Below are 57,671 nucleotides of genomic sequence, written 5' to 3'. Positions count from 1 at the left end.
CTTGGATAATTCCAGCGGGAGCCTATCAAACGAACTCGGCTGGTCAACTAACAACTGGGACTTATCATATAGTTAAGAGTCATCCCCAAGGAATTTGGGATATATTCATGGCACCGATTACTGGGATGATTGGTAATCAGCATACAGCTGGTGCCATTGACATTTCTTTATTTATTCTCGTAATCGGTGGATTCTTAGGTGTCGTCAAACAGACGGGTGCTTTAGATGATGGAATCAAAGTTATCGTTGAGAAATCGAGGGGCCATGAAAAACGTCTTATTGTGATACTGATTCTTCTATTCGCTTTGGGTGGTTCTACATATGGAATGGGAGAAGAAACACTGGCATTTGTGCCTTTGATCACGCCGGTTATGATTAGTGTTGGTTATGATCCAGTTGTTTCGGCTGCTGTAATTATGCTGAGCACACGAGTCGGGGATTTGGCTTCGACGGTTAATCCGTTTACGACTGGATTGGCATCAGGAATTATTGGTATCTCTCCAGGGAGAGGCTTATTTTCTCGATTAATTCTATGGGCAATTGTCACGGGGATTGAAATTTGGTATGTGCTACATTATGCAAATAAAATTAAACAGGATCCAACTAAATCGTTGGTCTATGATTTAAGAGAAGAAAATCAACAACGGTTTATGGCGTCCGCAAGTGCTGAAACTAGTGGTGCGATTTCTAAAGTGCAATGGCGAGTACTGTTTATTTTTGCATTAACCTTTGGGATTATGATCTTGGGATTAGTCCCCTGGACCAGTATTAATTCACATTGGACCTTATTTGAATGGTTAAATCGAACGATTATAGCTACGCCAGTTCTGGGAACAATCGTCGGACATAAAATGGTTGCCCTAGGAAGCTGGTACTTCAATGAAATTACGTTACTTTTCTTCTTTATGTCGGTTGTTGTCATGTTCGTTGGACATATCCACGAAAATGATTTCATTGATGCTTTCATGAAGGGGATGCAAGAACTACTGAGTGTAGCCATTATTGTAGGTGTGGCTCGAGGCATTCAAGTTGTTATGAATGATGGCAAAATTACCGCGACACTTCTACACTATGGTGAAAACAGTTTGACTGGGATGCCTAAAGGGCCATTTATTATTTGTGCGTTTATCTTCTTTGTATTACTAGCATTCTTAATTCCATCGACATCAGGCTTAGCTGCAGCAACAATGGGAGTTATGGGTTCTCTAGCTCACTTTGCCCACATTGATGGCAGTATTATGGTTTCTGCTTACCAGTCGGCCGCGGGGTTAGTGACCGCAATCACGCCGACAGCGGGAATGCTAGTAGGTGCGCTAACATTAGCTAACGTTAGCTTTTCTGTTTGGTGGCGTTGGACAGCAAAGCTCATTGCCATTCTGTTTATTGTTTCTTGTAGCTTTTTAGTCATTTTAACGTTGATTTAATATGAATTTTACACAAATGGCAATCAGCCAGTCTTTTTAGGACAGGTTGATTGCCATTTTTGGGCTATTCAATTTGTTGATAGAGACGAAAGCTAATTTGAAGGTTTAACCAAAAGTCTTCATGGGAAGGACCAATTAGTTCCTCAATTTTTGCCAAACGGTTACGAAGCGTGTTTTTATGAATGAAGAGCTCTTCGCTAGCTTTTGTATGGGAGAATTGATGGCGAAAGTAGCAACCAAGTGTTTTGACAAGTTCGGTATGGTGTTCTTCGTCATAGGTAACTAGTGGGGTTATGAACGTCGCTACCATGGTTGTCGTGTAGTTATGATTGAGTTTGAAATTATCGTCAATAAACAGTTGATTAATCCCTAATTTATCAAAAAATTGCAGCTGTTGATCGGGGTGATTGGCTCGAAGATAATTTAGAGATCCATGAGCTTCTGTCAGTCCTTGTGTTAAATTCGAAAAATCATGTAGTTGAGAAATACCGGCTCGAAAATGGATAGCCTGATAGGCCTGGTCGAGTTTTTTCATGATGTTTGGTAGATATTGAGTTAGAGTAGCCACGGGTGCGCTAGTTAAGACTAGCCAGGAACGATTATGATAGATTGTTATTCCAGGAAAGAGGTGGCGAATTTCTTTTGCAAGGCTCGCTTGAACAGTAAGTGCGTTACTTTCAAAGAGAGCATTTGTTGGAGCAAGACTAGAAATCTGGATAATTTGAATTTCCTTTTGGAGTTGAATTCCCGCAATAGATTGAAGCGTTATGTAGTCATTTTTTTGCGGGGATTGCGTACTAGCTATTGCTTGAAATGCTTCGTTGACTTTAAAAAACCGTTCAAAAATCAAGTCTTGGCTAAGCTCTTCTTTGATGAGCATAACTTTTTTGACGCTTTCCAATTTTACTAATAGGTCCGCCGGTAAGTATTTAGCTGTCGATGTCATACCGATCAAAATGAAAAAACGTAATTGACGTCGATAGTAAACTGGAATACTCCAAATAGTTGTGAGGGTAGACGAGGGTAAAGGTGATAAGTGATGACCAAACAATTCTTTATCATCCTTCGCAATTAGTTGGGTAGGTTGTAGGTCGTCGAGAGTGAAGTTATTTAGGATAGATACCCAATCGACATCGAAAGAGGCGTCAATTAGGTTTTTATCTTGATCAATGATGGCAAGGGATGCGCCCGTATTTATATTGAACGTCGATCCTAGGCTTCCACGGGAGGAATGGTTAACGGATGATCGAATTAAAGATTGGTAAAAAGTCTCTTTTTCATCAATGATTTTTTGATAATGGTCAAATTGAAGCTGCTGAACTGCACGGATAACAGCACTCCAAGCATAGTTGTTGCTTACGAGAATAATCGGAATGTGATAATTAGAAAACAGATGGATAATTTCCTGACTAAAGTTTGACCGAAACTTTTTCTTAGTAACCAAACACGCAATTTGCTTTTGTTTGAGGCTCTCAACAAAATCTGGGGTTAAACAATTGTTGGTGTAGTCCCCAATAATGACGACATCGTTGGGATTTAACCAGCCTAAAATGTTTGGAATATCCATAATTGTACAAGTGCCAATCTTATGAGTTAAACCAATGCTGTCCGAGAAGGTATCGGAATTTTGAAAAACAGGATGGCTAAAAAGTTTGGTAACAGTAATAGAATCGTCCATAAAGGTTCACCTCGTAAAAATGTTTAAGTAAATTGTACCACAGACTATAGTAAGCGGTTTCATTATGGACAAAAGCACAGTTCCTGAATAAATATTTTCTCGGTATGATAGTCCCTGTGAAGATGATTAATAAGTCGATAAAGGACGTGAAGAAGAATGAGAAATCAGTTTAAGGGAAAAGACTTTCTGGCTTTCAAAGATCTTAATCGCGAGGAGATTGAATTTCTAACCGATTTATCGTTGGATTTCAAGAAAAAGTTTATTGCACGCGAACCCCATGAATACTTCAAGGGTCAGGTGTGGGCCGCTTTATTTGAAAAGAACAGTACGAGAACTCGGAACGCGTTCCAACGGGCAGCTGCTGATTTAGGAATTACGGTAACGTACTTACGGCCTGATGAGCTTCAAATGAGCCGGGGAGAACCTTTAAAAGATACCTGCCGTGTTCTGGATCGGATGTATGACGGTTTATTCATCCGGACCTTTGGGCATGAGATTGTTGAGGAATGCTCAAAGTGGATGAAAGCACCTGTTATTAACGGACTAACTGATATTGCTCATCCGACGCAAGGAATTGCTGACATGATGACCATCAAGGAAAAATTCGGTAAGTATGAAGGGTTGAAGTTAACCTACGTTGGAAATTTATACAACGTTTGCTACACGACAATGATTTTTGCTGCCACTTTGGGAATGGACATGTCAATTGTTTGCCCAGCTGGTATTGAGCCTAATAAAATGCTTGTGGATGAGGCTCAGAAACGGGCAAAAGTTACCGGAGCACATATTGAGATCACACAGGACTTCGAAAAGGCTATGAAGGGTGCTGACATCGTTTATGGCAATGCCGAATATAGTATGGGGCAATCTGATGAAGAAATTGAGAAGCTGAAATCTGCTTTTGAACCTTACCAGGTAAATACAGAGGCCATGAAGATGGCGAAATCAAGAGCAATTTACATGCATTGCTTGCCAGCCCATCGTGGTGAAGAAGTCACTGATGAGGTTTTGGAAAGCCCACAATCTGTTATCTTTGACGAAGCAGAGAATCGGATGCACTCCATTAAAGGGATTATCGCGGCCTATGCCAACTAATCACCTTGACCACCAGAGATAGGAGCATAGCTATGGAGATGAAAAAGAAGAAAAGAAAATTCAAAACACCCAATACCTATGTGATTATCTTTATGGTCTTGGTTCTAGTGGCCATCTTGACCTGGATAATTCCTGGTGGCGCTTATAAGACGAATCAGGCAGGTAATGCAATTGCGAATACTTATCACACGGTGAAAGCCAATCACCAAGGAATTTGGGACATCATTGAAGCACCAATTATTGGGATGGTTGGGAATGCAAAAGTAACAGGCGCTATCACAATTTCCTTAAACGTTTTGATGTTTGGGAGTTTTCTAGAGATGATGGATAAGACTGGAGCCGTTAATATTGCCTTGCGTGGTGTTGCAGAAAAGTATCGCAAGAATCAGTATGTATTGATTTCAGTTTTAACTTGTATCATGGGAATTTTTGGTACAGTTCAAGGATCATATGAAGAAGGTTTTGTGTATCTCTTGATGTTTCTACCAATCATTCTCTCTCTTGGACTTGATACAATCGTTGCTTTAATGATTGTTATTTTAGGAACTCAGGCAGGGTGTGCAGCGTCCATTGTTAATCCGTTTTCAACTGGGATTGCTTCTGGAATTGCAGGAATTAGCCCCGGAGCTGGTTTAATCTTTCGGGTGGGTATGTTCGTAGTCTTACTGGCGTTAGTCTCAACAATTATCTGTTTATATGCCAAGAAGATTCAAGCTCATCCTGAAAAATCACCGCAGTACGGGCGACGTGAAGCAGATCTTAAGGAGTTTGCTGGCGAGGGGCAAGAATCTTCGTTAACGAAACAACAGCGTAAGGTCTTTCATGTATTCATCTTAACCTTTGCTATCATGATTATCTCGTTAGTTCCGTGGACTTCGTTGAATCCAGGTTGGACACTCTTTGATGACTTGGCACATTTTATCAATCATACACCGATACTTTCTTCAATTATCGGAAGTGACGTCGTTCCCTTTGGAAATTGGTACTTTAATGAAATTAATGGTTTGTTATTAGTAATGACATTTATTGCTGGTAAGATTATGCACTATTCAACAGATGACATCATTAATACAATCATCAAGGGTGCTGCCGGATTGGTTTCGACTGCCTTCATTATACCGTTAGCACGGGGAATTCAGGTGCTGATGACGAATGGGAATATCACAGCAACTGTGCTACACGCTTGTGAAGCAACCTTGGGAAGTCTTTCACCGATTGTCTTCGTGATTGTCTGTCTAGCAGTTTACATTTTGTTGGCTAGTTTTATCCCAAGCTCGACGGGACTGGCAGCGGCAACTATGTCAATTATGGCGCCACTAGCAACTTTTGCCGGGGTCTCAAAGGCAGTCATGGTTATTATTTATAATTTATCCTTAGGAATTGTGAAAACGATTATGCCAACTTCAATTATTGTGATGACTTGTATTCAGGCAGCTCACGTTAATTACGGGACCTGGATCAAAGTTACTTGGAAGCCGGTTTGTGCGTACGTTCTGGTTTCATGTTTAATTCTTATTGCAGCTGTTTTGGTTAAAGTTCAATAGAAATTGGAGGAAATTAACTATGAGTAATGAACAAGTATTTGTTTCTAACGCGACCAATGATTTAAGGAAAGTTCTGGTTTGTTCACCAAAATACTACAAGTTCAATGCAATTAATGAAATCACCAAAAATTGGATGGATAAAGGCGAATCCGAAGAAAATAAGAAAATGGTCGAAGAATGGGAAACCTTGATTCAAGCTTACAAAGACAATGATATTGAAGTTGTTGAAATGGATCCGCAATCAAGCTTAGAGATTGAAACATTTTCACGAGACTTTGGTGGTATGGTCAAAGAAGGGGCCATTATGGGCCGCTTCCGGCACCCTGTGCGTCAAGCTGAAAGTGAAGCTTACGAAAAGAAACTAGCAGAATTAGGGATTCCAATCATTGCCCGTTGCAATGCAGGAACTTTTGAAGGCGGAGACTTTTGGATGATTGATGAACATACGATTGCCTTTGGAGAGGTTGATCGGACTGATCAAGCAGGGGTTGATAACTTACGAGATCAGTTAGCTAAGTTTGGGTACACAGTTGTGGGCGTTCCAGCGGCGCCAGCTAACCTACATTTAGACATGATTTTCAATATCGTTGCTCCTCACGTTTGTCTAGCGGCAACGGACGAGTTACCTTACAATTTTTTACAGATGCTAAAGCGGCGTAATTTCAATATTATTCATGTACCAAGCGAATTAGTCTTTAAGCATGGCTGCAACGTGGAAGCTATTGGACACAATACAGTACTGGGAATCAAGAACAACCAATCTGTTAATCGTGATTTGCGTGCCGCCGGTGTTAATGTGATTGAACTGCCATTGGAACAAATTCTAAAGGCTGGCGGCGGTCCTCACTGCATGACCTTCCCACTGTCTCGTCCCTAGTTATAGAAAGAAGCTGACATTAAGGCGTTAACTGTAAGGGGGATGGACATGAAGATATTAATTACTGACTATAAGGAATCAATGATGCCACAGCATGATATTGAACGTCAGGTTTTAAGCGCTGGGCTAAATGACTGCGAAATCATGGTATATGAGTATCAAAATGACCACCGTGCAGAATTTTTAAAACTGGTAGAAGATGTTGATGCTATTCTGACAGCATTTGTCAAAATTGATCGTGAGGTATTTGAACATGCGCCACAACTCAAGGTTGTGTCAATCAATGCTACCGGATATGATAACGTTGATTTAGATGTCGCGGCTGAATATGGCGTTGGTGTTTGTCCAGTTGGAGAATATTGTACGCAAGATGTTGCTGAGTTTACAATTACCGTCATGCATGCACTGGTCCGAAACCTCAAAGCCTATGCGAATGACGTTGAGCGGAATCATGAATGGCGGTATGACCTATGCCTGCCTAACCAACGGATTGAGAATATGACATTGGGAATTGTCGGGTTAGGTAAAATTGGACGGGCTGTTGCAACCCGGGCGCATGCATTAGGCATGCGTGTATTGGCTACAGATCCATTCATTACGGATGAACACTATGCCTTGGTCAGTGATTTTGTCCCGTTAGTAGATCCAGAGGCGCTATTTATGGAATCGGATGTGGTAACCAATCACATGAACCTGAACGAGACCAATCATCGTTACTTTGATACAGCTAAATTTTCTCAGATGAAAAAGCATCCTTACTTCATCAACATGGGGAGAGGCGCTGAATTACGGGAAGCAGATCTTATTTCAGCTCTGGACGAAGGGCAACTTAAGGGGGCTGCGATGGACGTATTAGAAAGTGAAAATCCGGACCTAGCGCATCATCCATTGGTTGGACGCGAGAATGTTATTATCACGCCGCACGTGGCCTTCTATAGCCAAAATTCTATGGAAAGTCTTCAGCGAATATCAACACAGAATATTGTTAATTACTTAACTGGAAACAAAGATGACGTGTTTAAATTGGTGACGAAGTAGCGTGCAATGACTAGGGACACTAAATCGAAATTTTTATAAATTCACAAAAACCGGCCTGGGAGCTTATCCCAAGCCGGTTTGCGTTGTGTAATCTATTTCGTGATTTCAACCAACTTATTGTGAACGTCTTCTGCGTTCCAGTGGCCGTTAGCGCCTGAGTAGTGTTGGATTTGCGCGACCGGGCGCTTGGCAAACTTGGTCAGCGGTGCGGCGGTCTTGCCGCCCATGGCAATCAAGGTGGCGTCACTAGGCACGCCGAGTTCATCGAGGTGACTTTCCAGGTCGACCACGTCAGCGGCGGTGATTTGGACCTTGGTACTGTCGCTTTCGATTGTGCCTGACAGGTCAGTCATGAAGGCGCCCCAGGCCGGCGTGTCGTAAGCGGCTGCGGCCAGACGGTAATCGAGGCTCTTCTTTTGGCCGTGGAAATTTAGAAAGTCGACGTCGGCTGGGTGATCAACAGCGCCGTTACCGGGGTTCATGCCCACGAGCACAAATTTGCTGGCTTGGAGGGCGGCGCCTAAATCGTTAGGTAAGTCAGCCGCTGGGAACGTTTCGGGTTGGTAAGCGGCGCCAAAGGCTTGTTCGCGTTCTTTGGCAGTCTTGCCGGCTAAGGATTCAGTGGGGACGGACCAGATGGCCCAGCTATCAACGTTTGAAAATGCTAAGTTTGTCATGGATATCGACCTTTCTTTTGTCAGAGACGAACACTTAATTTTGTCACGTAAGTAGGACAGATAGGACAGTCGGGGCGAGTTCACGGAGGTCGTGTTTACTTTTAGTGGACTAGACGATTGGCTTTCTTCCTTCACAACCCCTCATTTGTGGGTCGCAACCTTGCCTATCTGATGGTTCTAGCATAGCATTCGGGGGTGTCACATAATGTCGTTTGGGTGAGATGGGAAGGAGTTGTCGGGGAAATTTGTAAAAGTTGTGTAACGGGCCGAAAAAGCCGTTGTTGCTCGCGAATTTTAGTGCCGAGACCGGTATACTTAGATTAGATATCAGTGTTTTTGAGGAGGCTACGGGCAAATGGATTATCAGCAATTGAAATTAGGGAAGCATGGGCTACCGACGTGGGATGCCCTGGCACCAATCGTTTTGAAATTAGCGGAGCAACAAGCTGAATGGCACGGTCGTGCATTAAATGCCGCGGTCGCCAATGCCTTATTTCTGCCGACAGCATTGCGACAATTGACCTATCCCAATCAGCAAAATATTATTGAGAACCGAGCGGGCTGGGCGGTTAGTGAGCTGACCACCGCCGGACTTTTGCGGCGCACCCGGCGTGGGTTTTATGAGGCGACGAGCTTGGGGAGCAAGTTAGTCCATGGGAATCAGTTGGTTGATGGAGTCTTAATCCATCAACAGCCTAAGTATATTCAACATCAACAGGACCTGCAGAAACGACAAACCCGTAACCAAATTAGTCCAGCGTCAGAATCAGCAGTGGATGAAGCAGAAACAACGATATCTCTAGACCGATTAACCCAACAGGTGAAGGGCTACAACGCTGAGGTGGCCACGGACCTCCTTCAACGAATTCGGGAGTCGGCGCCGGAATTTTTTGAAAATCTGTTGGTCGACTTACTTTCAGCGATGGGGTATAAGGGGCCGAACGGGTCGGCTTGGGTGACGCAACTGAGCAATGACGGTGGTATCGACGGCGTGATTAATCAAGACGCGCTGGGAACCAGCACGGTCTACGTGCAGGCCAAACGCTACGAAGCGGGAAATACCGTCCAGCGACCAGCTATCGATTCATTTTACGGGGCGTTATCGCGCAACCACGCGGACCGGGGTGTCTTCATTACAACGTCAGGCTTTTCTAAGAAGGCGGTTGAAACGGCCAAAGGCTTCTCAATCGTTCTGGTCGATGGCATCCAGCTGACGGAATTGATGCTTCAGTATCATGTGGGAGTCCAGGTAAAACGCCAGTTTGAAGTATTTGAAATTGATCAGGATTTCTTTGAAGACTGAATACAAAAAATCCGTACCGGCCCAATAGGCTAGTACGGATTTTTACTTACTTCGGCACCGACAATTGACGAATAAAGTTGACGATGGCCGCTGGCTTGACCTTTTGGGCGTCGTGGCCCCAGAGACTGACCAGCGTGCCGTTGGTTTTAATGCCGGGAACGAAGGTGCGGTCCTGGTTGAGACCGGTCGCGCTAATTTCGTTGAACAGGTTGGGCCGGTAAGAATCGCGCAGATAACTGATGAAGTATTGGTCGTGCGCGGCGTTGCCAATGTACTGGAACTGGTAGTAGGTCGCGTAGCTATTGGCGTTAACGACGCCGCGCTTGGCCTTGACGAGGTCGCTGACGGACACACGCTGGGTGCGGCGGGTCGTTAACTCTTTCGTGGTTGCCCGGTTGCCGGACTGGGACCAGTAATTCACGGTGATATTCTTGTTGAGCTTGCTCAGCTGACTCTTCAGCAGGGAGTCGTTCCAAACGACCGTGGTGAAGCCGCGCTTGTTTTGGGCCTTGTTCACCTGATTGATGTAGGTGATCAGGGATTTGTACATCTTGTTTGTCCCGGGAACTTCGTCGGCCCCCAGCAGGAAATCACGCTTAGGCTGCTTCTTAAAGCTAGCAGTCAATTCGCCGTACAGCTTATTAGTCAGCGTCACGGACTGTTTCTTGGTGTAATCCAGGGTGTGACTGTCTAGTTTGACCTGACGATAAATTTTGGGATGAGACTTCTTGAGCTGGCGTAAAATGGCGCCGCTGTGTGAAGGCATGTCCACGGCCGGCACCAGTTGCACGTTCTTACCGCGGGCATAGCTGACCAGTTGTTTCAAAGCTTTGGGTGAGTGTACGGTCTTGGTGGCCTTGTTTTTCAGGTATTTAGATTGGAAACTCAGGTGCTCGTTGTCACTCAGGTAGAGCACCACGTACGTGAATTTACGGTCGGCCGCGGCCTTGATCATCTGCTTGATGGCACTGGCCGTCATGGGCTTGCGTCCTAAATCAATGAGCAGGCCCTGCTGTGTGGGCAGCGTCGATGCTTTGACGGCCGCCTGAGCGGGTGCCGGCCGGTTAAAAAATAGAACCAAACTTAATGTTGCCAACAGGATGGTTAACCACCATCGATTTTTCTTGAACATCGCGCGCCTCCTAGCGTAAACGGTTTTTAGTATTCCTTTTAGCATAGCGGTTCGAGTGAACTACCGTCAATGAGTTAGCTCGGTGGTCGTCAAATTTCGATGGTTTGGCTTCGAAATTTGATTTGGTGGTGAATTTTAGATGTACATCAAAAGTCTCATTTAATTTTAATTTACCCATTGATTTTTAATAATCACCGGCTTATAATACACAACAATACTTATAAAACGTTGAAGAAAGTAGTAGCGAACCCGTTGGTGCCTAGGGAGTCACGTGAAGTGCAAAGTGACCACCACTGGTTCGTGAAGGTTAATTCTGAGTTCGGTGGTTGAGAAGGCTGCCGTGGTTGCCACCATTATTTGGCTAGCGGATATCAGTCCGTGATGAGTGTGGTGGCCGCGGCCGTCACAAAAAGGTGGTACCGTTCTACTTGTAGAGCCCTTTTCCCGTAGTGGGAGAAGGGCTCTTTTGACGTTTACGGGTAAAAATTAAGATTTGGAGGAATTGATGATGGAAAAGACAAATGCAGCACCAAAACAAAGTTGGGGTCAATTATTAGTCGTCAGTTCCTTAATCTTCGGCATGTTCTTTGGTTCTGGCAACCTGATTTTTCCCGTTCATTTAGGACAGATGGCCGGATCGAACTGGTTCATGGCCGCCCTGGGGTTCGCCATTTCCGGGTCGCTGTTCCCGTTGCTGGCCATCATGGCCGTGGTGGTCACCAAGAGTGACGGCCTGTTAGATTTGGCCCGTCCCGTGGGCAAGCACTACGCAGCCATTTTCTTAATTTTAGTTCACCTGACGATTGGGCCGTTCTTCGCCACACCCCGGACGGCCGCGACGGCTTACGAAATGGCCGCGGAACCCTTTATTCCCAAGGACTTTTCGACCATTGGCATGTGGCTCTTCACCGGTATCTTCTTTGCCCTGACCTACGTTGCCGCTACGCACCAGGGCGCGTTACTAAAAATCGTCGGTAAATACCTCAACGCCGGGTTCCTAGCGCTATTGGCCGTCGTCTTCCTGGTAGCCTTTCTCAACCCCATGGGTGGCTTGACTCAGGCACCGACCGCGACTTATCAGGCCAATGCCACGATTGGCGGGCTGCTCGAGGGCTACAATACCCTGGACGCCGTCGCATTGCTGGCATTAAGTGTCACCCTGATTCACGCGATTCGGGGGCTCGGTTACCACGGCCGTGAGCTGACAAAATTAACCGCAAAGGCTGGTCTCATCAGCATTTCTCTCGAAGTTTTGATCTACTTTGGCTTGGTCCTCTTAGGTGCCCTAAGCATGAGTCAATTAAAGCTGTCCGCCAATGGTGGGGTGGCGTTATCCCAAATCGTGGGCCACTACTTCAGTCGCGTGGGCACGCTGTTGCTGGGCGCCCTAGTCACGCTGGGCGTGTTAACCACGGCGATTGGGCTGGTGTCCTCGTTTGCCCAGGATTTCCACAAGTTATTTCCCAAAGTTAGCTACCGGGCCTGGTTACGGGTGACGACGATTCTGTCCTTCCTGGTGGCCAACGCCGGTCTGGATACGATTATCAGCTGGTCGCTGCCAGTTCTGATGCTGATGTACCCGCTGGCCTTGGCGTTGATTTTACTTTCATTAACGGTGTCTAAACGGCCATACGCGGGTGTGGTCTACAAGGTCACGATTGCCTTCACGGTGTTACCGGCTGTGTTAGACATGCTAAATAGTGCGCCGGCCATGATTACGAGTCTGACACCGATTCAAGCGGCGCTCGGCCTGTACCACCAGTTCATCCCGTTTGCCAGCATGGGCCTTGGTTGGTTGGTCCCGACGCTGATTGGGTTTGCGCTGAGCCTGATTTGGAGTCATTTGCGCTTGGCCGGTCAACGGGGAACGTTGCCGGAGCGGGAACGGTTTTAGGTGAGTGAATCAAATTCCGAAGAAAATCCTGTCAATTTTGATGGGATTTTTTGTTTTAGGTGACAGAGATTTGGAGAGCCGTTAATATGGGGACAGGTTATTTTAGAGAATGAAGTCGTTTTATTAACAATTTGCTTATAATACCTAATTTTTTAACTAAAATCAGCTGTAATGTTCATTAATTCCTCTGAAGTGTCGCTTCGAACAGGTTATTCTTATATAATTAGGAAAGAAATTTCGGTAAAAATTGTGATGATAGGAGGAAATAACTGATGGCACAATACAGTGCGTCAATGGTTTCACATTCATTCTGGTTTACTGAGTTTTCCCAGTATCTAGATCTGCGTGAGCAGGGGAATAGTGATGCCGACATTCGGTTTTTAGCAACTGAGGAGAACTATTTTCAGCAGCAGTCGACAGCACGAGCACTTAGAATGGTGCAGACATTAAAGCGACGCGTAAATGTACTGGATGTCGATTATTTCGACCTATTTCCGTCGTTGGATTTGGCCAATCAAAAGTTGATTAATCTATCGACTAGCCTACAGTTGGATCCACTATTTGATGATTTTTTATATGAAGTTTATCGTAGTGAATTGATTTTAGGGGATGCAAAACTGTACAGTTACGAAATTGAAGCATTTTTTAATCAAAAACAAATTGAAAATCCTAAAGTGGCGGCTTGGACAGAACAAACGGTTCGCCGACTGGCTAGCACGTACAAGTCGTTTTTACGTGAGGCCGGATTGCTTAAAGAACAAACCGATTATGACCAGGTAAAACGGCCATTGCTGGATATGAGATTAGAAGCGTTATTACATACTAAGGGATTGACTCGCCAATTGGCGGCATTTTTAGGGAGATAACATGACAAAGACAATGGAAAAACTCAAACACTTGCGAGAAAAAGTAGCCGATCCAGACTTTCAACAGAGCCGGGGATTGTCGAATGAAGTGTCATACTATATTTTAGCGTTTGATTCCCAAGACCAGCCGCTGGTGACGGAAGAGGTCAGCAATATGCGGCAGCAGTTGAATCGTGAAACTGTTGGGATGGATATTGTAGAATTTAATCTGTACCAAATCATGTGGCAGTTGTTGGACGACATGGGAATTAAAGAGGACGTTCTGGAGATGGAGGCTAATGACGGGATTGATTATCTGATAGAGCAGCTAAACAATGCACTAGAGATGACCAGTTCTGACAACCTATTCGTACAGTACATGCAGCAGCATTTGCCTGAGGAGCCCGTTATTGTGTTTGTTACGGGAATTGGGGAAATCTTTCCATTGATTCGGGCACATAAAGTTTTAAATACGATGCATCAAATCATCACGGATGTTCCGGTAGTCTTCTTCTATCCGGGAACCTATGACAGTCTAAGTCTCAGTATGTTTGGGGAGTCCAAGGAGGACAACTACTACCGAGCATTTCAAATCAACTAGGGGAGATCAAGCATGAAGATTAAAGATATTTTTGCCAAATCAATCGATCGTGATATTAAAGGTGTTATCACGATTGGTGATGAACAAGATGCCAACGTTAAGCAAGAACTTGAAGAGTACGTCGTTACCAAAGAACTTGATGGGCACTTTAAAGATTTCTTTGCGGCATACGCAGAGGGAATTCAGCACGATACGACTAACATGGGCGTCTGGATTTCCGGGTTCTTTGGTTCCGGGAAATCTCATTTCTTGAAAATCTTAGCTTACCTGTTAGAAAATCGGGAAGTTGCTGGTAAGTCAGCATTGGATTACTTTGTGGATGATGCTAAGGTACATGACCAAGGAACGTTAGCTAATATGAAATTGGCAGCGTCAGTTCCCAATGAGGTTATGCTATTTAACATTGATTCTAAAGCCAAGAATGGGAATAAGTCTCAAAAGGATGCCATTCTCAACGTTTTCCTGCAAGTCTTTAACGAACAACTTGGCTTGTTTGGCGCGGATTTCTGGATTGCCGATTTGGAACGTGATTTGATTGCCCAAGGAAAGTATGCTGAATTTCAGGCGAAGTTTAAAGAATTAGACCGACAACATCGTGATTGGCTCGATGCCCGAAACGCCTATGCTTTCTTGAAGGGAACGATTCAAGATGCACTGGTGGCAATCGATTTCATGTCGGAAGCGGATGCTAGTGGCTTTGTTGATCAACTAAAAAAGGATTATCCAATCAGTGTGGAGAGCTTTGCCAAGTTAGTTAATCAGCACATTGAGAGTCAAGGCGAAAACTACCATATGGTTTTCTTGGTTGATGAAGTGGGACAATACATTGGGTCTAGTCAGCAGCGGATGCTGAATCTGCAGAGTATTGTCGAAGATTTGGGGACCTATACACATGGTAAGGCTTGGGTCATTGTGACCAGTCAGCAAGCAATTGACCAGGTGACTAAGAATATTAACGGCCAGGACTTTTCTAAGATTCAGGGGCGTTTCAATACCCGAATTGCCATGTCTTCTGCTAACGTTGACGAGGTCATTCAAAAGCGGTTGTTGGCTAAGACCGAGGCTAGTGAGCAGCTATTGGAAACCACATTCGATGAGAATCAGCACGTGATCAATAACTTAATTAGTTTTGATGGCAAAGAAGAACGAAAACGATATGACAATGCGAAAATGTTTGCAGACATCTATCCGTTCGTCCCTTATCAAGTAGTCTTACTCCAAGACACGTTGACAGCGATTCGGGAGAACGGGTCCGACGGAAAACATTTAGCTAACGGTGAACGGTCAATGTTAGCGGTATTCCAGGAGTCTGCCCGTCGCCTAGAGGGGGAAGATACTCGGGCGTTAGTGCCATTTAGTATCTTCTTCCAAGGTCTAAGTCACTTTTTGGATCACACCCATATGATTGTGATTCAACGGGCTCAGAACAACGAATTGATTAACCCTAGTGGTGAAGATAATCCGTTTGCGGTTCAAGTGTTGGAAACGTTGTTTATGATTAAATACGTCCAGGACTTTGAAGGGACATTGAATAACTTAGTCACCTTGATGATTGATTCAATTGATACGGATCGAATTGAATTAGAGGCCAAAGTTAAACAGGCCTTACAGGTCTTACAAGAGCAGAATATTGTTGAGAAGACTAGTAAGGGCTACGAGTTCTTAACGGACGCTGAACAGGACATTAGTAAGCAGATTCAGCGGCAAGCGGTGGACTCTGGCGCAATCTCTCAAGCGATTGGAAATTACCTCTTTAGTACGGAGGCTATTTCACGACGGTATACGTACCCCAAGTTAAAGAAACAGTACACGTTCGTCTTTAATCAGTGGGTGGATGATCGGCCGGTTGGTCAAACCAATCAAGATATTAACCTGAAGATTGTGACAGCAATTAACGATGACAACCGGGACGATAGCGAGTTACGTCGGCAATCTGCTTCACCAGAGCAGCCGCAAATTATTATTGATTTGCCGGGAGATTCCCAATATGTGGATGATCAACAGCAGGTCCTGCGAATTCAAAGCTTTATTTTTAATCCACAAGAACAGGCGCAAGATGCCCGCTCTCAGCGGATTATTGATGTGAAGAGAACGGAATTAAATGCTTTAAATGATAGAGTCGCTAAAGAATTAAAAGAGGTATTACAACAGGCTAATATCTACGTTCAGGGTGACCGGATTGATGCTGGTAAGAAGGATTTCTTTACCAGTTTAGATCAGGCAGAGGAACAGTTGATTGACGAAATTTATCGTAATTTGAGTTATATCGACGTCGTTAAAGAAGAAAATGATGTTGTGGCCCTGTTTAAAGACACCAATGAATTGGTTAAGACAACCGAAAACGAACGGGCACTGCAAGCGGTCTTAGAACGCATTAACCGCGAGTATGCTGGACACAGCAAAATTTCGTTCAAATCGATGTTAGAACGTTTCAATAAAATTCCATACGGGTATCGTGAAATTGATACGAAATGGTTGGTCGCCAAACTTTTCGCTGATGCTAAGCTAAAAGTTTATGTGAATGGTGAGGCGTTGAGCTTGCAAGCGGGACTATCCGCTAACGAAATGGCTAAGTATTTCCTGAAGCGGCAATACCTGGATGCCGTTCAGTTGGAACCACGACAAGCCGTTAGTGAGGGTAAGAAGAAGGACCTGCGCGACGTCGCCCTTGAGCTCTTTAACAAGCAAACGTTCAGTGATAATGAGGATGACACGTTGATGCGTGAGCTACAGGATAGCATGGAGAATGCACGTAAGGCGCTGGATATTTACTTGCGCAAGCCTAACTACTATCCTGGACAAGATGTTCTGCGGACCGGGCGTGACCTGATGACACAGTTGTTGGCACAAAAGGATACGGACCGGTTCTATGACTTGGTGAGCCAAAAGCGTGATGATTTGCTGGACTGGCATGATGATATGGATGAAGGCGGCATCAACGAATTCTATCAGAGTGAAACGCAGCAAGAAATCTGGGAATCTGGTCACACCCAACAAGTTGTCTATGATCGTTCCCAGAAATTTGTCACCGGCTCTGCAGTTAAGGAACTGATTGGCCAGATTGATTCCCTGATGAAGAAGCGACCACAAGGGAAAATCAAACAGCTCAAAGATTTGGTTCAGAGCTTCCGTGATGCATTTAGTGCGGAATTTGATGCTGGATTGGGTCGGGCACAACAGGATATTCAAAACGAACAGGCAGCGGCGGAAGCTTACTGTGAAGATAAGCAGTTGACCACGGAGTTTGGTGATCGGATTCATCAGGAATTCTTGAGTCTGTTGGAAGACGCACGCGATGCTAAAACCCTGAATGATCTGTTTATCATTCCACAACAAGCAACCTCAGTTCGGGTGCGGTTGGTTGGTAAAATGGACCAGTTATTGAAAGAACGGGTGGTTGTGACGCCACCGGTTCCTGACAAAAATAATGGCGAATCTGGTGTTGATGAGCCAAGTGGAACGGATGGAAACAACCGTGATTCTTCTAAGGACGATCCTGAACCGAGTGTTAAGGAGCCAAAGACGGTCAGCGTGAGAGCCTTAGGCATCAATCAATCTTGGAACTTGAATAGTCCAGCAGACATTGATGTTCAGATTGAAAAGCTGAAAGAGGCACTTCAGCAGCAACTGAAGGAAAATACGACGATTAAATTTGAACTGTAAGTAAGTATCCAGACAGAGTGAAGGAAGAGACTATGGACAAAACAGCAATTAAAAAGTTTGCGGTTGACGCGCGCCGTTCGCTCATCGAAAGTATTAAGCTAAAGGCTGCTTCCTTGGGGATTTCCGAGAAGGGCATAGCAACTAAACTAGAAATATCGACGCCTGAAATTGAATATTACAAGGACGAGCTGAATGGGATTACGGGTAAAGATATTGAGAAGCGGCAAAAGCTGGTTGCAGAGCTAAAGCAACGGGCTCAGAAGAATGACCTGGCAACCGCCTTTCACGATTTAGTGGAAGAGGTGGCCTACACCTGGTTCAATCGAATTATTGCGATTCGTTTTATGGAAGTGAATGACTACTTGCCTAGTCGGACACGTGTTTTATCGAGTACAGAAAACCGGAATGAACCGGATATTATGGTGCATGCGCTTGATGTGGCGGACGATTTGGGCGGCTTCTCACCAGCGGAACAGGATTTAATTAATCGGGCGTTGGATACAGAACAACCAACTGATTTAGATGCAGAATATCAGATGTTGTTCATCAAACAGGCTAATGCTTTGAACAAGAATCTCCCGTATTTATTCGAAACAACCAATGATTATGCCGAGTTATTGTTCACTCCAAACTATCACGATGGCGTCATTCAGCATTTGATCACCGATGTTAGCGCCGATGATTTTAACGTGGCGGTTGGTGGGCAGGTGGAGATTATTGGGTGGCTGTATCAGTACTATAATACGGAGCCTCATGATCAGGTGGTGAATATCACTGGCGGTCCAGTCAAAAAGGCTGATATTCCAGCTGCCACACAATTATTTACCACTGATTGGGTCGTCAAATACATGGTTGACAACTCACTTGGTAAATACTGGTTGGAACGCCACCCAGATAGTAATTTAAAGGATCACTTGGCCTTTTTATTACCAAGTAGTCTTGAATTAATTGGCGATAGTGACTCAGTTGAGGACCTTAAAATCATCGATAATGCGATGGGGTCCGGCCATATCCTAGTTTATGCGTTTGACGTTTTAATGCAGATCTACTCTGAACAGGGGTATTCTTCTCGCGATGCTGCAACACTTATCCTTCAAAAGAACTTATTTGGGTTAGAAATCGACAAGCGGGCCTACCAATTGGCCTATTTTGCACTGATGATGAAAGCCAGACAATTTAATCGACGGGCTTTGCGTACTGGCAATGTTGAACCTAATGTTTTTGTCTTTGAAGACACAGATGACATTTCTGAAGAGTTCATGACGCAGGTCCCAGCAGCCTCTCGTGACGATCTAGACGATATTGTTGACCGTTTCAGTAATGCTCGTGAGTTGGGCTCGATTATCCATTTTGACGGTCAGAAAAAATATGACTTTGCTGAATTACAGCATGCTGTTGAGGCAGTCCAAGTGGATGACCTGGATATCTTTGGTTTTCAAGCCATGCAAGAGAAGTTACGGCGTGTGCTGAAGATAGCTGAAGTACTCTGTGATCACTACAACGTCGTAGTGACTAATCCGCCGTACATGAATAAGATGGATTCAGCGTTGAAAAAATACGTTAAGAAATATTACGCAGACTATTCTGGCGATTTATTTTCAATTTTCATCTTCAATAATAGCAATCTCACAAAGCGTGGCGGTTACTCTGCCTTCATGACCCCGTTTGTTTGGATGTTCATTAAAACTTATGAGAAGTTGCGGAAGTATTTAATTGAAAATAAGAAAATCGATAGCCTGATTCAAATGGAGTACTCAGCCTTTGAAGAGGCGACTGTGCCAATTAATACGTTTGTTTTAAAGAACGTTCAGACCGAAAAACTTGGTACTTACCTCAAATTATCAGCCTTCAAAGGTGGTATGGATGTCCAAAAGGACCGGGTTTTAGAAGCTATTGCTAATCCGGCCATAGACTACCTTTATCGAACTAACCAAGCGAACTTCGCTAAGATTCCGGGGATGCCGATTGCTTATTGGGCTAGCGAAAATTTGTTTAGATTATTTAACAATGATGTTGCACTATCATCAAAATTCAGGGGAAAAGAAGGATTAGGAACTGGAGATAATGCCCGATTTTTGAGACAGTGGTTTGAACTCTCTGAAATGCAGGAAGGCTGGTATCCCTATCAAAAAGGTGGTTCTTACCGAAAATGGTACGGTAATAATGAATATTATGTAAATTGGAAGAATAACGGTTTGGAAATGAAAAGCTTACCTAAATCCAACATTAGAAATATGGAATACCAGAACCGTACAGGAATTACATGGTCAGCAATTTCGTCAGGGAAACCTTCATTTAGATATTCTGTTCGAGATTTCTTTTTTGATTCAAAGGGTCCAATGATGTTCGGGTTAGATGCGTATCCCTTTCAGTTAGTTTTAGGTTTATTGAACTCTAAAGTAGCGGAATTCATCTTATCGTTTTTATCCCCAACCTTAGATTATCGGTTAGGTCAAATTCAGAAGATACCTCTGCTTCCGGTTAAAGAATCAGCAATGAGTGTTAGTAAGTTGGTTGATTCATCAATAGAATATTCGAAAAATGATTGGGATTCTTTTGAGACTTCCTGGGACTTCACCCACCATCCACTGCTATCTCACATCGCTGACGACAAGCGAAATGAAGTCAACGGGAAGCTGAAAAATGCTTTTAAATTGTGGCAGAATGAAGCACAAGAACGCTTTGATCAATTGAGATCCAATGAAGAAGAACTAAACAGAATTTTCATTGATCTGTATGGTCTAAACGATGAATTGACTCCAGAAGTTGCGGATAAAGATGTATCTGTACGCTTAGCGGATGAGGTACGTGACATTAAATCATTTCTTTCGTACTTTGTGGGAGTCGTCCTTGGACGTTATTCTTTGGATGTTGAAGGCTTGGCCTTTGCTGGTGGCGAATGGGATAAGTCGAAATACCAGTCCTTTGTGCCAAATGAGGATAACCTGTTATTGCTGAATGATGCAGATTACTTCGGTGATTCACGGGATATTATTAACCGATTACGAGACTTCTTAACAGTAACTTTTGGTGCGGAGTCTGTTGATGAAAATCTAAGTTATATTGCATCTGTGATTGGGAAGAAAGCAGATTCTGACGAGATGGCAATTAGACGATATTTTGTGAAGGACTTCTTTAAAGATCACGAAAAGATCTATCAGAAACGGCCAATTTATTGGGAGATCACCAGCGGCCAATACAATGGATTTAAGGCACTGATGTACTTGCATCGGTACAAATCCAATGAATTAGCGATGGTACGAACGAATTACCTACATCCGCTGCAAGGTCAATATGAAGCACGAATTGATCAGTTAACGCAATTAGCTAACAACGAAGTAGTGGCAAACCAGAAGAAACGGTACGAAAAGGATCTCAAGCATCTGGAACAACAGGTAAGTGAGATTCGAAAGTATGATCCAGTGATTCAACATATTGCGAACCAAAAGATTGAACTTGACCTCGATGATGGTGTTGTTGTGAATTATGACAAGCTACAAGATGGCAGTGCAATCCTATCCAAATTGAAGTAAGTAAAGAGGGCCTCTCAACGCTGAGAGGCCCTCTTTGTGCCAAGTTATGTGCCAACTATTTTATCCTGTTTTCCAAGATAGAAATAATCTTATCCTGGTCTTGAGATTCGAGCTCTTTGATGATGTGTAAATAGGTGGATTGGGTCGTCGTAATATTGCTGTGACCTAATCTTCGGGAGACTGAGAGAACGCTAACTCCCTTATACAAAAGGATTGAGGCGTGGGTGTGGCGTAATCCATGGAAAGTAATTCTAGGGATTTCGAGCGCCACAAGTTTATCAGTTAACAGCCGATTAATTTCAGCACTAACGTAGATATGCCCGTTAGTAGTCATAAAAATTGGTTGATGCGGACTTAGTAAATGACTTTTTTCATAGTCTGATAATTGCTGCACGGTCTGGTGATCAATCGTTATTTCACGAATCGAAGAGTGGGTTTTGGTCTTCATGAATCCAGTTTTGTACTTGTAATCCCAAGCCTTGTTCACTTTGATGAGATGATTATCTAAGTCGATGTCATTCATTGTTAGACCAACGATTTCGCCGTAGCGCATACCCGTCACAGCCGCTAAGTAGATAATCATTTCACCGATTTGAGAGGTGTCTAGGTTAGCCAATAGGATTGCCCAATCTGCATAGTTTAATGTCTTAGCAATTTTAGGCCGCTCATGACCAGTGATGACAGCCTTCCGAGTGGGGTCAGAGGTGATAATTTTTTCGTCCAATGCTTCGAGAATGCAGGCACGAAGCTGCTTGTGGAAGCAAGAAACGGTTCGCCGGGCATGAGTCTCAGCGAATTTATTCAGTCGTTCTTGGTACACTAATTTGGTCAGATCCTTTAGTTTAAGGTTGCCAAAGAGTTCAATAGCATGTTTAGCCGTATTTTCATACTTGTTATAGGTAATGGGGGTAACGGCATTTTGCTTATAAACCTTGATCCAGCGCTGATAGTAGGACACTAGGGATTCACTACCAGATTTCACGGTTATTAGATTGGGGTGCTCAGTCTGGACTTTACTGGCAGCCAGGATGGCCTCAGATTTAAGTAGAAATCCGGATTTACGAAGCTTCTTGTACTTACCATCATGGTCCTTATAGGAAATTTCATATTGCCAAGCATTGCCACGTTTTCGATAACTAACCATATATTTTTCCTCCATAAATCTTTTGTTGGCACAAGTTTGTCACAATTCCGCTTATTAGCCAACGGGAGAACGACAGTGTGATAGGTTGTCGTCAGCGATGTGAGAGAGGAGTGGATGGTGGGTGAAGTCCCAGGAAGTCTCAAAAGAATCCCAATCATTCTTTGAAATTAGGATATTCATATTAGTTATTTGCTTTACTGCAGTTTTTTTCCCAACCTTGAAGGGAATATTGGTGATATCACTTATATTTGTGTTAAGAGTCGGATTATAGATATTTCGTATCTGTGCCGCAGCTTTTGAATTTAAAAGACCTAACAAATACGCAGTAAGATCAGAATCTTTAGCAAAGAGTGAAGGTGCAGCCAGATTAAAGGTTGCTGTTTCAGGGAGCAGTCTAACTGCAAGCCTTGCATCCGATGAAATTAAAGTCCATGTCAAACCTTCTCTAAACCAAATATAATCGGGAGCAATACGTGCTACATGATCTTCTCTGTAGTGTCTTTTTGCTTCAGTTGACCAATCAATGATAGTATCTAGATTTCCATACCATCTGCGATAGCTACCTCCTTTGGCATGAATAGCCCACTTTACATTCTTTCCTATTTTCTTTGAAGAAACCTCCCAAATATGGCGCAAATACTTAGCATTATTGCCAGTCTTAGTCTGCCCATCTGAAATGACAAAGTCCTTAATTAATTTTCCCGAAAAAGCCTCAAGCGTTTTCGAACCAATCCAATAAGCAATCGGCATCCCCGGAATCTTAGCGAAGTTCGCTTGGTTAGTTCGATAAAGGTAATCAACTTGAGTGTCTTGAACAGCCCTTAGGTACGCTTCTTCCTTCTTCTGCTGCGAATCAAAATTAACTAACCTTTCGAAGGTTCCGATGTAGTTTGGCACGCTATGCACCTTGAATACGAAAGTAGTGGATTGTACAACCTCACCACCAATTTCTTCAAAAGCCCGGCTACCTAAGTGAGCCATGTTAATCAGGGTATCTTCCTTCAAAACTTCTCGTAATTTTTCAAAACTAGAAAGAAACATCCAAGCGTGCTGCGTAATCATGGCGTAATAGCCATCGGTGCCTGTCATTGCTCGTAATCTTTCCATAAAGACAGCGAACAAATCAGACTTGCTATTTGGAAAATGACGTTTGACATATTTCCCTAGGTTTGCATCCATTTTTCCTGAGCCCATGTAAGGTGGATTCATTGCGCCCACAGTAAATTTTTTACTCAGGACCTTTCCTACCACTGCGATTTCGCCTAACTTTGCTTGATTCTCAGCCAGTAAAATAGTGTTTAAGGATAGTTGACCAGCTGGGGTATTTGCGTGCACTAAACGATCAATTAACGACCAATCAACAGTCTTTTCAAACTGAATTAGTGACCCGTACTCGTTACCGTAACGGAATTTATCAAGCAGATAATCCAGACTTTTAGCTTCATCCTCTGTCTCTAACAGTTCCTGAAAATCAGAACTGGTAAGCATTCCTGTTTCGGGAATATCAAACACTTGTGGGCGGATATGAAGCGTTAAGAAACGTCGGTTTGTCTCCCGTGCCTTCATCATCAAAGAAAAATAGGCTAGCTGAAATGCGCGGGTATCAATGTCTAAACCGTATAAATTGTTTTGAATAATAGATTTTGCGGCATCTCTACGTGAGTAACCTTCACGCTCATAAATCTGCATGAAGATTTCAAAAGCATAGATTAGAATGTGACCGGATCCCATCGCCGCATCGATAAGCGTGACCTGTTCAATCTGCTCGTCTGCCAACGCCACAGCATTAGATCGAACAGTTACCTGATCAGTCTGCTGTGCAGCAGGCATAAAATAGTGCCATTCAAAGTCGTTAGCAATTTCTTTGTCAGAACGTTGGTCGCCCTTGGCCTGTAGAACATCAATCCAGTATCGCCCTAAAGAGTTTTCAACCATGTACTTAACAATCCAGTCAGGTGTGAACAGCTGAGTAACTGCAGGGATATCAGACTCGAGATACTTTTTCTTCTTGAAGGCTTGGTCCTTAGGCTCCGTATTATAGTACTGATACAGCCACCCAATAATCTCCACCTGTCCACCAACAGCCACATTAAAATCATCGGCGCTAACATCGGTGATCAAATGCTGAATGACGCCATCGTGATAGTTTGGAGTGAACAATAAATTTCACAAATTCTACTGCAGTCTTAACCGGTTTACGTTATGATTAGGCTATATCATAAAACGGAATGAAGAGGGAGTAACCACCGTGGCAGACGTGGACATTAATCAAATTATCACAACGCTTAAACAGCGATTCACTGCGCAAAACCAATTTGTTTTCTGGTACGACGACAATGGTGATTTTGTAGACAGTATTTCGGAAATTCAAGCGGCATTAGCCGGAATTGCTGAGGTTGTTGTGATGGAACCGGGACACCAACTAGAAACGAAGCAACATTTATTGGCAATGCCGTACCAGACCAAGGCATTGATTTATTCACCACAGGCAGAGCCGCCACTTGAAGAGGATCACCTGCGAAATATTGTTTTGTATTCGGGAACTTTTACAGCGGATTCCAAAGAGATTTTGCGTAAAGAGCTAGGATTGCCGGAAAGTTTACGACCGTTTATTAAGCAATACACTAGTTTTTTTGCTAACGGTCGCCGGCGCAAAGCCTTTTCGCGGTATGACGTTGCCAGTTATTCCGCCAAGCCAGAGTTAGCTATTATGGCCTCGCTAGTGCCTTTGAATCAACCAATTGTTGATTTCTTTGATCTCTTACAAGAGTTATTGGTTAAAGGTATTCAAGATAATCCCGTGCTGGCCGAGTTTTCTCGATTTGGGGTGATTCAAGCCTTTTGGCAGGAAATTGCGACTCGCTTTGGGTATGTTTCAGAGACACCTCAACTAGAGGACTTAATGGCAGACCTTTATCTGACCATGACTTATCAGCAGATGGAGAAGCCGGTTCCGGTCAGTCTCAAGCAATACGATCTCAGCGACCATGCTGCCAACGTTCAGACATTTGTACAGCAGTTTGGTAATCGTAGCATCTCAAATGGAGCCAGCGTGGGCCAAGGCGAGGATAGCTTTGATAGTATTGCAGATTTCGTTTGGCAAAAAATTAACGGCGATCGAATTTTTAAGAACGCAAAAGTTGATGATTTAGCGAAATCGGATATGTTTCCCAGGTTTGATCAGCTGATTTTACTGTGGATTCAGGAAAGACTACAGCTAGAAGATCTGGATAGCCGGCTGAATGATTTAGACATGGCCGCTGTGACGCGTCAGCGCTTGAACACGCACTATGGCAGTCAGCCGCGTTTCTCTCGGCTTTATCGGATGCTTCGGCGCGCTTGGAATATTGTGCGCAAGGGCCATCAAGAGCCAGCGAACGGGCTGCAACAGTTGTTGGCTGACTATGTGGCTAAGGACTATCGAATGGATACGGATTACCGTAAATTTACGTTCTACTATCAACAGGCGGGGCTACCTGAGGCGTTTGCTAAGACGAAGCAATTGATTGAATCCATCTATGTGAATAATTATTTGGACAAGTCTATCTATGCTTGGAACGAGCAATTCGACGTTAGGGAAATCAAGCCACAACATTTGCAAAGAAACTTCTATCGATTTTATATTGCGCCCGAAAAGAATCGGATTGCCGTCATTGTTTCAGATGCCTTTCGGTTTGAAGCGGCTAAGGAATTAGAGAAGCGCTTGGGTCGGGAAGATCAAGTGACCGCTTTGACAATGAACTACTTAGTCACAGGATTACCATCAGTGACGTATATGGGGATGCCCATGCTGCTACCGAATCGTCAACTAGAGCTACAGAACAAGGAGTTGCTAGTGGATGGTCAGCCAACGACCAATCGACAACAGCGCCAGACTATCCTTCAGAACCAAAATTCAAAGAGTGCAGCCTACAGTTTGGATGAGCTTAAGGGAGCAACCTCCAAAGACATCCGGGCGAAATTCGTTGGACAAGAGGTTGTCTATATTTATCACAATCAGGTTGATGCAATTGGTGATAATAAAAAGACTGAGGATGATGTTTTTAAAGCGACCGAAGAGGCCATTACTGAAATTCAACAGCTAATTACTCGACTGCGAACACAGGGAATTAGTCATATCTATGTGACCGCGGACCATGGGTACATTTATCGTAATGACCAGTTGAAGCCAACTGACAAGATTGAGGTGACCACGAACGACGATGAGATCAAGTCTCAACGTTACTTGGTGACACCGCGTGCGTTTGAGTTGCCAGGGGTTGGCCGTCAGAAGTTAGGCGATATTTTGGCGAATGATGATCAACGCTACGTGTACTATCCGAAGACGGCAAATGTTTTTAAATCAGTCGGGTCTTTTAATTATGTTCACGGTGGGTCTTCACTGCAGGAAATGGTTGTGCCACTACTTGAAGTGAAAACAACCTCTAACCGTTCCGCCGCACAGGATGTTGAACTGGAACTCTTCAGTATGAATCGACAAATCACATCGTTGACTGTACCGTTAGTTTTGCGACAGGCGCAGCCAATTAGTGCGACTGTTATTCCTGCCGAATTTACGTTGTACTTTGTCAATGACCAAGGGCAACAGATTTCTGGACAACAGACAGTTAATGCCAATAGTCGTTCAGAGTCAGTGAAGGATCGCATGCAGAGTATCCAATTGGTTTTGGCTGATCGAACCTATGATAAAACGAAGACATATTCGTTAGTTATCGAAAATATGGGGAGCCATGAGAAGACAGAAATTCCATTTTCTATGGATATTGCCGATTTGAATGATTTTAATTTTTAAATTGAATTAGCGGTATCATGGACCTAAAAGGGTGGTGTTTCACGTGGAACAAGAGTCGTTATTTGCCAGCCAACAGAAGTCGCCATTGGCCAGTCGGGTACGGCCGCGGACGTTGGACCAGTTTGTCGGTCAGACGCATCTGCTGGGCACCGGGAAGATTCTGCGGGAACTGATTGAAAATGACCAGGTCTCGTCGATGATTTTCTGGGGGCCGCCGGGTGTGGGCAAGACCACGCTGGCTGAAATTATTGCCCGTCAGACCAAGGCCAAATTTCTGAGCTTCAGTGCCGTCGACAGTAGCATTAGTAAGATTAAAAAAATCATGCACCAGGCCGAAAGTGACCGTGAAATTGGTGAGGAGACCATCGTCTTCGTTGACGAAATCCACCGGTTTAACAAGGCCCAACAGGATGCATTTCTGCCTTACGTAGAGCGGGGAAGCATCATCCTGATTGGGGCCACGACCGAAAATCCTTCATTTGAAGTGAACTCAGCCCTGTTGTCGCGGTGTAAGGTCTTCGTGCTCAAGGCGTTGGAAACCAATGATATTACGCAATTACTGACCAATGCCCTGCAGAATCCCGATGGGTTCAAATCACACGTCAAGATTGGGCCGGATGAGCTGCGGGCCATCGCGGAGTTTGCCAACGGGGATGCACGGAATGCCTTAAATACGCTAGAGATGGCGGTGTTGAACGGCGACAAGCAGGGCGACCAGATCACCGTGACCATGGACGATCTGAAACAGCTGATCAGCCAGAAGTTTGTGCTCTACGACAAGACCGGCGAGGAACACTACAATATTATTTCCGCGCTGCACAAGTCGATGCGTAACTCCGACGTGGACGCGGCCATCTACTGGTTGTCGCGAATGTTGGAGGGTGGCGAGGACCCGTTGTACATCGCTCGCCGACTGGTACGGTTTGCCAGCGAAGATATTGGTTTGGCCGATACCAACGCGCTCAACGTGACCATCAACGTTTTTCAAGCCTGCCAGTTTTTGGGGATGCCGGAGTGTGACGTCCACCTGACCGAGGCCGTGACCTACCTGTCGCTGGCGCCCAAGTCCAACGCCATTTACAAGGCCCGGCAAGCCGCGAAGAAGGACGTCAAGGAAACTCGCGACGAGCCAGTGCCCCTCCAGATTCGTAACGCGCCGACTAAGTTAATGAAGGATTTGGATTACGGCAAGGACTATCAGTATGCCCACGATACGGAAGCCAAGCTGACCAACATGCAGACGATGCCGGACGACCTGCAGGGCCACGTGTACTACGAGCCCACCGAGCAAGGCCGCGAGGGTCGCTTTAAACAACGGCTGGCCTACATTAAGCAGTGGCATCGAGAACATCAATAGAAAATTGAGGACCGACTAGGGATAGGAACACGCCTTAGTCGGTCTTTTTTAGTGGTGAAAGCGGTGGTACAACGGGATTTGTAAGAGATTCAGTGTTAGTGATGTTGATTAGCTGTGAGATGTGGTATCATTGGACAACACTTAAGGGGAGGCGTCATAATGACTACGAATTATTCGGTTCAACAGGTGGCAACTTGGTTTTTAGCACAGTCGTCAATGTCACCTAAGAAATTACAAAAATTAATGTACTATGCTTATGTGTGGGTCCTGACATTAACCAATGAAGACGCCAACCATTTAAACAATCGGCTATTTGATGTGCGATTTGAAGCTTGGGTTCATGGGCCTGTTTTGAAGCAAATCTATCGTCAATACAATCAGTATGGATTTAGTGATATTCCGCAGGCCACCTAGGCTCCGGAATTCGTATCAGATATAACGGATATTTTACATCAGGTTTGGGAGGTTTATGGCCACTATACGGCGAATGAACTTGAAAGTATGACACATCAGGAACTTCCCTGGCAAGAAGCACGGCAGGATTTGTCGCCACTGGAGGCCAGTAGCCGAGAACTCAGTGACCGGACGATCTTTGATTTCTATCTGACACCCCAATCAAGTCGATTTTGCGCATCTTAAATTGTTACCGCAGGATTTGTGGGGATGACGATTAATTAATAGTCGTAAACCGCCAAGCTTTCGATTATACTGGAGAAAATAATCTGCCAAGGAGGGGTCACCATGTCCCAACAACTCTATTTTCTCTGTACCGGAAACAGCTGCCGGAGCCAAATGGCGGAAGGGTTTGCCCAAACGTTAGCACCCGCTGATTGGACGATTGCCAGCGCCGGGGTCGAAACGCACGGGCTCAATCCGTTAGCCGTGAAGGTCATGGCTGAAATCGGCATCGACATTTCGCAGCATACGTCGAAGCTGATCGATACCGCCTACCTGAACAGCAGTGACGTGGTAGTCACGCTGTGTGGGGATGCCCGTGACAAATGTCCAATGACGCCGCCGACCGTGGAACGCCGCCACTGGCCGTTGCGTGATCCCGCGCAAGCGACCGGGGATGAGGCCGCCCAATTGGTCGTCTTCCGCCAGGTTCGCGATGAGATCAAGAATCGCGTGTCCGCATTGATTCAAGAACTGTCTTAATTTAAGAAAGTGAACCGAAGCCGCCGACAGCCTGCTGTTGGCGGCTTCTTTTGGCCAGTTAACAAAGAAACGGGTATTTTTCCCACGAGTAGTTAGAAAATTTTGAAAAACGGTTGAATTTTGAGGATGAGTAGGTGATACTGAAGTTAGTTGGTTCACTAAACCATGATGACGTGATTGTTACCGCTTGCAAAACTGGTCAATCCAGGATTTGTGGCAAACACGGTTAGTTGGTTTTCTCAGTGGCCCAACGTGATGATGTTTACTGACCCAAGAGGAGGGGACGAAATGGTGCAACGAAGCATGAATCGGAATCAACTGCACGACCAAAATTTAAGTTTTGTCCTGCAGCAAATTTTTAATAACCATCCCACCTCGCGGATCGAGATTTCTCACCAGTTAAGCCTAAACAAGTCCACGATTTCATCACTGTACAACACCCTGATGGCCGCCGGTTACTTGAGAGAGCTGGGCCTGGGTGAGGCCTCGACCGCGGGTGGCCGCAAGCCGACATTGGTGGAAATCAACCGGGATTACGGGTACACGGTCACGTTTGACCTGGGATACCGCCACTTACATGCGCTGGTCACGTTCCTGGACGGTCACGTCTGGAAGTACGACCGGATCGAAACGCAGGGTCAGTCCATCCACGAAATGCTGGAGCAAATCAAGCAGTACCTGGACGACCGGGACCAAGAAAGCACCACGAGCCACGGCCTACTGGGCATCTGCTTCTCCATCCACGGAATCGTGATGGACAACCAGATCCAGACTTCACCATTTATTGAGATGGCGGACGTTGATCTGGAACAGGTCTTCACGACTGCCTACCAGGTGCCCGTCGTCTTGGAAAACGAAGCTAACTTGGCTGCCGTTTACGAACGCGACTTCAACGGTGCCCGGGACCTCAACAGTACCGTCACCGTCAGCATTCACCGCGGGATTGGGGCCGGCATTATTTTGAAACGCGACCTCTTCCGGGGCGAGCACGGCGATGCCGGTGAAATCGGTCAAACCGTGGTCAGCATTGCCCAGGATGGCGCGGGTAACCCGCATCCCGTCCACGCCGAAGATATCAGTTCCGAAGACGCCATTATCCAGGAAATCGAGGATAAGAAGGGCTTGGCCAGTTTAGACCGGGCCGGGGTCGTCGCGCTGTACGAAAAGCACGACATGGATACGATTGCGGTGTTGACGCAGTTTACCACGGCGATTGGCGGGTTGATCTACAACCTGATGCGGTCGCTCGATCCCGATGCGTTCTTCCTGAACTCACCTTTGGTGGAAGAAATTCCTGATTTATTGACGCAGATTCGGGGCGTTTACCAACGGTTGGCGAAAAATGATGTGCCGATTAACTTGACGCAAAATGCCCGTTTAGCCACGGTTTTGGGCGGGTGTTCCCTGATCACCCACCGCGTCTTAGGCTTGGATCACTATGAATTAAACTTTGAACGGCCGAGTGCCGATGAAACAGCGTAAATAAAAAACTTGTCCCCAGTTAATGGTGGACAAGTTTTTTTGTGGTTGCGCTTAATGCTGTTTGCGTTTCAAGCCAAATCCCAGGAACGTTCCCAGTAGAAGGACAATGCCTAGCAGTGGGGTGACGCGGTGTTCGTTGGTTTGAGGAAGCGTCGTTTTGCTAGCTGAGCTTGCGGCAACTGACTTAACCGGAGTTGTCAGCTTCTGGTTAGTTAAAGTCGTTGCCGGAACTCGAACGGCCGCGCCACCTTTTTGGTTAGTGGCTTCGCTCCCAGGATGGTGAATGGTTGCGGCCTGGTCGCCGGTTGTCGGTTCTTCCTTAGCTGGCTGCGCGGGGTCGGCGGGGTCAATGTTGACTTCAACGCCGTTCCCAGAAGTTTGGTCGCGGTAAACGTAGGTCACGGTAGTATCGGTGTCGCCAAACGTGCCGCTGGCATTTTCAGGCGTCGTCGTGAGGTCGTAACCCGGAATCGTAAAGGCCGTCGTACTGTAGCTATCACCAGCGTGGCCGGTCAGAACTTGGTCGGCGTGAACGGTCTTGCCGTTCTGGTCAACGTAGTGGGCGGTTACGGTCGTCTGCGTGGTTGGCGTGACGACTGGCGGGGTGACGGGTGTGACGGGCTTCGTCGGATCCTTGGTGAAGTACAAGGTCACCGTCAGTGGGTCGGCGGTAAAGTTACCAGTCAACGCGCCATCCGCGTGGTCGAAGGTGTAGCCTTTAACGCTGGTTTGTTCGGCGGTCAAGTCGTAGGTGTCGCTGGTTAGTTTATCCGTGATGATCTTATCGGCTTGAATGGGCTTGTTGCTGGCCATGTCAACGTAGTGGACGGTGAGGTTGGCTGCTTTTTCGGGGTTGGCGTAGGGAATGAAGACGGTGAAGTAGACATTCTTTTTATTAGTACTCCCAGTTGGGGTATAGGAAACTTGAAGATTGGCCCGTAAATAATACTGGTAAGGGTGCTGAATGGGGGTGACACCTGGATATTCAAAAATGTCAGTCCAATCACTGTAATTGATGATATAATCTTCATTTTGCAGGTGGATATTTGTAAATTGCACGGTGCCAGTATCGTCAAGTACTTTGTAGTCTTCAAGTTTTGTTCCAGATCGGTAGAAGAGCATATTGCCAGTTAAGGTATTTTCGGAGGTGGCAGTTTCTGACACTAATCGTGTGTATCGGGCATATCTATCATCCTGATCGAAAGGTTGTTTATATTGGCCATTAAAGTTTTGAGGTAGCTTCATCAATTGAGATAGCGTGAGAGTTGGATTTTTTGGATCAATAAAATGAACAGTATCCGGAGTGACGAGCTGCTTATCAATGGACAAACTAGTAAATTGTGAGGCGTCTAGCATAGAGAAATCTGAAATTAAGTTGTCCGATAAATCTAGGACCTTCAAGTTTTTTAAGTTCCCAAGGGGTGAAATATCTGTGATTCGATTGTGGGCAAGAATCAGTGTTTGCAGATTGGTTAAGCCAGATAGCTTTTCGAGAGAAGTGACATCGCCCCAATGTGATCGGGGCTTATTTGGAAAGCTAGAAAAATCAACGGTTGGGTCAAATGAGAGGTCCAAGTAGGTTAAATTGGTTGCCAGTTCTAATCCTGTAAGATCGAAAGAATCGGTAGCATTAACAAAAACGTTTGGGCTATATTGTTTATGCGTGGCGGCTAAGGTGGTGAGGCTGGCCATGTCATCTTTAGTTAAACTATCAACAGATTTATGCAGTTGGTTGGCAACTAAAGCCTGCAAAGTCTTATTCGGCATCCAAACATCAATCGACTCATCGTCTTCAGCAATGGGTGCGGTTACGGCAACCGGAGCCGCTGCTGGAACGGGAGTTGGTGCACCTGGTGCCATAGCTAACCGTGGTTGCGGCCGTTCGGGAGCGGTTTGCTTAATCGGCGGAACATCTGAACCTCCTGGCGTTTTATTAAGTGAATCAGTGGTGCCGCCGGAAGTGCTGTAGTTGTTCTTATGTAAGTTTGAAGGATTCGTTTCTTCATTATCTTGTGGGGTGATGTTTTTATCAGGGTCATCACTAGGTGCAGGGGCGTTATCTGGCTGACTGTTCTCAGGTTCAGTCGGATTATTGTCTTCAGGGTCCTGAGCTGGGGCTGGGTCAGAATCCGTGCTGGATTTTGACAGAGTGGTTTGGTCGGGTTGTACGACTGGCTTTTCCGGACTAACTTGTTCCGTCTGTGTTGCGGTAGAATCTGAATCTGAAGGTGTATCGGCGAAGGCCGTTTCGCCACCAAAACTCAACAGTAGGCCAGCCGAAATAAGGCCGGCGAAGACCCACGACTTGCCACTCTTGTACATTTTATAATGAATTGAATGATTATTAGTATCTAGCATGACAATTCCTCCCCTAATGTCTGTGTAATTGTTGCTAAGGTCAATGATGGTGGGGAATGGCTGCCTATATTTATCAGTTGTTAACCCACACCATTCATCACCAGTATAGCGAGTAGTTGAAATAAAATCTACTATATACTAATAAAAGTTAAACATAGTTATTATATGAAAATACCGTCAACCTCTTTAGCGATTATAAGCTGGTGTAATCGTATTTATCACCCGTGGAAGGACATACCCTTTTAAGACCTTATGCCTATATCTTAGCCGAATTAACTAACCACACGCTTTGCTTTGGTTGGCTAAATCAACAAACGAAAGGAAACTAACCTGCGAGTGTCAGTCAGATTCGACGATTCACCAAGCAGCTTTCGAAAATCACCCCAATACGCCCGCCCAAAAAGTTTTTCAACTTTCTTCAAGAAAACGCTTGCAATAACCAGAAAAGATTGTATACTAGGATTTGTAAGTTGGTTGTCGCAACGAACTAACTAGGAGGGTATTATAAAATTATGACTGAAGAATACTGGAAAGGCGTCGACAAGATTCAATACGTCGGCCATCAAGATAAAAAATCAGGTTTAGGTTTCCAATACTACAATCCAGAAGAAGTTATTGCTGGTAAAAAGATGAAAGACTGGTTACGGTTTGCCGTAGCTTACTGGCACACCTTTGATCAACGTTTAGTCGACCCATTCGGTGACGGGACTGCACAACGTCCTTACGACAAGTACACCGACCCAATGGACTTAGCTTTGGCTAAAGTTGACGCTGCATTTGAATTCTACAACAAATTAGGCGTTGACTACCTTTGCTTCCATGACCGGGACTTAGCTCCTGAAGGCGACACGTTACGTCAAACTAACGCTAACCTGGACAAGGTTGTTGACAAGATCGTTGAATACCAAAAGACTTCTGGCATGAAGGTTCTCTGGAACACCTCAAACATGTTCTCCAACCCTCGTTTCGTCGAAGGTGCTGGGACTTCTCCATACGCTGATATCTTTGCTTACAGTGCTGCCCAATTGAAGCACAGTTTGGAAATTGGTAAGCGTGTCGGTTCTGAAAACTATGTCTTCTGGGGCGGCCGTGAAGGTTACGAATCACTCTGGAACACCAACATGAAGCAAGAACAAGAACATGCTGCTAAGTTATTCCACATGGCTAAGGACTACGCTAACGAAATTGGCTTCGATGCTCAAATGCTGCTCGAACCAAAGCCTAAGGAACCAACGACGCACCAATACGACTTTGATGCCGCTACCACGATTGCCTTCATGAAGGAATACGACTTGGAGAAAGACTTCAAGCTGAACCTTGAAGGTAACCATGCCAACTTGGCTGGTCACACTTACCAACACGAAATTCGCGTTGCTCGTGAAGCCGGCATGCTCGGTTCATTGGATGCCAACCAAGGCGACAAGCTGATTGGCTGGGATATCGATGAATACCCATCTAACTTGTACGAAACCACTGCCGCAATGTACGAAGTTGTTGAAAACGGCAGCATCGGACCTCGTGGTGGGTTGAACTTCGATGCTAAGCCTCGTCGTTCATCATTTGCCCCAGAAGACCTCTTCTTAGGCCACATCGTTGGGATGGACAGTTTCGCTGCCGGCCTGCGTGTTGCTGCTGCTATGAAGGAAGACGGCTTCTTGGACAACTTGAAGGCTGACCGTTACAGCTCATACGAATCTGGTGTCGGTGCTGACATCGAAAGCGGCAAGGCTGACTTCAAGTCCCTTGAAAAGTACGCTATCGACAAGCCACAATCAGAATTGATTGCTGCTACGCACTCAGATCACCTTGAAGAAGTTAAGGATACGATCAACCATTACATCGTTGAAACCCTTAGCAAGTAATCTTCAGTTGAATACGAAATAACTGACATTAAATTGGCGGACGAACGGTGTGTTCGTCCGCCAATTTTCGTGGCTGGATTGTGTGAAGTGGGCAAGTGTTATTGAGAAGCGCAATCCGGTAAAATGAGGCTAGCTAGCGTAAACGCCAGCTAACAACCAGTTATGTGACAAAAATAAGTGAAATGCGATTAGTTTGGTTGGGTTAAACACTCGTTAGCCGCAGGGGTGGTGAAAATGAGCCTAGCCGTGGGAATTCTCTTAGCAGCGGTCTTTGCTGGTTAGAGAATTGATAGTTTTGAGACTCGTTTTTAGAGGCTCAAAATAAGTCTGGAGACCGCTCTATGGCTCCAGACGTTCGCCCACAGCGTTCCGGTCTCATTTTCACTGCCCCGGAGGCGCTGCCAACGAGGTGTTTCACACAATTCAAGAACGAAACCAAATGAAAAAGCCATCTAGGAGGCATAACCCATGGGGAAGTACGTACTCGGCGTGGACCTCGGCACCAGTGCCGTCAAGGTTTCCGCCCTCGACCATAGCGGGCAGATCGTTGCCCAAGAAAGTTTTGATTACGATTTGATTCAGAAGCAACCCGGCTACAACGAACAAAATCCGGAAGACTGGGTTTCTGGGACAACCGTGGCCATCGTGCGCTTAATTTTAAACGACCACTTGGCCGCTGAAGACATCGAAGGCCTGAGCTACTCCGGTCAAATGCACGGGCTAGTTTTGCTGGACGAAAACAAAAAGGTTCTGCGTCCGGCCATTCTCTGGAACGATACCCGGAGCACGCCACAACGTGAAGAGATCGAAGCCAAATTGGGCGACGAGTTTGTGGATATCACCCGGAACCAACCGCTGGAAGGCTTTACGCTGACTAAGCTGTTGTGGGTCAAGGAAAATGAACCCGACATCTGGGCCAAGGCCAAGTACTTTGTGCTGCCAAAAGACTACGTGCGTTACCGGATGACCGGCAACCTTGCCATGGATTACTCCGACGCTACCGGGACCGTCTTACTCGACGTTGCCAAGGGCGAGTGGAGTAAAAAAATCTGTGACACCTTCGACATCCCGATGAGCATGTGCCCACCATTGATTAAGTCAGTGGACTTTGCGGGAACGGTCACGGCCGCTTACGCCGAATTCTCTGGATTGACGACTGCCACCAAGGTCTTTGGTGGGGCCGCCGACAACGCCGCCGGGGCTGTGGGTGCGGGGATTTTACACCCGAACATGGTGCTCTCCAGTATTGGGACCTCCGGCGTTGTGCTGAAATACGAAGACAATGCCGACGTGAACTATCATGGCGTCCTGCAGTTTGAGGACCATGCCATTCCTGACAAGTACTATTCGATGGGCGTGACCCTGGCCGCCGGCTATTCGCTGAGCTGGTTTAAGAAGACCTTTGCGCCAGCCGAAGACTTTACGGCATTCGTGTCGAGTGCTGCCAAGTCAACGGTTGGAGCCAATGGCCTGCTGTACACGCCGTACATCGTGGGCGAACGGGCGCCATACGCTGACGCTGATATCCGGGGGAGCTTCACCGGTGTCGACGGGACGCATCAACGCTACGACTTTGTTCGTGCCGTGCTGGAAGGCATCAGCTACTCCTTTAGAGATCTCTTTGATATCTATGAGGAAAATGGCGGTGACTTCGATACGGTCGTGTCCATTGGTGGTGGAGCCAAGAGCCCACTCTGGCTGCAGATTCAGGCCGACATCTTTAACCGTAAAGTGGTCAGCCTGACCAACGAACAGGGACCCGGGATGGGGGCGGCGATGATTGCGGCCACCGGTCTGGGCTGGTTTGACTCGCTCCAAGACTGTGCCGAAACCTTCGTGCACTTCGGCAAGACCTACGAACCAAACCCTGAGAACGTCAAGAAGTATGCCAAAATGCATGCTATTTACAAGCAAGTTTATCAACAGACCAAGAGCATCAGTGCGCAGTTACTGGCGTACCGGAAGGCTGAACTGTAGCCTGCTGGTCAGTGGCGACTGGCAACACTCTGCTTAATAGAGACAATACCCGAACTGACAATGATGCCGGTTCGGGCATTTGTCGTGGGATAGAAAAAGACCCGGAATAAGATTCCGAGCCCGCTGTGTCAATTAAATTAAGTGTAGTGAATAGCTAATGACGGTGGTGGCGAAGGCAAGCAAGGTTAAGCCCAGTGCGAGCCAACGTAACGCCCAAGCCACGGTATGCATGCGATTCACGCCCCGGTTGTCAGCGATAAAGCCGTGAAAGGCAAAGTAGGTGATTGCTAGAATGATTAGGTAGTTGACGATTGGCTTGTAAAAGCCGCCCATGTTGTAGATGAGTGGCAATTGCGCAATGGCTAAAAGGCACCATAGATCGAAAAGGACCAGTAAAGGTGTTGTCGTTTTCATGTGAATCTCCTCCTAAAATTTCCCCATACCTTTAGTGTAGCAGACTGCTCTCAGAAGGTGAAGGTAACTAGTGGGGAGCAGGCAGACAAGCTTAACTTGGTTAGACCAATTTTACGAAAATTTTTCGGCTGATATTTTTGAGAAATTCGTAAACCGCTAAAACAGGGGTTAAGCCTGGCATTAGCGAGTGGCCGATGGCTTTCAGAAACTCGTCAAATAAGTGAAGATTCATAATTTTAAAAGAAAACGCTTTCGAAATCAGTTAAAAGATGGTATTCTACTTTCTGAGGTTGGTTTATCCGACCAACCAACAGCAAAACCAACTTACATGTTCAGCTATACTTCCACATACGTTGTCACTTTTTTGAGAATTTATGGCGCAAAGCCACATAAGGAGCGAAATCTATGCGAAAAGTTTCGACCGGATTTGTTTATTTCTTTGGCGCGTTGGGCGGCTTACTCTTTGGTTACGATACCGGGGTAATCTCTGGCGCAATCCTATTCATTCAAAAGCAGATGCACCTAGGTTCCTGGCAACAGGGCTGGGTCGTGAGTGCCGTACTCTTGGGCGCAATCCTGGGGGCCGCCATCATTGGGCCATCCTCTGACCGCTACGGGCGGCGCAAACTGTTATTGTTATCAGCTATTATCTTTTTCGTCGGGGCGATTGGCTCCGGGTTAGCGCCAGAATTCTGGACGCTGATCATTTCCCGAATCATTCTCGGGATGGCCGTGGGGGCTGCTTCGGCGTTGATTCCCACGTATTTGGCCGAACTATCTCCCGCTGACAAACGGGGAACGGTCTCCAGTCTGTTCCAGTTGATGGTCATGACTGGGATTCTGTTGGCCTACATCACCAATTACGCCTGGGCAGGTGTGCCAACCGGCTGGCGGTGGATGTTGGGCTTCGCGGCAATTCCCGCTGCCTTGCTGTTCTTGGGAGGATTGATTCTGCCCGAGAGTCCTCGGTTCCTGGTGAAGACTGGCCACGCGGATCAAGCCCGGGCCGTCTTGGATACTATGAACAAACATGATACGGCCGCAGTTGACGCGGAACTGAACCAGATTCAAGAACAGGCCCAAATGAAAAATGGCGGCTGGTCCGAATTGTTTGGGAAGATGGTCCGGCCATCGCTGATCATCGGGCTGGGCCTGGCTATCTTCCAACAGGTCATGGGCTGTAACACGGTGTTGTACTACGCCCCAACTATTTTTACCGACGTTGGTTTCGGCGTGAACGCAGCCTTACTGGCCCACATCGGGATTGGGGTCTTCAACGTGATTGTCACGGCGATTGCGGTCGCTATCATGGATAAGATCGACCGGAAAAAGATGTTAAACATCGGGGCCGTTGGGATGGGAATCTCCCTGTTCGTCATGAGCATCGGGATGAAGTTCTCCGGTGGCTCACAAGCCGCAGCCATTATTTCTGTGATTGCCCTGACCATCTACATCGCCTTCTTCTCCGCAACCTGGGGTCCCGTGATGTGGGTCATGATTGGGGAAGTTTTCCCACTCAACATCCGGGGACTCGGAAACTCCTTTGCCAGTGTGATCAATTGGACGGCTAACATGGTCGTTTCCCTGACGTTCCCAGCCCTCCTGAACTTCTTTGGGACGGGGAGCCTGTTCATCGGTTACGGCGTATTGTGCTTCGCTTCCATCTGGTTTGTCCAGAAGAAAGTCTTTGAAACGCGGAACCGTTCGCTGGAAGACATTGAAGCAACACTGCGGGCCAAGGCTGGCGAGACGGCTAGTGACCTAAGTACGGTTAAATAATCTAAACAGCCACGTGACTGTAGGCGTTTGAAATCTAAAGATGGTTGCTCGCAATTTGCGGGCAACCATTTTAAATTGTTACAAATTTAAACGTCAAACAGAAAACGCTTTCAAAAATAGATAAAATGTGATAACATAATTGTCATGGTTGGTTGCGACAATCAACCAACTGGAATACCAACTTACACTTATTCACATAGATAGGCGTTTGCCACGCTACCAATCCAGAAACCTGACCGCGAGACGGCTGGTTGCCCGATTCCTAACTGACAGAACACCACAAGATTCTCGAAATTATTACGTCAACGGCTAAGGGCCGCATAAGGAGCGAGATTATGCGAAAAGTTTCAACCGGATTTGTCTATTTCTTCGGTGCGCTCGGTGGATTACTCTTTGGGTACGATACCGGTGTCATCTCCGGAGCCATCTTATTTATTCAAAAACAAATGCATTTAGGTTCTTGGCAACAGGGTTGGGTCGTTAGTGCCGTCCTGTTAGGGGCCATCTTAGGGGCCGCCATCATCGGGCCATCGTCTGACCGTTACGGCCGGCGGAAATTATTACTGTTATCTGCTATTATCTTCTTCATCGGGGCGTTAGGCTCAGCCTTCTCGCCCGAATTCTGGACCTTGATTGTCTCCCGAATCATCTTGGGGATGGCCGTCGGGGCTGCTTCAGCCTTGATTCCAACGTATCTGGCCGAACTCTCACCCGCTGACAAACGGGGGACCGTTTCCAGTCTGTTCCAGTTGATGGTTATGAGCGGGATTCTCTTGGCTTACATCACCAACTACAGCTTTTCTAGCATGTACAGTGGCTGGCGTTGGATGCTCGGTTTCGCTGCGATTCCAGCGGCCTTGCTCTTCTTGGGTGGGTTGATCTTACCCGAAAGTCCCCGGTTCTTGGTCAAATCAGGCCATATGGATCAAGCACGTGAAGTCCTTGAAACCATGAACAAGCACGACGAAGTTGCCGTTAAAAAGGAAGTTGAGGCCATTGAGGCCTCAGCTAAAATTGTGAGCGGTGGCTGGTCCGAATTGTTTGGGAAGATGGTGCGTCCTTCACTGATTATCGGGTTGGGCTTGGCTATTTTCCAACAGGTCATGGGGTGTAACACGGTGCTCTACTATGCGCCAACTATTTTCACTGACGTTGGTTTCGGTGTGGATGCCGCCTTACTGGCCCACATTGGGATCGGAGTCTTCAACGTGATTGTGACCGCGATTGCAGTGACCATCATGGATAAGATTGACCGGAAAAAGATGCTGAACATCGGTGCCGTGGGGATGGGGATTTCCCTGTTCGTGATGAGCTTTGGGATGAAGTTTTCCGGCGGTTCGCAAACGGCTGCCATCATTTCCGTGATTGCCTTGACCATCTACATTGCTTTCTTCTCAGCAACTTGGGGTCCCGTGATGTGGGTGATGATTGGGGAAGTCTTCCCATTGAATATCCGGGGCTTAGGGAACTCCTTTGCGTCCGTTATTAACTGGACGGCGAACATGATTGTTTCCTTAACCTTCCCATCATTGTTGGACTTCTTTGGGACTGGGAGCCTGTTCATCGGTTACGGTGTGCTGTGCTTCGTTTCCATCTGGTTCGTCCAAAAGAAGGTTTTCGAAACGCGGAACCGTTCTTTGGAAGACATCGAAGCCACGTTGCGGGAAAAGGCTGGCGAAGAAGCCACGACCTTGAGTGCAACGAAGTAAGTTAAATAGATAACTAACTGAGGGCCTGACACTGTTGTCGGGCTCTTTTTGACGGATCGGTTTCTTTACGTAGGGGTTCCAACCAGAAAATTCTAGGTGAAGTCTTTCAGAAAGCTATCGGCGCAGAGACGGCCTTTTTAAGTGAGCAAACCATGAATTTAACAAACTATTTAACACCGCATATAGCGATGGGGCCGGCGTTAAGACGGATTAAATTACCGGCCATGTGATAAATGAACATTTTTTCACAAAATGTGGTGCAATCGCTTTCCTTTTGATAACTTTTCCGTTATGATAAGAGCGTACCTGGAAATTTACTTATTCTGAAGGAGTGAATGGCACATGGCATCAAATGGAAAAGTAGCAATGGTTACTGGCGGCGGACAAGGAATTGGTGAAGCTATTTCTAAGCGCTTAGCTAGCGACGGTTTCGCAGTTGCAATTGCTGATTTGAACTTAGATAATGCCAACAAGGTTGCTTCTGCTATCGAAGCTGATGGTGGAAAAGCCGTTGCAGTCAAGACCGATGTCTCCGACCGCGACAGTGTCTTTGCGGCAGTTAAGGAAGCCTCAGAAAAGCTTGGCGGCTTTGACGTTATCGTCAACAACGCCGGCCTTGGCCCAACTACCCCAATCGACACGATCACCCAAGAACAATTCGACACAGTTTACCACGTTAACGTTGGTGGTGTTCTGTGGGGGATTCAAGCTGCTCACGCTAAATTTAAGGAACTCGGCCATGGTGGGAAGATTATCTCAGCTACTTCTCAAGCCGGTGTTGTCGGGAACCCTAACTTGGCCCTCTACAGTGGGACTAAGTTTGCCATCCGGGGGGTTACGCAAGTTGCTGCCCGTGACTTAGCTGCCGAAGGAATTACAGTTAACGCATACGCACCTGGGATCGTTAAGACGCCAATGATGTTTGACATTGCCCACAAGGTTGGTCAAAACGCTGGTAAAGACGACGAATGGGGTATGCAAACCTTTGCTAAGGACATTACCTTAGGCCGTCTGTCAGAACCAGAAGACGTTGCTAATGGTGTTGCCTTCCTAGCAGGTCCAGATTCAAATTACATCACCGGTCAAACTCTCGAAGTTGACGGCGGGATGCAATTCCACTAAACATTTAATGATTCACAAAGATTGATTGGTAAGGTCACCACGCAGAGATGTGTGGTGATTTTTTGTATAAGAGTGCGGAACGAGCCGTTTAGGTTCTGAGCATTAACGTCGGCTAAGTGATGACCCTGGGCTTGGGGCATTGCTTAGCCGGGGTTAAGCGCAGGGACCTGGCTCGTGGAGCACGTTTCGGAGGTAGCCAAGGCCTTTTTGTAAAGACGAGAGAAGATTAAGTAGATGGATTGTCTCAACATCTATTGCCCCCCAAAATCAGTCCCCACGAACCGTAAACAAAAACATCCAGCAACGGAGGGTAAGGACGTTGCCAGGTGTTTTTGGCACTACTTTGATTGGAGTTCTTGGACGGTGGCAGTTAGACTGGGACTGCCAAAGCCGACCAGGAGAAGGGACAGCAAAATTAATTCGATGAGATTGGGTGTGTTGGTTTGAGACATTGATGAGGCCTCCTTAGGTATCATCGAGGTTCATTGTAGCAAGCTTATATAATGATTGCGTGTGGTTTATGTATTGAAGATGTAAAGGCCAAAATTGACGATTAATGCGGCAATAATCCCCCGAAAAACCATGGTACAATAGGGACGATTAATTAACCATTTAGGGGTGAAAGCATGATTGCAGAATTTGAAGAATATCTCGCTAAGATTGATGATCCAGCGCACCAAGACCGCGTACGAACCGTGTTGAATTGGGTCCAGGACACCTTCCCACAATTAGAGCAGCGGTTCGCTTGGAATCAGCCGATGTTTACTGACCACGGGACCTTTATCATTGGGTTTAGCGTGGCCAAGGCGCACATGGCTTTCGCTCCGGAAGGACCCGTGATGGCCCAATTTGCCGACCAGATTGCCGCCGCGAAATATAATCCGGGTAAGAAGTTTGGTCGTATCAAATGGACGCAGGACGTAGACTACGACCTGCTGAAACAGATTATTGCCTTTAATATTGCCGATAAGGCCGACGTCACGACGTTCTGGCGTAAATAACTCAAAAAAATTCCCCGCTAGCTGAATAACAGCTGACGGGGAATTTTGATAGTTTAAGAAAATTTTGGTTGATTCTTGTTCTTTGTCGCAACTGTTGAAGCGTCAATGGCCAAACCATTTTCATCGGTCCGGACCACGAAGACGTCGACCGCCGTCATTCGGCTAACGTAAGCCGTGACGGAGCCCTCAACCATCCGGGCAACGGCGCTCATCCCAGTGGCCCCAATGACGATCAAATCGTTCTTGTGGTCGGTGACGAACTCGTGGGAGATAACCGTCTTGGGATTGCCGAAACGCACGTGAATGGCCATATCCTTGAAGCCGGTGGCCGCACGGGTCGTTTGGACCAGGGAGTCTAGGTAGGACGTGGCGTCCGCGACCAAGTCGTGAATCACACCACCGGGCATGGAGCCACTCGCATAGAAACCGTAATGGTTGATGCGCAAGACGTTTAAGAGGTCAATGTGGGCATTGTCCTGTTGGGCAACGATGACCGCTTTCTTTAAGGCCAGTTCCGCTTGGACTGAACCGTCTACGGGAACCAGGATGTTGGTATAGTGCTGTTCCATAATTAGCCTTCTTTTTAAGTTTAAACGCGTCCACGTAACGTAATCGTTGCGGTATCGAGGACGTGGCCGTTGATTTGATGGAGCAGGTCGTTCAACCAGAAGCCCTCGTCCAGGTCTAGCTTGGTGTTCAGGGCGTAGACGGTCAGGCTGTAATCGTGGTCGCCGTTAGGTGGGAAGGGACCCGTGTAGTTTTGGAAAATGGCTGGGTCCGTGTTATTAATGAGGGAACCAGCATTACTGTTGCGGCCGTGAACGTGTGGAATCGCGTTAGTCCGGGACACATCCGCGGTAATTTCACGCGTCGTGCCAGGGAAGTTCGCGGCTACCCAGTGAATCCACGGAAAACCACTGACGGGAACGGCATCGAAGTCGATGAGGTTGAGCGCAATGGTCTGTGTCTTCTTGGGAATCTTGGATAGGCTGATAGGGAACGACTTGACGGGCGTCCCATCGTAAACGTCGTCGCCAGTGGCGTGCTTACTGTATTCGTCGGCTAAGAAGCCGTTTTCGGTTGGCACAAAAATTCTCATAAAACCCCTCCTATGATCAATCCTTAACATTATTATACCGCAGGAGGTAGTCGTTCCGCGAATATTCATTAATAATGTATAAAAATGCGTATAAAATGGATATAGGTAATAAAATTACAGAAATTGGTTGATTTTTTGATTAACGGGCGTATGATGAATAACAATAAGTTTGGTTCCGAGAAAGGATGACGCCCATGACGCCCGCAAAGAAAATTGAAATTTTACAAAAGCTGATTCAAATTAAATCCGTTAACGACCACGAAACCGATGTGGCCGACTACATTGCTAGCCTATTCGCCCCGTATCCACAGGCCAAGGTCGAGAAGGTGCCATTCGCAGAGAATCGCGACAACCTGGTCGTGACGATCGGCAATCCGGACGGTCCCATGATTGGGCTGTCCGGGCACATGGACGTCGTGTCAGCGGGGGATGAAGCCGCTTGGCACCACGCGCCATTTGCTGGGGAAGTTGTGGGCGACCAGCTCTTTGGTCGAGGCGCTTCCGATATGAAGAGTGGTCTGGCGGCCATCGTCATTACCATGCTGGAATTCTTGGAAGTGGGCACACCCTTAGCTGGGAGTATTCGCTTACTGGCAACGGTCGGTGAGGAAACCGGTGAATACGGCGCCGCCACCTTGACCGATGCGGGCTACGCGGATAACTTAGCCGGCCTGGTTATCGCAGAGCCAAGCGGCCTCGACAACGTCGTTTATACCGCGCGGGGCGTGATTGATTACAAGGTCGTTTCTACTGGGAAGGGCAGTCATAGTGCGCAGCCAGAGAAGGGCATCAACGCCATTGATAATTTGATGAAATTTTATAACGCCGTGGGCCCACTGATGGCACAACACACCAAGACCGACCCTGTTCTGGGTGGCCTGTTACACAACGTTGACTTGATCTCTGGTGGGGAACAGATCAATTCGATTCCCGCGCATGCCGAGTTGATGGCCAACATGCGGACGATTCCAGCCTACCCTAACCAGGTCATTTACGACGAGCTAGAGGCCTTGATCGCCCAACTGAATCAGGAGGATGGCGTGCAGCTTGACCTGAGCTACAGCTACCCTGAGGAGGCCATTCCGGGCAATCCGGAGGCGCCACTGGTACAACTGGCCAAGCAGATTAGTGATGCAGTCTGTGACCACGATACGCAGGTGGTCGGGTCAGGTGGCGCCAATGACGGGGCGGAATTCTTGCGAGCTAAGGGCGATTTCACCAGCATTGAAATGGGTCCCGGCAGCAACACCTCACATCAAGTTGATGAGTACATCTCCGTCACGGAATATTTGCAGGCCATTGAGGTCTACAAGCAGTTAGTGCCAGCCTTCTTTGACCAGGTCGCTGCGAAAAATGCGCACGCAACCGCTAATGATTAATTAAATTGAACCGGGTACGACCAGTTGACTAGGAACTGGTTGGGCCCGGTTTTTGCTTGGGTGGAGAATGATTTGGGGGATGGGTACGATGACTGTAGAAATGTTTTCGCTGTTTGGGTATACTGGGAAGAACTTTGGATAGAAACACTTTTTCGGCGAAACATTAAGTTTGCAATTATTTTCTTACTAAATCACTAAAATTAACGATTACGGCTGGAAAAAATGCGGAATCTGACTATATTAGAAGGTAACTTATGTCGGACAACAAATAAGTCATGGGGGAAGGGAAACGCTATGGCCAAGCAATCACGCGGCCTGATTGCCTATCACGTGGGGGTCACTGCCTTGACGTTGGGCTCGGTGCTGAACGTTGGATTACTCTTTTTAAAACAGGGAAACTACGCAGTCGAAATGGCGATTGCCAACGGGTTGTTGGCGATTTTTGCCATGGACTATTTCGTGCGCCTGATCATCACCAAGAATCGTAAAATCTTCCTGATTCAGTCGGCGTTTGATCTGCTAGGTATCATCCCGTTACACCCGGTCTTCGCCTTCTTTCGGCTGGCCCGCTTAGTCCGGCTGATTCGGTTTCATCATCTATTCTGGCGGTTAGGCATCTCTGGTAAGTGGACCAAAGCCTATCACCGGTTTATCTATCAAACGGGTTTTATCTATTTGTTCTCGATTAGTGTGGCAATCATTGTATTGAGTGCCTTTCTCTTTTCACTGACGGAGAAGCAGAACCTGGCCGATTCACTGTGGTGGGCCATCACGACGGCGACCACCGTGGGGTATGGGGATGAGACGCCCCACACGGCCTTTGGTAAAATCATTGCCAGCTTCCTGATGGTTGGGGGCATTGGGTTTATTGGTTTGCTGACCAGTACGATTACGGATTTTATCACCGACCGGGCAGCGCAAACGGCTACGGCCCAGGAGGTTCAGCAACAGACGGATATCACAGCGCTCTTAACGAAAATTGATACGCTAACTGGCAAGGTCGACCAGTTACAGGACCAGCTCGACCGACTGGAAAAATCGACGCCAAAAAAATAGCCCGAACCCGGTTAGGCTCGCGCTAAAAAGTTAACGGACAAACTGTAAATTGTAATTACCTTGGCCATCGGACGTGATGGTATAGGTGGTGTAGCCCGCCTGTAACCACTGGTCCTTAGACGCCTGAGCCCAGTTCTGCGCATCGGCGACAGAGGAGAAGGTATGGGTGCTAGCAAACGTGGCGTCGGCATGGCTGCTAGCCGAAGAGGAACTCGTTGAATTGGCCGAACTCTTTTTGGTTTGGGCCTGATTCAATAATTTCTGCTCACGGTCTTGCACGGCGCTGTTAGACTCTTCGTTGATGGTGCTTTGTAATTTTTGTTTTTGCGTCACGGTTAACCCGTTGTCATTGTAGCTGCTGTACGTTGATTTAAAGCTCTCGAAGGCGGCCTGTTCCGACGCGGATGAAGACTTGGCCACGACGGAGGCACTGGTGCTTGATGAGGCACTGGTGTTGGAACCAGCGTTATTGTGATGATTAATGGCTAAGACCAGCAAGATGGCAATCGCCAACGTAATCAGTGTCATGATCCAAGGCCACCAACGCCGCGGCTTCCGTTGCCGCTGACGGGTAGGTTGGTCCGGCCCCTGATTAAAGTTATACCGTTGTACGCGTGATTTTGGTTCTTGGTTGTTCAACTGAAAAACCTCCATGTCCAGAACGGTGTGAAAAAACGAGCTTGCCGCCGAGACGACAAACTACCACACCCTCCATAATACCTCAAAACGCCAAGAGAAGAAAATTTTACTCCTGATTTCGGCCATTTTTCAATCATTCTAATCCCGATATTTCCGAACGTATTGTATGATAGGAGTGGAACTAACTTTGAAAGGTGGTTTTATTTGTGCATAATGATATTCCCGAATTACCATTAAATAATGGCAACCGGATTCCGCAGCTCGGCCTGGGTGTCTTCCAAGTTGATAACGCTGAGGATACGAAGAATTCAATCAAATGGGCCTTGGCCGCTGGCTACCGCCACATTGATACGGCCGCATACTACGGCAACGAACAGTGGGTGGGCGAGGCCATCCGCGAGAGTGATGTTAAACGTGAAGATGTTTTCGTGACCTCTAAGCTGTGGAACAGTGTCCGGGGCTACGATGAAACCAAGGCAGCCTTCCAAGAAACGCTGGATAAGTTGGGCTTTGACTACTTAGACATGTACCTGATTCACTGGCCAGCACCTGGCTATCTGGATAGCTGGCGAGCCATGGAAGACCTGTACAAGGCCGGCAAGATCAAGAATATTGGGGTCTCTAACTTCAATCAAAAGCAGATGGAAGACATCCTGGCAAACGGCACGGTTAAGCCCGTCGTTGACCAGATTGAAACCCACCCCTACTTACAACAGGACGAAATGCACGCCTACCTGGAAAGCAAGGGGATTCTGCATGAGGCCTGGAGTCCATTAGGTGGCGGTTCAAACAACGCTTTAACGGACCCGGTCATCAATGAATTGGCCGCTGCCCATGACGTGAGCGCCGCGCAAATCATCTTGCGTTGGCACGTGCAACGCGAAGAAATCGTGATTCCAAAGTCCATCCACGAAGAACGGGTTCAACAAAACCGCGACATCTTCGCCTTTGGCCTGGATGAAGACGAAATGAAGGCCATCGCAGACCTCGACGCTGGTAAGCGCGTGGGTCCTAATCCCGATGACGAAGAATGGTTGAAGAAGTCCCAGACCTATTCGGGACGGAAGTAAAGGAAAAGAGTGCGGAACAGGGCGGTTAGGTCCTGAGCATTAGAGGAATAAGGCGTTCTGTTCGGCAAAGCCGAGCAGGGCGCCTTATTTTTCTAAGCGCAGGGACCTGCCCTGTGTAGCACGTTTCAGAGGCCGCCAGTTTCCGGATAGACTGGCGAGAGCAAAGTTAGCGGTCTACGACAGCATTACCAGTAGATCAACGCCGGGCAGGAGTCTGGCTCTTTCCGCACGTTTCGGAGGCCGCAAGTTTCCGGATAGATTGGCGAGAGACAGGTTAGTGGTCTACGGTATCATCAGCTAGAGCGTTGCTAACTCAAAAATATCGGTGACAAATAAAAGCCCCATAAATACTTGCGCAGCATAGCGTGAGTATTTATGGGGCTAAAATGACATCTGAAAAGTTCGACAGAGATAATCCGATACAAAACAAAGGTCCAAACGTACAAAGTAGTGAGTTCACCAATGTAAGTGACCACAGCAAGGCAACTTGAGCCCGCCGCCGGGAACGTAAATGTGCCGCTACACTACTTATACAGCGGAATACCCTGTTCCTTAGCCAAAGGAATCAACTTATCGGATAAGACGTTCACCACGTTAATCGGTACCTTCGCAAAGGGACTGAAGAAGTCCGGATGGTCGGGGTCGGGCACGTCCTGCGTTTCCTTGCGATTGGGCACCAACGCCTCTAAATCAGCCTTGTGTAGGCCCAATTCCTTAGCATAGTAGACGATTTCACGGTAGGTGACGTTTTTAAAATAAAAGTAGTAACAGAGGGCGGCAACGACAAAGTACCAGAAGATGGTCCACTCTAGACCAATTTTACTGGGGTCTAAAAAGCCAATGACGATGGCCGCAACCACGAAGACGACGTAAATCAGGGCTGAAATAGCGGCCCAACGCTGTTTGTGCGTCAAATTTAAGTACCTCGATTTCCTTAATTGTGTTGGTACCAGTGTACGGGGTTTCGGGTGGTAAATTCAAGCGATTTCGCTAAAATCTAACCGGAAAGGTCGATTTTCCGCGTCAGTCGTGTATAATAACACGGTAATGTTGCCAATCGCTTAGGAAATGAGAGGTAGACGAAGTGAGTTTAAGTTTTGAAACAATCCAACCAACAGATTTCAAACAGGTAGACCAATTAGTTTCAGCAGCGTTCGCCCCCGTTGAAGAGAGTGACGGTCGCGAGGTCGACTTGATTCACCAGCTCCGGTCAACTTATGAGTACCAGGGAAGCCTGGAAGTCGTTGCGAAGCCCGCAGTTGATCAGGTCGTGGGCCATGGCTTACTGAGCCCAGTCACGATTCGGGGCAACCAACACAAGACGACGGTGGTTGCCTTGGCGCCACTGGCCGTTCATCCCGATTGGCAAGGCAAAGGTGTCGGGAGTCAACTGCTAAGCGAGTTAGAGACGCGCGCCCGGCAAGCTGGCTTTCCCGCTATCAGCGTGGTCGGCGACATGAACTACTATGGCAGTCGCGGCTACGTGATGGCCGAAGACTTTGCCATCCACAACACGTTACCCGTACCGATGGGCAGCCACTTGATCAAGCCGTTAACGGCGGGAGCCTTAGCCCACGTTGGTGGGATGCTGGAATATCCCGGCGTGTTTTACAATGATTAACGTTTGCTGAGAACACCTGAATTTGATGGTGGAAAAATTAATTAATTTTTTTGAAATCGCCGTTAAAGTCAACGGACGCACCGGATTCAACGACCAACCATTAAGATTAAAATTAAATTAGAGGTTGACGGGTATCTGTCGTCGTGATAGTATCAAAGTCAATCAAATACAGAACGCTAATTTCCATTACCAAGTAGCGTGTCATCTGAGTGTCAGAAAGTCGGTGGTTGCTGCGAACCGATCAGGGTGATTACGATGAAATACAGTGGAATGTCCTGGTACGCCAGGCGGAGAATGACTAGAACCGTTACCTTCTAGAGAGTGGAGTTACTGGGGCTAGAACCAGTGGCTCAAGTTGGGTGGTACCACGGTTTAGTCTTAATCGTCCCTGTTGCATAGTTGCAGCGGAGACGATTTTTTTATTACATAAAACTTGGCAAATAAGAGGGAGCGATTTTTATGAAAGAACAATCCAACAAGAGTCACAAGCCGGTTAGTTTCGGCGAAGCCATTATTATTTTATTAGCAATGTTAGCCATCATGGGTCTCGGTGTTATCAAATTTGGGCTTTCCCCAACGACGCCGGTTCTGTTAGTTATCGCGTTAGTGATTCTGTGGGCGAAGGTCCGCGGCGCCGATTGGGATACCATCCACGGCGGGATCACTGAAGGCATCAAGACCGGGATCATTCCCATCTTCATTTTCCTGTTGATTGGGGCCTTGATCAGTGTCTGGATCGCCGCTGGAATCATTCCATCTATGATGGTCTTCGGGTTCCATTTAATCTCGGCGCAATGGTTCGTACCATCCGTCTTCCTGGTCTGTGCCATCGTTGGGACGTCCATCGGGAGTGCCTTCACCATCATCTCCACGATTGGGATTGCTTTGTTTGGGATGGGGACCACGATGGGCTTCAACCCCGCATTAGTCGCTGGGGCCATCATCTCCGGAGCTATCTTCGGTGACAAGACTTCACCGCTGTCTGATTCCACGAACCTGGCATCAGCCATCGCTGAATCCGAATTATTTGCCCACATCAAAAACTTAATGTGGTCCACGATTCCCGCATTCTTTGTTTCCTTGATTCTCTACTTTATTCTGGGGACCGGGGCATCTGATAGCAACGCCATGGGTAAGATCAATGCGACTGTGGCCACGTTAAACGCCAACTTCTCCATTACTTGGTGGGCGGCTTTACCAATCATCGTGATGTTCGTCTGTGCTTGGCGGAAAATCCCAGCCATTGAAACGTTGTTGTTAAACGTTGGTTTAGGGATCGTGATGTTATTCATCGAAAAGCCTTCAACGTCAATTAGTAGTGTCGCTACCATGATTGAATCTGGATTCGTTTCTAAGACGGGTAACGCCAGTGTTGATGCGTTACTGAGCCGTGGTGGGATTAGCGCCATGATGGCGACGGTCTCCTTGATTATCTTGACGCTGACCTTAGGTGGCCTCCTGATGCAGTTTAACATCATCCAAACGGCCATGGTGCCATTGGCTAAGCGTTTAAAGAGTTCTGGTTCCTTAGTTACCGCCGCTATCCTTTCCGGGATTGGCGTGAACATCTTCGTTGGGGAACAATACCTCTCCGTGATCTTACCGGGGAAGGCGTTCAAGCAAACCTTTAACGACCGGGGATTAGACAACTTGGCCTTGAGCCGGGTCTTGGAAGATGGTGGGACCGTCATCAACTACTTGATTCCTTGGGGGGTTGCTGCCGTCTTCGCTGCCAACACGTTGGGCGTCTCCACGTTGGCTTACCTGCCATTCTGTTTCTTCAGTCTCTTCTCACCTGTCTTCTCCATCCTCAGTGGGTTCACTGGCGTTGGTCTGAAGCGGTTGCCATCATCTGATGATCAAAGCGCCACGGCTGCCTCAATGGCCGCTGACGGGCGTTAATCGCTAGTTAGAATAGAAGCATCGCATGTTATTGCACGACCAGCAGTCGTTCTTGTGGGTGGCCTCAGGTTAGGGGCCGAGGATGAGTGGGTGGTTGTGAAATGACCACGATGGATATGAATGTTATTTAAAATAGTCGTTTTCGCTGGAAGTTCTGGCGAAAGCGGCTGTTTTTGTGAAATTAGTGAGTTAAATGGTTTTTAGCTATAACTATTAGTTGTAAAAATAGGAAAGGTATTTACTATGCTTGACATTAGGCTTATCCTTGAAATCAAGCCGCTTAATAATAGCCATGATAGAAGATGTGTGAGTGAGCACTGATGCGTATGAAATACAAAAATATAAGGAAAGTTGGTGAGTGGTATGCACGATAACATTAAGCAGTGGATCAAAAAGCCTGTTAGCTGGTTGGAGATGATAGTGGTATTGTTGGTTTTGCTTCTGACGTTTACGCCATTTATCCCAAGCAATGCCGTTAGACTGTGTATTTTACAAAGCGGGCATCCGTTTGCGGCTGTGCTTTCAGGGCCCAGCAAGTTGCCTAAATCAGAAATTAAGTACTACAGTGGCAACAAGAGTCAGTTACATTATCAAATTAATGTGCCTTTTGCTACGGAAAGCGCCGACGTGGACGTTGTAGTGGTACATAGGGTTTCTAAAAACCATTTCTATAATAAATATGTTGCGACGCCTTCCTATGCGGTTGGACCGTAAAGAAAGATCAATAGATTTTGCGAATATGGAACACTTTTCAGTGTATTCGCTCAGTTTTCATACATATATGGCACTTAGATAGACTGTTCCCTGTGAATTGTGCTAGGAGATGTAATTATTTTAACCAGATTGCTTTCAAAAATCATTATACTTTTTTCTATAATGCTTCTTACTTGTGGTAGGAGCTTTTGTGATACCATTTTCATCGAAAAATGCCGTTCGATTACGAATGGTAGAGAATTTAAGCTTGAAGTCGACTATTGTAGCAAATCCGACTAGATTAGCTGTGAAAGACACGCCGACTATCGTACGAAAGGAAACAGCAGGTGTCATTTATAGCGTAAAGCCATTTGAATCTTACCTCGCAGGAGGAGATGTCAGCATGCTGAGTGTATCGAAGATGGGTGGCAATAGTCCATTTTAATAAAGCAACATACATTGCGAATGCGGTCTAGCTGACAAGTAGCGTGTTATCAGAAAAGGGAAGCAAGGTTGATGAGTGCCGTGATTAGTGATTTTAAGAAATGGACTAAAATGCATATGGAATGGTTGGGGAGAAGGGATGATATTGCGTAATAAGCAAATACCCATGAAATTATTTGGATTCGTTGGGCTCATAGTTACGGCATTTTGTATTCTAGGTTACATGATAAATGAGGAAGCCATTTCCGCTCAGGCAGCTTCCCCAATTAATAATTGGGTGTGGGGGATAACCACAGTCTTTGCGCTGGCATTTACGATCTGTTCATTTTTAAATCAAAGACGATTCGCGATTATTAGTTTCAGTCTCATGGTGCTGGGGATGGTTATCTATTTTGGATTTTTGAGTTAGATAACGGGTTAAAGATGGATTAAATGGCAGAAGTGAAAACGTTAAATTGTGGTATTCATTATTACAATGACGCTTCGTACAAAGACCGTAAGTACACATCTACTTGGACGGCTGTACAAATGTTTTGGAAGTACTTTACACAAGTTAAGCACAGAAAACATTATACTTCTAGACACCAAAGTACCATTAATAGACATGCATCGCGAGGTGACGTCATTCAATTTTGGAATCGAAAAAACGGATGGTTTCATATGGCGACTGTTTATAGTACATCTAGTAAGAGACTGCGCTATACTGCCCATTCTACAAGTCACATTAGAAAGCCCTTGAGGGATGCAAATAAAGGTCGCGCGTCAAGGAAATGGAAGAATCCGGAATTATCGTATTATTAAAATGGGAATTCATTAAGTTATTGTGAAAATTATCAGGGAGGTCTTTATGAAAAAAAGATTGTTGAAATTATTGATTTTTTTGGTAGTTATCACTTCCATAGTGATTATTGTTTTTATAAGAGCCCTGTTACCTGATACTCCACAAAAAGCAGTGCGTTTTGTGATTCTAAAGAATGGACATCCGATTATTGCATTGACTGAGGATCCTAAGAGACTGAGTGGAGATGATTCTCTGGGCTATTCTGGTGGCAAAGAGTGGAGATATTATGAAGTTAGGACGCCATTTGATGCATCAAATGGTTGGATAAATATTAACACAGTGGCCATGAGTGAGCCAGCTCATGGTTCACATATGTACAGAACACATGTGGTCCACAGTGTTGATTGAATTTCATTTCAACTTGAAGCTAGAATGCCGTCAGACTGTGTATTTTGCAAAGCGGGTATCCGTTTGCGGCTGTGCTTTCCGGGCCCAGCAAGCTGCCTAAATCAGAAATTAAGTACTACAGTGGCAACAAGAGTCAGCTACATTATCAAATCAATGTGCCTTTTTCTACAGAAAGCGCAGACGTGGACGTTGTAGTGGTACATAAGGTTTCTAAGAATCATTTCTATGATAAATATGTTGCGGCGCCTGCCTATGCGGTTGGACCGTAAAGAGGGATCCGCAAGACTTGGCTTGGCGATAAGTAAGGCATAGGTTAATTAAAATGGGTGTGTCTGGGGGAAGTTATTTGAAGAAAAGAAAAAGAACTATCCTAATGTTTTTGCTCTTTGCAGTTGTATGGAGCGCTACAACTGTTGTAACAGTTATTCCGTATTCACCTCAAAATGCGGTTCGCTTGTATGTATTAAAGAACGGTCATCCAATTGCTTCTATGTTTGCGTTCCCAAAAGTTATGTCACGAGCTGATAGTAAACTACAATCGGGTAATAATAAATTAACTTGTTATGGCGTAAACATCAATTTTTCGGCAGGTCCTGCAGGTGTGCCAATATACGCTGTTCGAGTAAAAAAATTAGTTTGCATAAATACTAGGCATATCCGGCGTATCCTTTGGGATAAGTAGCTTGAATGATTCACTGAGTTTTGAAACTACATTTTTTATTTTATTCCTATAACAAGACACAATCAAAAAGACAGCAGGCACGGCGTAGTTTCTAAAGTCGTGTCCGCTGCCTTTAATGTATTCTAATCGCTAACGCCCAACCGAAGCCATGACCGGCACCGTATACAGGTACGTGGCCACCAGCGCGTTCACGGTCACTTCCCGGTCATCCGGCAACTGTAGATAGAGCAGATGTAGCTCCTCATCACGTGCGACAATCGTAACTGGCACATTCAACGGCAGGGCTAGGTGATCGACGTAAGCCACCAAATTAGCCGTTTCCAGGTAGCCGGTCAGCGTGACCGTTGTCGCCACTGGTACGTCGCTGAGACGGGTAATGTGGCTATCGTCTGGCAGGGCCGTCGAATCCAGCAGGCCGCCAAAGGGACTCCGCTGTGGATGGTCGAGGTACTCGGCCAGCGCACTCACTGTGACGGGGGTTAAGGCATCAGCCATTTGCCAGGCTTGTGCTGGAATCTGCGCGAGCGGCAGGTGTAACTGCTGATCACAAAAGACCTCGCACAATCGGTAAGCGTAGAGTAAGTGGCCGGCGACAGCCTTACCCTGTTCGGTCAGCGTCACCCCTGTATAGCGGCGCCGATGGACGAGCCCCTGCGCCTGTAGTTGGCGGGTCGTCTCAGTGACTGTGGCCGGAGTCACGTTGGCGAAGTGAATAATCTGTTTATTGCTGACACGAGCGCGGGCAAAGCTACACTCCGCGATGATTTTTAAATAAGTATTTTGATGGTTCGACATCCAATCAACTCCCCAGTGAATTGAAAATAGTTAAGTGCCCCTAAAAATTTATTTTACTAGTTTAAATTCTACTGGTAACGGTCGAAAGTTGCAAATCTTTCTGTTCAGTCATAAAAATTTTGATGGCTTTAAATAACAATTTTAGAATAAAATGCCTGATTAACGGCATTTATCGTTCAAAAGTTTTGTGAACCAAAAAAACTTTTCGATGGATTTCACTTATTAAGTTCACTAAATTCAGTAGCGAAAGGCCGGGGATGAAACCGCTTAAATTACGAATATTATTATTAACAAGTTCACATTTTAAAGTTAAGTCACCCTAAATTTCTATTTGATTTAAGTAAACTTTACGGTACAATGGGCCTTGTAGGAAACAGAAGGGGGTCTTGATTTTGAGTGATACACCAAAGAAGCACAAACTCATTGAATATGCCAATGGGCGGTCACTTGAAGAGATTAACGGTACCGTTAAAGTACCAAAGGGGAAAGGGTTCTGGAAAACACTATTTATGTACTCCGGGCCTGGTGCGTTAGTTGCGGTCGGTTACATGGATCCAGGTAACTGGTCAACGTCCATCACTGGTGGGCAAAATTTCCAATACTTATTAATGTCGATTATCTTGATTTCAAGTTTGATCGCGATGTTACTGCAATACATGGCGGCTAAACTTGGTATCGTGAGTCAAATGGACTTGGCCCAAGCCATTCGGGCGCGGACCAGCAAGTCCCTCGGCATCGTGCTGTGGATCATGACGGAGTTTGCCATTATGGCAACGGATATTGCGGAAGTTATTGGGGCCGCAATTGCCTTATATCTGCTGTTCCACATTCCATTGGTCATTGCCGTGTTTATCACGGTGTTAGATGTTTTGCTCTTATTGTTGCTGACCAAGATTGGCTTCCGGAAGATTGAAGCCATCGTAGTTTGCCTGATTTTAGTAATCCTGGTGGTCTTCGCTTACGAAGTCGCCTTGTCTAACCCTGACTGGGGTGGCGTCTTTGGCGGCTTGATTCCTAGCATGAAGACGGTCGCTTCCACGCCACACATTGGTGGACAAACGCCTATCAGTGGGGCCTTGGGAATTATCGGGGCGACGGTTATGCCCCATAACCTTTACCTGCATTCAGCCATTTCGCAAACGCGGGAAATTGATCATAACGATGAAGAAGACGTGGCCCGGACGGTTAAATTTACCAGCTGGGACTCCAACATCCAATTGACCTTGGCTTTCTTCGTGAACGCCTTGCTGTTGATCATGGGGGTTGCCGTCTTCAAGAGTGGGTCCGTCAAAGACCCATCATTCTTCGGCCTGTTCCAAGCCTTGTCCGACACCAGTACCATGAGTAACGGGGTGTTGGCTGGCGTGGCCCGGACGGGGATTCTGTCAACGCTGTTTGCCGTTGCCTTGTTAGCTTCTGGGCAAAACTCAACGATTACGGGGACCTTGTCTGGTCAAGTTATCATGGAAGGCTTCGTACACATGCGGATGCCATTGTGGTTGCGGCGCTTAGTCACCCGGCTACTGTCCGTGATTCCTGTCTTGATTTGTGTCATGCTGACCAGTGGCAAGAGTGCCATCGATGAACATGAGGCGTTAAATGATTTGATGAACAACTCACAAGTTTTCTTGGCCTTTGCCCTG

The 57,671-nt window shown here is 46.3% G+C and carries 44 protein-coding genes and 1 pseudogene (2 of these 45 cut by a window edge); 33 read left to right on the top strand and 12 right to left on the bottom strand.

All coding sequences use genetic code 11. The annotated features are described in order from the left end of the window. Positions 1-1,424 carry the 3' portion of a YfcC family protein gene (locus tag EKM84_RS08925; protein ID WP_125765420.1) on the top strand. The gene continues 91 nt to the left of window position 1, outside the view, so the window shows 1,424 of its 1,515 coding nt (coding positions 92-1,515); its start codon lies beyond the left edge, outside the window; the stop codon is at positions 1,422-1,424. 64 nt (positions 1,425-1,488) lie between these two features. Here EKM84_RS08925 and EKM84_RS08920 read toward each other — a convergent pair whose 3' ends face one another. Then, on the bottom strand, positions 1,489-3,102 hold the full coding sequence (locus EKM84_RS08920; protein WP_125765419.1) for a helix-turn-helix domain-containing protein: 1,614 nt from the start codon (positions 3,100-3,102) through the stop codon (positions 1,489-1,491). Positions 3,103-3,258: 156 nt separating this feature from the next. Here EKM84_RS08920 and argF point away from each other — a divergent pair, with 156 nt between their 5' ends. From argF to EKM84_RS08900, 4 genes are read left to right on the top strand one after another with little or no spacing between them, the layout of a single operon-like run. After that, entirely contained in the window at positions 3,259-4,197 is a 939-nt protein-coding gene (argF, locus tag EKM84_RS08915; protein ID WP_125765418.1) for an ornithine carbamoyltransferase, read from the top strand. 32 nt (positions 4,198-4,229) lie between these two features. Further along, positions 4,230-5,741 carry a YfcC family protein gene (locus tag EKM84_RS08910; RefSeq protein ID WP_125765417.1) on the top strand — a complete coding sequence of 504 codons (1,512 nt, stop codon included), beginning with the start codon at positions 4,230-4,232 and terminating at the stop codon, positions 5,739-5,741. 19 nt (positions 5,742-5,760) lie between these two features. Next, entirely contained in the window at positions 5,761-6,618 is an 858-nt protein-coding gene (locus tag EKM84_RS08905; RefSeq protein ID WP_125765416.1) for a dimethylarginine dimethylaminohydrolase family protein, read from the top strand. A gap of 48 nt (positions 6,619-6,666) precedes the next feature. Further along, positions 6,667-7,656, top strand: coding sequence for an NAD(P)-dependent oxidoreductase (locus EKM84_RS08900; RefSeq protein ID WP_125765415.1), 990 nt, complete (start codon positions 6,667-6,669; stop codon positions 7,654-7,656). A gap of 92 nt (positions 7,657-7,748) precedes the next feature. On the opposite strand, the gene EKM84_RS08895 is transcribed toward EKM84_RS08900, so the two are convergent. Further along, a complete protein-coding gene (locus EKM84_RS08895) occupies positions 7,749-8,333 on the bottom strand; it encodes a hypothetical protein (protein ID WP_125765414.1) in 585 nt (194 codons plus the stop codon). Positions 8,334-8,688: 355 nt separating this feature from the next. On the opposite strand from EKM84_RS08895, the gene EKM84_RS08890 reads away from it, so the two are divergent. Next, positions 8,689-9,636, top strand: a complete 948-nt coding sequence (locus tag EKM84_RS08890) for a restriction endonuclease (protein WP_125765413.1) — start codon at positions 8,689-8,691, stop codon at positions 9,634-9,636. A 46-nt stretch (positions 9,637-9,682) separates the two neighbouring features. Here the strand turns inward: EKM84_RS08890 and EKM84_RS08885 are convergent, their stop codons facing one another. Continuing rightward, positions 9,683-10,768, bottom strand: coding sequence for a family 20 glycosylhydrolase (locus EKM84_RS08885; protein ID WP_164511363.1), 1,086 nt, complete (start codon positions 10,766-10,768; stop codon positions 9,683-9,685). A 508-nt stretch (positions 10,769-11,276) separates the two neighbouring features. Here EKM84_RS08885 and brnQ point away from each other — a divergent pair. The 5 genes from brnQ (at position 11,277) to pglX (EKM84_RS08860) (ending at position 21,304) form a co-directional block, all read left to right on the top strand. Beyond that, complete coding sequence (gene brnQ, locus EKM84_RS08880; protein WP_125765411.1) at positions 11,277-12,662, top strand: branched-chain amino acid transport system II carrier protein; 1,386 nt, start codon at positions 11,277-11,279, stop codon at positions 12,660-12,662. Positions 12,663-12,934: 272 nt separating this feature from the next. Then, positions 12,935-13,528: a DUF1819 family protein gene (locus EKM84_RS08875; protein ID WP_125765410.1), complete on the top strand. Its 594-nt coding sequence runs from the start codon at positions 12,935-12,937 to the stop codon at positions 13,526-13,528. Between the two features lies 1 nt (position 13,529). After that, entirely contained in the window at positions 13,530-14,108 is a 579-nt protein-coding gene (locus tag EKM84_RS08870; protein ID WP_125765409.1) for a DUF1788 domain-containing protein, read from the top strand. Positions 14,109-14,120: 12 nt separating this feature from the next. Then, positions 14,121-17,771 (top strand): BREX system P-loop protein BrxC, encoded by a 3,651-nt coding sequence (brxC, locus tag EKM84_RS08865; RefSeq protein ID WP_125765408.1) that lies wholly within the window; start codon positions 14,121-14,123, stop codon positions 17,769-17,771. A 32-nt stretch (positions 17,772-17,803) separates the two neighbouring features. Beyond that, positions 17,804-21,304, top strand: coding sequence for a BREX-1 system adenine-specific DNA-methyltransferase PglX (gene pglX / locus EKM84_RS08860; RefSeq protein WP_125765407.1), 3,501 nt, complete (start codon positions 17,804-17,806; stop codon positions 21,302-21,304). A gap of 55 nt (positions 21,305-21,359) precedes the next feature. On the opposite strand, the gene EKM84_RS08855 is transcribed toward pglX (EKM84_RS08860), so the two are convergent. After that, the gene (locus EKM84_RS08855; RefSeq protein ID WP_125765406.1) at positions 21,360-22,448 is read right to left on the bottom strand and encodes a tyrosine-type recombinase/integrase; all 1,089 of its coding nucleotides are present in this window, start codon (positions 22,446-22,448) and stop codon (positions 21,360-21,362) included. 54 nt (positions 22,449-22,502) lie between these two features. Continuing rightward, positions 22,503-24,608 carry a BREX-1 system adenine-specific DNA-methyltransferase PglX gene (gene pglX / locus EKM84_RS08850; protein WP_125765405.1) on the bottom strand — a complete coding sequence of 702 codons (2,106 nt, stop codon included), beginning with the start codon at positions 24,606-24,608 and terminating at the stop codon, positions 22,503-22,505. 88 nt (positions 24,609-24,696) lie between these two features. On the opposite strand from pglX (EKM84_RS08850), the gene pglZ reads away from it, so the two are divergent. The 5 genes and pseudogenes from pglZ (at position 24,697) to EKM84_RS08825 (ending at position 31,237) form a co-directional block, all read left to right on the top strand. Beyond that, on the top strand, positions 24,697-27,240 hold the full coding sequence (pglZ, locus tag EKM84_RS08845) for a BREX-1 system phosphatase PglZ type A (RefSeq protein WP_164511361.1): 2,544 nt from the start codon (positions 24,697-24,699) through the stop codon (positions 27,238-27,240). A gap of 43 nt (positions 27,241-27,283) precedes the next feature. Further along, entirely contained in the window at positions 27,284-28,597 is a 1,314-nt protein-coding gene (locus EKM84_RS08840) for a replication-associated recombination protein A (protein WP_125765403.1), read from the top strand. A gap of 159 nt (positions 28,598-28,756) precedes the next feature. Next, positions 28,757-29,236, top strand: a pseudogene (locus EKM84_RS08835) (Panacea domain-containing protein). A gap of 102 nt (positions 29,237-29,338) precedes the next feature. Next, positions 29,339-29,755, top strand: a complete 417-nt coding sequence (gene arsC, locus EKM84_RS08830; RefSeq protein WP_125765402.1) for an arsenate reductase (thioredoxin) — start codon at positions 29,339-29,341, stop codon at positions 29,753-29,755. 288 nt (positions 29,756-30,043) lie between these two features. Then, positions 30,044-31,237, top strand: coding sequence for an ROK family protein (locus EKM84_RS08825; protein ID WP_125765401.1), 1,194 nt, complete (start codon positions 30,044-30,046; stop codon positions 31,235-31,237). A gap of 51 nt (positions 31,238-31,288) precedes the next feature. On the opposite strand, the gene EKM84_RS08820 is transcribed toward EKM84_RS08825, so the two are convergent. Next, entirely contained in the window at positions 31,289-33,595 is a 2,307-nt protein-coding gene (locus EKM84_RS08820) for a MucBP domain-containing protein (protein ID WP_125765400.1), read from the bottom strand. A 512-nt stretch (positions 33,596-34,107) separates the two neighbouring features. Here EKM84_RS08820 and xylA point away from each other — a divergent pair. Both xylA and xylB read left to right on the top strand, forming a co-directional pair. Continuing rightward, a complete protein-coding gene (xylA, locus tag EKM84_RS08815) occupies positions 34,108-35,457 on the top strand; it encodes a xylose isomerase (protein WP_125765399.1) in 1,350 nt (449 codons plus the stop codon). 468 nt (positions 35,458-35,925) lie between these two features. Beyond that, positions 35,926-37,434: a xylulokinase gene (xylB, locus tag EKM84_RS08810; RefSeq protein WP_125765398.1), complete on the top strand. Its 1,509-nt coding sequence runs from the start codon at positions 35,926-35,928 to the stop codon at positions 37,432-37,434. 132 nt (positions 37,435-37,566) lie between these two features. On the opposite strand, the gene EKM84_RS08805 is transcribed toward xylB, so the two are convergent. Then, complete coding sequence (locus EKM84_RS08805; protein WP_125765397.1) at positions 37,567-37,848, bottom strand: hypothetical protein; 282 nt, start codon at positions 37,846-37,848, stop codon at positions 37,567-37,569. Positions 37,849-38,253: 405 nt separating this feature from the next. On the opposite strand from EKM84_RS08805, the gene EKM84_RS08800 reads away from it, so the two are divergent. The 4 genes from EKM84_RS08800 (at position 38,254) to EKM84_RS08785 (ending at position 43,459) form a co-directional block, all read left to right on the top strand. Next, entirely contained in the window at positions 38,254-39,627 is a 1,374-nt protein-coding gene (locus EKM84_RS08800) for a sugar porter family MFS transporter (protein ID WP_125765396.1), read from the top strand. Between the two features lie 335 nt (positions 39,628-39,962). Continuing rightward, positions 39,963-41,336, top strand: a complete 1,374-nt coding sequence (locus EKM84_RS08795; RefSeq protein ID WP_125765395.1) for a sugar porter family MFS transporter — start codon at positions 39,963-39,965, stop codon at positions 41,334-41,336. A gap of 342 nt (positions 41,337-41,678) precedes the next feature. Next, entirely contained in the window at positions 41,679-42,458 is a 780-nt protein-coding gene (locus EKM84_RS08790; RefSeq protein WP_125765394.1) for a (S)-acetoin forming diacetyl reductase, read from the top strand. A gap of 626 nt (positions 42,459-43,084) precedes the next feature. Beyond that, positions 43,085-43,459: an iron chaperone gene (locus tag EKM84_RS08785; protein ID WP_318531076.1), complete on the top strand. Its 375-nt coding sequence runs from the start codon at positions 43,085-43,087 to the stop codon at positions 43,457-43,459. A 53-nt stretch (positions 43,460-43,512) separates the two neighbouring features. Here EKM84_RS08785 and EKM84_RS08780 read toward each other — a convergent pair whose 3' ends face one another. Continuing rightward, positions 43,513-44,028 (bottom strand): universal stress protein, encoded by a 516-nt coding sequence (locus EKM84_RS08780; RefSeq protein WP_164511360.1) that lies wholly within the window; start codon positions 44,026-44,028, stop codon positions 43,513-43,515. A gap of 20 nt (positions 44,029-44,048) precedes the next feature. Further along, the gene (locus tag EKM84_RS08775; RefSeq protein WP_125765392.1) at positions 44,049-44,558 is read right to left on the bottom strand and encodes a YbhB/YbcL family Raf kinase inhibitor-like protein; all 510 of its coding nucleotides are present in this window, start codon (positions 44,556-44,558) and stop codon (positions 44,049-44,051) included. A 194-nt stretch (positions 44,559-44,752) separates the two neighbouring features. Between EKM84_RS08775 and EKM84_RS08770 the strand changes: the two genes are divergently transcribed. Both EKM84_RS08770 and EKM84_RS08765 read left to right on the top strand, forming a co-directional pair. Next, complete coding sequence (locus tag EKM84_RS08770; RefSeq protein WP_125765391.1) at positions 44,753-45,937, top strand: ArgE/DapE family deacylase; 1,185 nt, start codon at positions 44,753-44,755, stop codon at positions 45,935-45,937. A gap of 294 nt (positions 45,938-46,231) precedes the next feature. After that, positions 46,232-46,993: a potassium channel family protein gene (locus tag EKM84_RS08765; RefSeq protein ID WP_125765390.1), complete on the top strand. Its 762-nt coding sequence runs from the start codon at positions 46,232-46,234 to the stop codon at positions 46,991-46,993. A 30-nt stretch (positions 46,994-47,023) separates the two neighbouring features. Here the strand turns inward: EKM84_RS08765 and EKM84_RS08760 are convergent, their stop codons facing one another. Continuing rightward, positions 47,024-47,632 (bottom strand): hypothetical protein, encoded by a 609-nt coding sequence (locus EKM84_RS08760; RefSeq protein ID WP_125765389.1) that lies wholly within the window; start codon positions 47,630-47,632, stop codon positions 47,024-47,026. Positions 47,633-47,838: 206 nt separating this feature from the next. On the opposite strand from EKM84_RS08760, the gene EKM84_RS08755 reads away from it, so the two are divergent. Then, positions 47,839-48,702, top strand: a complete 864-nt coding sequence (locus tag EKM84_RS08755; protein ID WP_125765388.1) for an aldo/keto reductase — start codon at positions 47,839-47,841, stop codon at positions 48,700-48,702. 524 nt (positions 48,703-49,226) lie between these two features. On the opposite strand, the gene EKM84_RS08750 is transcribed toward EKM84_RS08755, so the two are convergent. Further along, on the bottom strand, positions 49,227-49,616 hold the full coding sequence (locus EKM84_RS08750; protein ID WP_125765387.1) for a hypothetical protein: 390 nt from the start codon (positions 49,614-49,616) through the stop codon (positions 49,227-49,229). A gap of 170 nt (positions 49,617-49,786) precedes the next feature. Between EKM84_RS08750 and EKM84_RS08745 the strand changes: the two genes are divergently transcribed. The 7 genes from EKM84_RS08745 to EKM84_RS08715 all read left to right on the top strand — a co-directional run bounded on the left by EKM84_RS08745 (position 49,787) and on the right by EKM84_RS08715 (position 55,233). Beyond that, positions 49,787-50,323, top strand: coding sequence for a GNAT family N-acetyltransferase (locus EKM84_RS08745; RefSeq protein WP_125765386.1), 537 nt, complete (start codon positions 49,787-49,789; stop codon positions 50,321-50,323). A 459-nt stretch (positions 50,324-50,782) separates the two neighbouring features. Next, entirely contained in the window at positions 50,783-52,225 is a 1,443-nt protein-coding gene (gene nhaC, locus EKM84_RS08740; RefSeq protein WP_125765385.1) for a Na+/H+ antiporter NhaC, read from the top strand. 363 nt (positions 52,226-52,588) lie between these two features. Then, positions 52,589-52,939, top strand: coding sequence for a hypothetical protein (locus EKM84_RS08735; RefSeq protein WP_125765384.1), 351 nt, complete (start codon positions 52,589-52,591; stop codon positions 52,937-52,939). 568 nt (positions 52,940-53,507) lie between these two features. Further along, positions 53,508-53,771 carry a hypothetical protein gene (locus tag EKM84_RS08730; protein WP_125765383.1) on the top strand — a complete coding sequence of 88 codons (264 nt, stop codon included), beginning with the start codon at positions 53,508-53,510 and terminating at the stop codon, positions 53,769-53,771. A gap of 23 nt (positions 53,772-53,794) precedes the next feature. Next, positions 53,795-54,163, top strand: a complete 369-nt coding sequence (locus EKM84_RS14525; RefSeq protein ID WP_125765382.1) for an amidase domain-containing protein — start codon at positions 53,795-53,797, stop codon at positions 54,161-54,163. 46 nt (positions 54,164-54,209) lie between these two features. Continuing rightward, positions 54,210-54,551: a hypothetical protein gene (locus tag EKM84_RS08720; protein ID WP_125765381.1), complete on the top strand. Its 342-nt coding sequence runs from the start codon at positions 54,210-54,212 to the stop codon at positions 54,549-54,551. 346 nt (positions 54,552-54,897) lie between these two features. Next, a complete protein-coding gene (locus tag EKM84_RS08715; protein ID WP_125765380.1) occupies positions 54,898-55,233 on the top strand; it encodes a hypothetical protein in 336 nt (111 codons plus the stop codon). A gap of 129 nt (positions 55,234-55,362) precedes the next feature. Here the strand turns inward: EKM84_RS08715 and EKM84_RS08710 are convergent, their stop codons facing one another. Next, positions 55,363-56,028 carry a metal-dependent transcriptional regulator gene (locus EKM84_RS08710; protein WP_125765379.1) on the bottom strand — a complete coding sequence of 222 codons (666 nt, stop codon included), beginning with the start codon at positions 56,026-56,028 and terminating at the stop codon, positions 55,363-55,365. A gap of 392 nt (positions 56,029-56,420) precedes the next feature. Between EKM84_RS08710 and EKM84_RS08705 the strand changes: the two genes are divergently transcribed. Continuing rightward, positions 56,421-57,671 carry the 5' portion of an Nramp family divalent metal transporter gene (locus tag EKM84_RS08705; RefSeq protein WP_125765378.1) on the top strand. Its footprint extends 342 nt past the window's final position, so 1,251 of the gene's 1,593 nt are visible here — the first part of the coding sequence; it begins with the start codon at positions 56,421-56,423; its stop codon lies off the right edge, out of view.

This window comes from Levilactobacillus mulengensis (assembly GCF_003946045.1).
GTDB lineage: Bacteria > Bacillota > Bacilli > Lactobacillales > Lactobacillaceae > Levilactobacillus > Levilactobacillus mulengensis.
This window is presented reverse-complemented; position numbering and strand designations above follow the sequence as displayed.

Excerpts from the sequence above, each read along its gene's own strand:
- EKM84_RS08855 (WP_125765406.1), bottom strand. The coding sequence starts at position 22,448 with ATGGTTAGTTATCGAAAACGTGGCAATGCTTGGCAATATGAAATTTCC.
- EKM84_RS08785 (WP_318531076.1), top strand. The coding sequence starts at position 43,085 with ATGATTGCAGAATTTGAAGAATATCTCGCTAAGATTGATGATCCAGCG.
- nhaC (WP_125765385.1), top strand. The coding sequence starts at position 50,783 with ATGAAAGAACAATCCAACAAGAGTCACAAGCCGGTTAGTTTCGGCGAA.
- EKM84_RS08890 (WP_125765413.1), top strand. The coding sequence starts at position 8,689 with ATGGATTATCAGCAATTGAAATTAGGGAAGCATGGGCTACCGACGTGG.
- EKM84_RS08805 (WP_125765397.1), bottom strand. The coding sequence starts at position 37,848 with ATGAAAACGACAACACCTTTACTGGTCCTTTTCGATCTATGGTGCCTT.
- EKM84_RS08905 (WP_125765416.1), top strand. The coding sequence starts at position 5,761 with ATGAGTAATGAACAAGTATTTGTTTCTAACGCGACCAATGATTTAAGG.
- EKM84_RS08870 (WP_125765409.1), top strand. The coding sequence starts at position 13,530 with ATGACAAAGACAATGGAAAAACTCAAACACTTGCGAGAAAAAGTAGCC.
- EKM84_RS08770 (WP_125765391.1), top strand. The coding sequence starts at position 44,753 with ATGACGCCCGCAAAGAAAATTGAAATTTTACAAAAGCTGATTCAAATT.
- EKM84_RS08720 (WP_125765381.1), top strand. The coding sequence starts at position 54,210 with ATGAAAAAAAGATTGTTGAAATTATTGATTTTTTTGGTAGTTATCACT.
- EKM84_RS08735 (WP_125765384.1), top strand. The coding sequence starts at position 52,589 with ATGCACGATAACATTAAGCAGTGGATCAAAAAGCCTGTTAGCTGGTTG.
- EKM84_RS14525 (WP_125765382.1), top strand. The coding sequence starts at position 53,795 with ATGGCAGAAGTGAAAACGTTAAATTGTGGTATTCATTATTACAATGAC.
- EKM84_RS08710 (WP_125765379.1), bottom strand. The coding sequence starts at position 56,028 with ATGTCGAACCATCAAAATACTTATTTAAAAATCATCGCGGAGTGTAGC.
- xylB (WP_125765398.1), top strand. The coding sequence starts at position 35,926 with ATGGGGAAGTACGTACTCGGCGTGGACCTCGGCACCAGTGCCGTCAAG.
- EKM84_RS08780 (WP_164511360.1), bottom strand. The coding sequence starts at position 44,028 with ATGGAACAGCACTATACCAACATCCTGGTTCCCGTAGACGGTTCAGTC.
- brxC (WP_125765408.1), top strand. The coding sequence starts at position 14,121 with ATGAAGATTAAAGATATTTTTGCCAAATCAATCGATCGTGATATTAAA.
- arsC (WP_125765402.1), top strand. The coding sequence starts at position 29,339 with ATGTCCCAACAACTCTATTTTCTCTGTACCGGAAACAGCTGCCGGAGC.
- EKM84_RS08910 (WP_125765417.1), top strand. The coding sequence starts at position 4,230 with ATGGAGATGAAAAAGAAGAAAAGAAAATTCAAAACACCCAATACCTAT.
- EKM84_RS08875 (WP_125765410.1), top strand. The coding sequence starts at position 12,935 with ATGGCACAATACAGTGCGTCAATGGTTTCACATTCATTCTGGTTTACT.
- xylA (WP_125765399.1), top strand. The coding sequence starts at position 34,108 with ATGACTGAAGAATACTGGAAAGGCGTCGACAAGATTCAATACGTCGGC.
- EKM84_RS08790 (WP_125765394.1), top strand. The coding sequence starts at position 41,679 with ATGGCATCAAATGGAAAAGTAGCAATGGTTACTGGCGGCGGACAAGGA.
- pglX (WP_125765407.1), top strand. The coding sequence starts at position 17,804 with ATGGACAAAACAGCAATTAAAAAGTTTGCGGTTGACGCGCGCCGTTCG.
- EKM84_RS08820 (WP_125765400.1), bottom strand. The coding sequence starts at position 33,595 with ATGCTAGATACTAATAATCATTCAATTCATTATAAAATGTACAAGAGT.
- EKM84_RS08800 (WP_125765396.1), top strand. The coding sequence starts at position 38,254 with ATGCGAAAAGTTTCGACCGGATTTGTTTATTTCTTTGGCGCGTTGGGC.
- EKM84_RS08775 (WP_125765392.1), bottom strand. The coding sequence starts at position 44,558 with ATGAGAATTTTTGTGCCAACCGAAAACGGCTTCTTAGCCGACGAATAC.
- EKM84_RS08900 (WP_125765415.1), top strand. The coding sequence starts at position 6,667 with ATGAAGATATTAATTACTGACTATAAGGAATCAATGATGCCACAGCAT.
- EKM84_RS08895 (WP_125765414.1), bottom strand. The coding sequence starts at position 8,333 with ATGACAAACTTAGCATTTTCAAACGTTGATAGCTGGGCCATCTGGTCC.
- EKM84_RS08825 (WP_125765401.1), top strand. The coding sequence starts at position 30,044 with ATGGTGCAACGAAGCATGAATCGGAATCAACTGCACGACCAAAATTTA.
- EKM84_RS08795 (WP_125765395.1), top strand. The coding sequence starts at position 39,963 with ATGCGAAAAGTTTCAACCGGATTTGTCTATTTCTTCGGTGCGCTCGGT.
- EKM84_RS08885 (WP_164511363.1), bottom strand. The coding sequence starts at position 10,768 with ATGTTCAAGAAAAATCGATGGTGGTTAACCATCCTGTTGGCAACATTA.
- EKM84_RS08765 (WP_125765390.1), top strand. The coding sequence starts at position 46,232 with ATGGCCAAGCAATCACGCGGCCTGATTGCCTATCACGTGGGGGTCACT.
- argF (WP_125765418.1), top strand. The coding sequence starts at position 3,259 with ATGAGAAATCAGTTTAAGGGAAAAGACTTTCTGGCTTTCAAAGATCTT.
- brnQ (WP_125765411.1), top strand. The coding sequence starts at position 11,277 with ATGGAAAAGACAAATGCAGCACCAAAACAAAGTTGGGGTCAATTATTA.
- EKM84_RS08920 (WP_125765419.1), bottom strand. The coding sequence starts at position 3,102 with ATGGACGATTCTATTACTGTTACCAAACTTTTTAGCCATCCTGTTTTT.